At 67.8% G+C, this 55,749-nt stretch carries 46 protein-coding genes and 1 pseudogene; 18 read left to right on the plus strand and 29 right to left on the minus strand.

What is annotated here, in order from left to right:
- Positions 1 to 91 precede the first annotated feature (91 nt).
- From AB0M46_RS34790 to AB0M46_RS34805, 4 genes are all read right to left on the minus strand, one after another.
- Positions 92 to 1,600 carry an RNA-directed DNA polymerase gene (locus tag AB0M46_RS34790; RefSeq protein ID WP_363343144.1) on the minus strand — a complete coding sequence of 503 codons (1,509 nt, stop codon included), beginning with the start codon at positions 1,598 to 1,600 and terminating at the stop codon, positions 92 to 94.
- A 227-nt stretch (positions 1,601 to 1,827) separates the two neighbouring features.
- Positions 1,828 to 2,190: a hypothetical protein gene (locus AB0M46_RS34795; RefSeq protein WP_363343146.1), complete on the minus strand. Its 363-nt coding sequence runs from the start codon at positions 2,188 to 2,190 to the stop codon at positions 1,828 to 1,830.
- Between the two features lie 59 nt (positions 2,191 to 2,249).
- Complete coding sequence (locus AB0M46_RS34800; RefSeq protein WP_363343148.1) at positions 2,250 to 2,579, minus strand: PPC domain-containing DNA-binding protein; 330 nt, start codon at positions 2,577 to 2,579, stop codon at positions 2,250 to 2,252.
- A 13-nt stretch (positions 2,580 to 2,592) separates the two neighbouring features.
- Positions 2,593 to 3,387 carry a helix-turn-helix transcriptional regulator gene (locus tag AB0M46_RS34805; RefSeq protein WP_363343150.1) on the minus strand — a complete coding sequence of 265 codons (795 nt, stop codon included), beginning with the start codon at positions 3,385 to 3,387 and terminating at the stop codon, positions 2,593 to 2,595.
- 228 nt (positions 3,388 to 3,615) lie between these two features.
- Here AB0M46_RS34805 and AB0M46_RS34810 point away from each other — a divergent pair, with 228 nt between their 5' ends.
- The 3 genes from AB0M46_RS34810 to AB0M46_RS34820 are packed head-to-tail and all read left to right on the plus strand — an operon-like array spanning position 3,616 to position 6,614.
- The gene (locus AB0M46_RS34810) at positions 3,616 to 5,070 is read left to right on the plus strand and encodes a helix-turn-helix transcriptional regulator (protein WP_363343152.1); all 1,455 of its coding nucleotides are present in this window, start codon (positions 3,616 to 3,618) and stop codon (positions 5,068 to 5,070) included.
- Positions 5,071 to 5,121: 51 nt separating this feature from the next.
- Positions 5,122 to 6,147, plus strand: coding sequence for an asparaginase (locus tag AB0M46_RS34815; protein ID WP_363343154.1), 1,026 nt, complete (start codon positions 5,122 to 5,124; stop codon positions 6,145 to 6,147).
- A 2-nt stretch (positions 6,148 to 6,149) separates the two neighbouring features.
- A complete protein-coding gene (locus AB0M46_RS34820) occupies positions 6,150 to 6,614 on the plus strand; it encodes a DUF296 domain-containing protein (protein WP_363343156.1) in 465 nt (154 codons plus the stop codon).
- 397 nt (positions 6,615 to 7,011) lie between these two features.
- On the opposite strand, the gene AB0M46_RS34825 is transcribed toward AB0M46_RS34820, so the two are convergent.
- The 15 genes from AB0M46_RS34825 to AB0M46_RS34895 form a co-directional block, all read right to left on the minus strand.
- Entirely contained in the window at positions 7,012 to 7,683 is a 672-nt protein-coding gene (locus AB0M46_RS34825) for an HAD family phosphatase (protein ID WP_363343158.1), read from the minus strand.
- Positions 7,684 to 7,772: 89 nt separating this feature from the next.
- On the minus strand, positions 7,773 to 8,531 hold the full coding sequence (locus AB0M46_RS34830; protein ID WP_363343160.1) for a phosphotransferase: 759 nt from the start codon (positions 8,529 to 8,531) through the stop codon (positions 7,773 to 7,775).
- Positions 8,528 to 9,736, minus strand: a complete 1,209-nt coding sequence (locus tag AB0M46_RS34835; RefSeq protein ID WP_363343162.1) for a hypothetical protein — start codon at positions 9,734 to 9,736, stop codon at positions 8,528 to 8,530. The genes AB0M46_RS34830 and AB0M46_RS34835 overlap by 4 nt, the downstream gene beginning before the upstream one ends.
- Entirely contained in the window at positions 9,723 to 10,763 is a 1,041-nt protein-coding gene (locus AB0M46_RS34840) for a hypothetical protein (RefSeq protein WP_363343164.1), read from the minus strand. The genes AB0M46_RS34835 and AB0M46_RS34840 overlap by 14 nt, the downstream gene beginning before the upstream one ends.
- Before the next feature lie 21 nt (positions 10,764 to 10,784).
- The gene (locus tag AB0M46_RS34845; RefSeq protein ID WP_363343166.1) at positions 10,785 to 11,432 is read right to left on the minus strand and encodes a class I SAM-dependent methyltransferase; all 648 of its coding nucleotides are present in this window, start codon (positions 11,430 to 11,432) and stop codon (positions 10,785 to 10,787) included.
- Positions 11,429 to 12,535, minus strand: a complete 1,107-nt coding sequence (locus AB0M46_RS34850) for a hypothetical protein (protein WP_363343168.1) — start codon at positions 12,533 to 12,535, stop codon at positions 11,429 to 11,431. The genes AB0M46_RS34845 and AB0M46_RS34850 overlap by 4 nt, the downstream gene beginning before the upstream one ends.
- On the minus strand, positions 12,528 to 13,550 hold the full coding sequence (locus tag AB0M46_RS34855) for a monodechloroaminopyrrolnitrin synthase PrnB family protein (protein WP_363343170.1): 1,023 nt from the start codon (positions 13,548 to 13,550) through the stop codon (positions 12,528 to 12,530). Before AB0M46_RS34855 ends, AB0M46_RS34850 begins: the two co-directional genes overlap by 8 nt.
- A gap of 35 nt (positions 13,551 to 13,585) precedes the next feature.
- Complete coding sequence (locus AB0M46_RS34860) at positions 13,586 to 14,086, minus strand: NUDIX hydrolase (protein WP_363343172.1); 501 nt, start codon at positions 14,084 to 14,086, stop codon at positions 13,586 to 13,588.
- Between the two features lie 2 nt (positions 14,087 to 14,088).
- Positions 14,089 to 14,916: a phosphotransferase gene (locus AB0M46_RS34865; RefSeq protein WP_363343174.1), complete on the minus strand. Its 828-nt coding sequence runs from the start codon at positions 14,914 to 14,916 to the stop codon at positions 14,089 to 14,091.
- 44 nt (positions 14,917 to 14,960) lie between these two features.
- Positions 14,961 to 17,312 carry a pyridoxal-dependent decarboxylase gene (locus AB0M46_RS34870; RefSeq protein WP_363343176.1) on the minus strand — a complete coding sequence of 784 codons (2,352 nt, stop codon included), beginning with the start codon at positions 17,310 to 17,312 and terminating at the stop codon, positions 14,961 to 14,963.
- 18 nt (positions 17,313 to 17,330) lie between these two features.
- A complete protein-coding gene (locus AB0M46_RS34875) occupies positions 17,331 to 18,713 on the minus strand; it encodes a hypothetical protein (RefSeq protein ID WP_363343178.1) in 1,383 nt (460 codons plus the stop codon).
- 459 nt (positions 18,714 to 19,172) lie between these two features.
- Positions 19,173 to 20,633: an FAD-dependent oxidoreductase gene (locus AB0M46_RS34880; protein ID WP_363343180.1), complete on the minus strand. Its 1,461-nt coding sequence runs from the start codon at positions 20,631 to 20,633 to the stop codon at positions 19,173 to 19,175.
- The gene (locus AB0M46_RS34885; RefSeq protein WP_363343182.1) at positions 20,630 to 21,094 is read right to left on the minus strand and encodes a GNAT family N-acetyltransferase; all 465 of its coding nucleotides are present in this window, start codon (positions 21,092 to 21,094) and stop codon (positions 20,630 to 20,632) included. Before AB0M46_RS34885 ends, AB0M46_RS34880 begins: the two co-directional genes overlap by 4 nt.
- Positions 21,095 to 21,206: 112 nt before the next feature.
- Positions 21,207 to 21,977 (minus strand): LLM class flavin-dependent oxidoreductase, encoded by a 771-nt coding sequence (locus AB0M46_RS34890; protein WP_363343184.1) that lies wholly within the window; start codon positions 21,975 to 21,977, stop codon positions 21,207 to 21,209.
- Entirely contained in the window at positions 21,970 to 23,010 is a 1,041-nt protein-coding gene (locus tag AB0M46_RS34895) for a Gfo/Idh/MocA family oxidoreductase (RefSeq protein WP_363343186.1), read from the minus strand. Before AB0M46_RS34895 ends, AB0M46_RS34890 begins: the two co-directional genes overlap by 8 nt.
- 398 nt (positions 23,011 to 23,408) lie before the next feature.
- Here AB0M46_RS34895 and AB0M46_RS34900 point away from each other — a divergent pair, with 398 nt between their 5' ends.
- Together AB0M46_RS34900 and AB0M46_RS34905 are read left to right on the plus strand one after the other, a co-directional pair.
- Entirely contained in the window at positions 23,409 to 23,564 is a 156-nt protein-coding gene (locus AB0M46_RS34900) for a hypothetical protein (protein WP_363343188.1), read from the plus strand.
- A gap of 43 nt (positions 23,565 to 23,607) precedes the next feature.
- Entirely contained in the window at positions 23,608 to 25,362 is a 1,755-nt protein-coding gene (locus AB0M46_RS34905; RefSeq protein ID WP_363343190.1) for a prolyl oligopeptidase family serine peptidase, read from the plus strand.
- Here AB0M46_RS34905 and AB0M46_RS34910 read toward each other — a convergent pair.
- Positions 25,349 to 26,869 (minus strand): helix-turn-helix transcriptional regulator, encoded by a 1,521-nt coding sequence (locus AB0M46_RS34910; protein WP_363343192.1) that lies wholly within the window; start codon positions 26,867 to 26,869, stop codon positions 25,349 to 25,351. The two genes, AB0M46_RS34905 and AB0M46_RS34910, sit on opposite strands and share 14 nt — an antisense overlap.
- Here AB0M46_RS34910 and AB0M46_RS34915 point away from each other — a divergent pair.
- From AB0M46_RS34915 to AB0M46_RS34930, 4 genes are all read left to right on the plus strand, one after another.
- Positions 26,861 to 27,514, plus strand: a complete 654-nt coding sequence (locus tag AB0M46_RS34915; protein ID WP_363343194.1) for a GPP34 family phosphoprotein — start codon at positions 26,861 to 26,863, stop codon at positions 27,512 to 27,514. The two genes, AB0M46_RS34910 and AB0M46_RS34915, sit on opposite strands and share 9 nt — an antisense overlap.
- Before the next feature lie 55 nt (positions 27,515 to 27,569).
- Positions 27,570 to 29,132 carry an APC family permease gene (locus AB0M46_RS34920; protein ID WP_363343196.1) on the plus strand — a complete coding sequence of 521 codons (1,563 nt, stop codon included), beginning with the start codon at positions 27,570 to 27,572 and terminating at the stop codon, positions 29,130 to 29,132.
- The gene (locus AB0M46_RS34925) at positions 29,129 to 29,740 is read left to right on the plus strand and encodes a GNAT family N-acetyltransferase (protein ID WP_363343198.1); all 612 of its coding nucleotides are present in this window, start codon (positions 29,129 to 29,131) and stop codon (positions 29,738 to 29,740) included. The genes AB0M46_RS34920 and AB0M46_RS34925 overlap by 4 nt, the downstream gene beginning before the upstream one ends.
- A gap of 431 nt (positions 29,741 to 30,171) precedes the next feature.
- A complete protein-coding gene (locus AB0M46_RS34930) occupies positions 30,172 to 31,527 on the plus strand; it encodes a hypothetical protein (protein WP_363343200.1) in 1,356 nt (451 codons plus the stop codon).
- Positions 31,528 to 32,053: 526 nt separating this feature from the next.
- Here AB0M46_RS34930 and AB0M46_RS34935 read toward each other — a convergent pair.
- Entirely contained in the window at positions 32,054 to 32,788 is a 735-nt protein-coding gene (locus tag AB0M46_RS34935) for a creatininase family protein (RefSeq protein ID WP_363343231.1), read from the minus strand.
- Positions 32,789 to 32,801: 13 nt separating this feature from the next.
- Positions 32,802 to 34,019: a helix-turn-helix transcriptional regulator gene (locus AB0M46_RS34940; protein WP_363343202.1), complete on the minus strand. Its 1,218-nt coding sequence runs from the start codon at positions 34,017 to 34,019 to the stop codon at positions 32,802 to 32,804.
- A gap of 191 nt (positions 34,020 to 34,210) precedes the next feature.
- Between AB0M46_RS34940 and AB0M46_RS34945 the strand changes: the two genes are divergently transcribed.
- The 3 genes from AB0M46_RS34945 (at position 34,211) to AB0M46_RS34955 (ending at position 36,147) form a co-directional block, all read left to right on the plus strand.
- Positions 34,211 to 34,984, plus strand: a complete 774-nt coding sequence (locus AB0M46_RS34945) for an XRE family transcriptional regulator (RefSeq protein WP_363343204.1) — start codon at positions 34,211 to 34,213, stop codon at positions 34,982 to 34,984.
- Between the two features lie 5 nt (positions 34,985 to 34,989).
- Positions 34,990 to 35,460 carry an NUDIX domain-containing protein gene (locus tag AB0M46_RS34950; protein ID WP_363343206.1) on the plus strand — a complete coding sequence of 157 codons (471 nt, stop codon included), beginning with the start codon at positions 34,990 to 34,992 and terminating at the stop codon, positions 35,458 to 35,460.
- 93 nt (positions 35,461 to 35,553) lie between these two features.
- The gene (locus tag AB0M46_RS34955) at positions 35,554 to 36,147 is read left to right on the plus strand and encodes an HDIG domain-containing metalloprotein (RefSeq protein ID WP_363343208.1); all 594 of its coding nucleotides are present in this window, start codon (positions 35,554 to 35,556) and stop codon (positions 36,145 to 36,147) included.
- Here AB0M46_RS34955 and AB0M46_RS34960 read toward each other — a convergent pair.
- Positions 36,131 to 36,565, minus strand: a complete 435-nt coding sequence (locus tag AB0M46_RS34960; protein ID WP_363343210.1) for a hypothetical protein — start codon at positions 36,563 to 36,565, stop codon at positions 36,131 to 36,133. The genes AB0M46_RS34955 and AB0M46_RS34960 overlap by 17 nt on opposite strands.
- Positions 36,566 to 36,780: 215 nt before the next feature.
- Here AB0M46_RS34960 and AB0M46_RS34965 point away from each other — a divergent pair, with 215 nt between their 5' ends.
- Genes AB0M46_RS34965 through AB0M46_RS34980 form a run of 4 tightly spaced genes read left to right on the plus strand, consistent with a single transcriptional unit; the run spans position 36,781 to position 45,839 of the window.
- On the plus strand, positions 36,781 to 38,340 hold the full coding sequence (locus AB0M46_RS34965) for a DUF2397 family protein (RefSeq protein WP_363343212.1): 1,560 nt from the start codon (positions 36,781 to 36,783) through the stop codon (positions 38,338 to 38,340).
- The gene (locus AB0M46_RS34970) at positions 38,337 to 39,662 is read left to right on the plus strand and encodes a DUF2398 family protein (protein ID WP_363343214.1); all 1,326 of its coding nucleotides are present in this window, start codon (positions 38,337 to 38,339) and stop codon (positions 39,660 to 39,662) included. Before AB0M46_RS34965 ends, AB0M46_RS34970 begins: the two co-directional genes overlap by 4 nt.
- Complete coding sequence (locus AB0M46_RS34975; protein ID WP_363343216.1) at positions 39,659 to 44,653, plus strand: SbcC/MukB-like Walker B domain-containing protein; 4,995 nt, start codon at positions 39,659 to 39,661, stop codon at positions 44,651 to 44,653. The genes AB0M46_RS34970 and AB0M46_RS34975 overlap by 4 nt, the downstream gene beginning before the upstream one ends.
- A 4-nt stretch (positions 44,654 to 44,657) precedes the next feature.
- A complete protein-coding gene (locus AB0M46_RS34980) occupies positions 44,658 to 45,839 on the plus strand; it encodes a TIGR02679 domain-containing protein (protein WP_363343218.1) in 1,182 nt (393 codons plus the stop codon).
- Between the two features lie 185 nt (positions 45,840 to 46,024).
- On the opposite strand, the gene AB0M46_RS34985 is transcribed toward AB0M46_RS34980, so the two are convergent.
- Both AB0M46_RS34985 and AB0M46_RS34990 read right to left on the minus strand, forming a co-directional pair.
- Positions 46,025 to 46,252 carry a hypothetical protein gene (locus AB0M46_RS34985; protein ID WP_363343220.1) on the minus strand — a complete coding sequence of 76 codons (228 nt, stop codon included), beginning with the start codon at positions 46,250 to 46,252 and terminating at the stop codon, positions 46,025 to 46,027.
- Between the two features lie 383 nt (positions 46,253 to 46,635).
- Entirely contained in the window at positions 46,636 to 47,268 is a 633-nt protein-coding gene (locus tag AB0M46_RS34990; RefSeq protein WP_363343223.1) for a hypothetical protein, read from the minus strand.
- 184 nt (positions 47,269 to 47,452) lie between these two features.
- Between AB0M46_RS34990 and AB0M46_RS34995 the strand changes: the two genes are divergently transcribed.
- Entirely contained in the window at positions 47,453 to 48,127 is a 675-nt protein-coding gene (locus AB0M46_RS34995; RefSeq protein ID WP_363343225.1) for a DUF6308 family protein, read from the plus strand.
- 329 nt (positions 48,128 to 48,456) lie between these two features.
- Here the strand turns inward: AB0M46_RS34995 and AB0M46_RS35000 are convergent, their stop codons facing one another.
- The 3 genes and pseudogenes from AB0M46_RS35000 to AB0M46_RS35010 all read right to left on the minus strand — a co-directional run.
- Positions 48,457 to 48,984: a hypothetical protein gene (locus tag AB0M46_RS35000; protein WP_363343227.1), complete on the minus strand. Its 528-nt coding sequence runs from the start codon at positions 48,982 to 48,984 to the stop codon at positions 48,457 to 48,459.
- A 117-nt stretch (positions 48,985 to 49,101) separates the two neighbouring features.
- On the minus strand, positions 49,102 to 52,473 hold the full coding sequence (locus tag AB0M46_RS35005) for a hypothetical protein (RefSeq protein WP_363343233.1): 3,372 nt from the start codon (positions 52,471 to 52,473) through the stop codon (positions 49,102 to 49,104).
- A gap of 150 nt (positions 52,474 to 52,623) precedes the next feature.
- A pseudogene (locus AB0M46_RS35010) lies at positions 52,624 to 52,794 on the minus strand (helix-turn-helix transcriptional regulator); the annotation flags it as partial.
- A 167-nt stretch (positions 52,795 to 52,961) separates the two neighbouring features.
- Between AB0M46_RS35010 and AB0M46_RS35015 the strand changes: the two are divergent.
- Entirely contained in the window at positions 52,962 to 54,734 is a 1,773-nt protein-coding gene (locus AB0M46_RS35015) for a glycoside hydrolase domain-containing protein (protein ID WP_363343235.1), read from the plus strand.
- Here AB0M46_RS35015 and AB0M46_RS35020 read toward each other — a convergent pair.
- Positions 54,685 to 55,598 (minus strand): IS5 family transposase gene (locus AB0M46_RS35020; protein ID WP_363343229.1). Its coding sequence is split into 2 segments (ribosomal slippage): positions 54,685 to 55,244 and positions 55,244 to 55,598, totalling 915 coding nucleotides; the frame shifts between segments, so codons are not numbered across the junction. The genes AB0M46_RS35015 and AB0M46_RS35020 overlap by 50 nt on opposite strands.
- Positions 55,599 to 55,749 lie beyond the last annotated feature (151 nt).

The following is a 55,749-nucleotide window of genomic DNA, read 5'->3' on the forward strand; positions in this document are numbered from 1 at the left end:
CCGTTACGAGGCAACGGTCACCGTCGCCTCGATCGTGATCTGGCTCCGCGCCAAACCTGACCGCACTCCTTCAAGATCCGTCAGATAAGCCCTAGGCATGGTTGGGAGCCCACTCGTACACCCAGCGGTGCAGCTGGTTGTCCTGGGTGACGGCCTTGCGGATGTTGCCGGGTGGCTTCACCAGAGCGATCGCGGCGACCAACGGCGGTCGTGCCGCGGTCGGGGTGCGGTCGTACATGCTAAGCAGATCTTGAGCGCTGATGTGAGCGTGACGGGCCAGGCTGAGCGCGGCGTGCGCGCGCACCGTCAATGGTTGTGTCTCCGCCTTGAGGATGTCCTGGAGCCAGCGGATCCTGCGTGCGGCGTCATCGCCGGTCCCGAACTCGTTGTGCGCCGCGAGCACATGCTGGAGCCACCACGCCTGCCAGCCGTTGAGGTAGGCGCCGGACCTCAGCAGCCTGCTGAAGACGGTGACCGCGGGAGTGGAGTCCGTGCGGCTGGCGAGGTACCGACAGGCCGCAGGTGTCAAGTGCCGGGCGAACCGCAGAATCTGGATGACGTGGCCCAGCAGATCCTGGTTCAGTGCGGGGTCGGTTTCCAGGGTTCTGAGCGTGGACGGGAGCAGGTCCAGCAGTGCTCGATGTTCTTTGGCCCGCCGGGGTCCCACGCTGCTGCGAGCGCCGACCCGTGCCCACCGTGCGACGATCCGGGCTGCTGCCTCGCGGTCCACATCGGAAGGCTCGGGTTCCACGTCGACCTCATCGCCGTATGGGTCATCGCTGAACAGCGTGAGGTCGTACCGCGCTTCGTCGGCGATCTGCTTGCGGAGCTCTTCGGCCTCTTCCAACGAGCGCTGATAGGTGGACCGTTTCCAGGTGACGGTCTTGAGATCGTTCATCGTCAGGCCGACGCGGCGCGTCTCTTCGGCGAAGATCTCGATCGCGCGGACGGCGTCCGACCAGGACCGGCAGATGAACCTGAAGTCGTCGTTGTACCTGAACGCCTGTACACCCCGCCGGATGAGCACCCGTTCAAGGCGGTCCAGGAGCGCCTCGGCGAGCAGGTCACTCGCGCTCGACTGCTGCGGCAGGCTGTAGGTGCGGCCCTGGGCCGCCACGAGCACGTCGCCGAGATTGTTGATCACAGCGTGGTCACCGGTCTGGACGAGCAGCTCTTCCATGAGCAGGTTGTGGTCGATGTAGTGGTAGCAGGCGGCGATGTCCGTTGCGACGACGTACGCGCCAGGATGGTCCAGCGGTGCCCGCTTGAACGCGTCCCAGTGCTGGCGACCACGCGGAGGTGCGGGGATGACGGGGTCGAGTTGCGCAGCCAGCGCTCCGTACAGGACTCGGGTCGGCACATCCCAGAGCGCCACCGGCCGCACACCATGATTGGCCTTGCTGACGACGACCGTCTCCTCGGGCGACGGCATGAACCGGCTGCTGATCACGTTCTCGATCCAGGTCACCGCCTTCGGACGGCGACTGGCTACGGCCCGCATCGCCAAACTGGGCGGCATCATGCGCGCGGGCTTGTCGATCTCACGGTCCAGTGAGCCGGCCAGATCGATACGCGACACTAGAGCTGGGTCGATGTCCACCCTCTCGGTCTACCAGCACAGCGTGACATTTCGCTGCGACAGGCAGAAGCAGTCCGTATTGGCTGCGGATGCCGTCAGCGGTGTTTGACGAGCTACGGCTGACCTTCCGGGTCGGTCGTGCCCTGCTTGTCCAGATCAACGATGTCTCCACTGTTGTCGCCGTGCACGTGGGAGGTAACACCTATTTCTGCCCTACGCCTGCACGCTGACATCCGTCTGCATCGAAGTCACGGCTGGCGTTTTCGCTGAAGGTTGGGGATGCCGAGGTCGATGGTGCCTCGTTGGGTGCGCTCGTCGAGGTGAGCGAGCTTGGCTTGGGCTGCGGCGAGGCTGACTCGTAGCCCTTCGGCTTCGCCGAGCCAACCGTGTTGTTCGGCCTCGAGGATGCGTGCAGTGAGGTTGTCGCGGATCTCTTGCAGCTGGGGACGCTGCGCGGGATCGACGCGGAGGAGTGGGCACCGTATGAAGGGATGTTCGTGCTGGCAACTATCGGACTGGTTGACAACTCGTGCAAATGGTGCGGAGGCGACGGCATTGCCACACCTGCGGGTCGAGCAATTGTCCGACACGCCGGATGGGATCGGCGACACGCCGGTTCGCACCAAAACCGGCCGCAAGACCCGAAGCCGGCAGCGTCAGGGCGACGTGATCAGACGATCGGGGTCACGTAGGCCCGAACGAACCAGTGCGACACGGTCGCGCGGTGCAGGTGCCCAACCACGGTTCGCCCTTCGCCGCCGGCCGAGACGTGCACGTGTACCGCGCCGTTGACGACCTCGCCGGTGCCGGTGATCTCGAACGGCTCGTCGTAGTCGGTCAGGATGTCGTCGGTCTCGTCGCCTTTCGGCATGACGGAGATCGTGCAACCCTTGATCGCGCCGATGACGGTCAGCGAAGCGGCCGTGATATTCCGGGCGGCGACCTGCCGGGTGATGGACTCGATGACTTCCTCGCCCGAACGGACCTCGGCGACGAACATCAGCAGCTTCTCCTCAGTTGATAGTCGGGTGCAGGCCGGCGAGCACGAAGCCGATGGTTCGCAGATGCTCGCTGCTCGTCTCGGTGCGCAGGGCGGCCGTCAATGCTTCGTCGACGAGCTCGCGAGCGTGCGGCCGCATGCGGGCCAGCAGGACGATCGAGCACCAGCGGGCCCCGGCGTCAGTGGGGTTGCCGGCCTCGGCGCCGAGTGCTGCGAGCTGACCGTCTTCGAGTTGACTGCCGTTGGCGATCCTGCGTCCCTCGTCCCAGGGGATCGCCAGTACCCGGGCGGCGACCGCGGTCAGGTAGAGGTCTCGGGCTTGCGCGTCGGCGGCGAGGTGACGGGCGACCTGCGCATCGAGGAGCGGCGATCCGATCTTGGCGAGGATGCCGGCGGCGTTCACGCGCAACACAGGGTGGCCGACTCGGGTCCATTTCGTCAGCGTGGCGACGCTGGGCGTGTCCGCGGCGACCATGGCGGCGATGGTCTTGTCGACGGCGTGCGATGTCTGCGCGGAGGCGAGCGGGTGGTGCTGCTCGGCGCGTACCGCCGCGGCGATGCTGGTCGCGTCGTCGGGGATGCCGTCGGCGGCCAGGAGGGACAACGCGCCGATCAGGAGATTTCGCCGGTTCAAGTCGTCACCCAATACGCGCTCGTAAGCCCGGATCAGGCCGGGCGTGACCGCCCGCTGTCCGGTCTCTGCGTTGCCGATGTAGCTCTTGGAGTACCCGCATTGCGTCGCCATGCGCGCGAGCGAGTAGCCAGCAGCCTCGCGTGCACGCCTCAGTGTGACGCCGAGCTCGTCCATGATCTAGCGGCCTTCGAGGTTTGGAGACGATTGGAGACACCTTGGTCATTCCATGTCACATGTCGTGAGCACGACACTACGGTCGCGGGGAGTTCGCCGCCAGGGACCACGGGGACGTCCATCAGGACGCACGTCATCCGCGACGTCACCAGCAGCTCCGACCCGGTCGGCGACCGACGATCGAGTTCGTGTTCGACGCTTACGCACTGTGTCTTTCGAGGTGGTGGGATGGGCCAGGCTGCACGTCTGCTGACACCTGACGTCTCGGTACACCATCGTTTCGGCGCGGAGCTGCGGCGGTGGCGCCAGCAGCGCGGCTTGTCGCAGAACGCGCTCGGCCGCCTCGTCCACGCGAGCGGCGACCTGATCGGCAAAATTGAAAAGGCGGAGCGCTGGCCCGGCGCCGAGCTGGCTCGGCGATGCGACCACGCGCTGGACTCCGGCGATGCGCTCGCGCGCCTGGTCCCGCAGCTCGACCAGGAACGGCGCCGGAAAAATACCTCGCCTCCGGCTGCCGCGATGTCGATGCCGGACCCCCTCGATCGGTTTGTCGCCTCAGCGCTACCGCCGACCGCGGACCGCAACGGCGCGGACCGGCGGGTCATCGATCTTCCTGCCGGCAGCTTGTTCATGGCTACTTCACTCACCGCCTGGTACGCGCCCTTGGTCAAACAGACACGTGCAAACGTGTTCACCGCGCCGATTGACCTTCGAGCAGCGAGACCGGGCGACGTGCTCGTCGCGCAGGACCTCGACACCGAACGGCCGCGTTTCTTCGCGGCGGAAGCCCGCCGCCGGCCTCCGAGCGGCAATGAGGGCATCGTGATCCCGGCCGCCTACGTCGTCGACGACTTCGCGCTGGGCATCCTCTGGGCCACCCGCGCGGTCGATGACGCCCTGCATGACGACGACCGGACGCTTGCCGATGCGATCGACCGACTCCGGCAGTCGCCGCCCTCGCACGGATCCGCTGATCTCCTCGCGGACGGGCTGACCGCGACGAGCGAGGGATGGATGGGTTCCTTTGCGTGCGCGTCGTTCATCGGCAGCCAGCTCGATCGGGTATCGGGGCCGCCGCTGTTCTGGACCCGGGAACAGCGGGGCGAGGAGGCCGCCGCCTGGCTGTTGTTCGAGCACAAGCTCGACTACCTCCGCCGTCTGCGCAATCGCTTCGCCGACCGCAACACCCCGATGGCCCGGGTGTTCTGCCTCCCAGAGCCCGTGCTCGGGCCGACCGCGGAACGCACCCTGCTCCTGCTCGCCGCCGCGCTGATGGAAGCCATGGGCGTGGCCGTCCAGGTCTGCGGCGACCTGGCCTACGCCGCGGTCGAGGGTTTCGTCCTCACTCCGACCGGCGGCGTGATCGTGGCGAACTGGCTGCGGAGCGGGCGTGGCTGGCACGGCGACGTCATCAGCTGCAGCGCAACGGCCAGCGCGTACCAGGACGCCATCGGCTTCGGCCGCGCGCACAACATCGTCGCTGCCGATGATGCCGCCGGGCGGCTGCAGCGGCTCGCAGAGTACCTCGAGATCGACTGGGCCTGGTTCACGGCCCGCGCTGCGCAGATGTATTCAGCTGGCGTCGACGGCTTCGTCCAACCCAGAAGCAGGCTGCTGTCCACCGCCGGTATGCAGATCGCCTGCAAGTACCTCGCGCAGGTCCGTGGGCACCAACAGCCGTAGCAGTCAGCTCGCGTAGGCTCCGTGCATTCACCGACAGCAGGAGGTTGACGAGTGGGGCAGCCGTTGAGCCGTCGTGTGGTGGTGTTCGCGCTCGGCGGCACAATCGCCATGACCAGCGACAACCAGGCCGGCGTTGTACCGACACTGAGCGCCAGCGACCTGGTCGCCGCCGTACCCGGCCTGGCCGACACTGGCGCCGACATCACCGTGCACGACTTCCGCCAGCTCCCCGGCGCGTCACTGACCTTCGACGACCTGATCGCGCTGAACGCCGCAGCAAGCCACGCGATCGACGCAGGCGCGGACGGCATCGTGGTCACGCAGGGGACCGACACCATCGAAGAAACGGCGTTCGCCCTCGACCTGCTCTGGCCCAGCGACGCACCCCTCGTAGTCACCGGCGCGATGCGGAACCCGAAACTCGCAGGCGCCGACGGCCCAGCGAACCTCCTCGCCGCAATCCGCGTCGCCGCCGCCGCCGAAACCCGGGGCATGGGCTGTCTGGTCGTCCTCAACGACGAAATCCACGCTGCCCGATGGGTCCGCAAGACCCACACCACGAGCCCGGCCGCGTTCCGCTCACCAGACACCGGCCCGGTCGGCCTGGTTGCCGAACACCGCCCCCGCGTGCTGACCAGGCCCATCCGGCACACACTCACGCTGCAACCGCAGCCGGCCGCCGACGTCTGTACCGCGGTCGTACCGGTCGTGCTCGGCGACAACGGCGCCGTCCTGCGCCAAGCCGGCAACGTCGTTGACGGCCTCGTCGTCGCCGGCTTCGGCGTCGGGCACGTCCCTGTCGCCACCGTCGAGATCCTGACGGATCTGGCGGCCGTCAAACCAGTTGTCCTCGCCTCGCGGATCGGCGCCGGCCCGGTGCTCACCAGCACGTACGGATTTCCCGGCTCGGAATCCGACCTCCTCGGACGAGGACTGATCAGCGCTGGATCACTCGATCCCTTCAAGGCACGCGGTCTGCTGCACCTGCTGCTGGCCGCCGGGCACGGCCGCGACGAGATCGCCAAAGCCTTCGCGACTATCGGCTGCGCCGACCCACCCACGAACGAAAGGGAGTAGGAATGGCTCGGGCCGCTGCCCTGACCACGGGCAGGACGATCGGTGTCACCTTCGACCACGGCGAGGACTTCTTCACCGCCCTTGAGGAACTATGTCGCGCCGAGGGCATCCGCGCCGGCTATATCCCCATGTTCCTGGCCGGCTTCCGCACCGTCGACATCGTCGGAACGTGCGAGCGACTCGAAAACCCAGACGCGCCGGTGTGGTCCAAGGTCCAGCTCGCCAACGTCGAAGCGATGGGCTGCGGCACCATCGCCTACGACCCCGCCGAAGACCGAATCCTCCCGCACATCCACGTCTCCGTCGGCTTGAAAGAACACTCAGCAACCGCACACACCAGCCACCTCCTCGCAGCCCGCGTGCTGTTCCTCACGGAAATGCTGCTGGTCGAGGTACTCGAGCCGTCAATCATCCGGCCGCGGAACCCGGCGCTATTCGACGTTCCGCTGCTCACCTTCGAGCGTTGAGTAGAGCAACCGAGTAATACGCGTAGGTAGGCGCCCCTTGGCGGAGCGGCCGAGGTTTCGTGGGTCCTGCGACGCCGTGGTCGAAGTTGATCATCCACGCGTTCCGAACGAAGCGCTCCTGGGGGGCTCTGCGCAGGCGTAACGTCCGAGTGGTTCGGTCGGAGTTGCCGGCTCTGATTTGTGACCTCGACGCACGGGCGATGCGAGACCGATCGAGCAGCCTCAAGCAGTGCGTCTTGGGTGTTGCTGATGTGTTCGGAGGCGAGGTATTCGTCCGGCGTTTCTGCCCGGTTCGACATGCAGCCCAAACGGAGGCCGCTGCGGGTGAGGGGCGCTATCGGGACAAGCCCCGCCCATTGATAATTGCTCTCTAATGTCTCGTAGCGGCATGAAGCGATCAGCTGGTCATCGCCGAGCGTCGGAAGCAGTTGACGTCCACGACGTGCATGCCGGCGGCTTTGGCTGCCTGGATGCCCTCGGCGGAGTCCTCGTACACTAGGCATGCGGCGGGCGAGACGCCCAACTGTTGTGCGGTGATAAGGAAAAGATCTGGAGCGGGTTTGCCGTGCCGGGCGTCCTCGCCGGTGATGACTGGGTCGAATAGGTCTTGTAGGTTGGTGACGGCCAGCCCCGCCTCTACCACCCTGCGGGCTCCGCCCGACGCTATCGCAACCGGTAGGCGCTGGTGCAAGGTTCTGGCGAGGTCCACAACCGGTTGATAGGTGTCGAGACCGGCGATACCATCAATGATGTTATCAAGACAGTGGGCAACAATCTGTTCGATTGCCACCGGGATGCCAGCAACTGTGGAAAGCTCAGCAATCAATTCGGCCCCTGAGGTGCCGATTCTGGCATTGTAAAACTTTTGATCTAGGCGAAGTCCCCATTGAGTGCACGCGCTACTCAGTGCGCGGAAGTTGAGGGGATGGCTGTCGACGAGGGTGCCGTCCCAGTCGAAAATAACCGCGTGGTATCGATGAAGGTCTGATGGCGGGTACGCGTGACGGCAAGGCTCGCAGCCCGAACAGGACACGCTTGCCGATGATTCCTTTGCTGTTGAAACCGCCATGGAAGTCCCCCGGGTAAGTGCGGTATAGACACCTTGAGTTAGCTCTGGACTCGGTCCTTTCATCGTGCGGAGTGGTGCGTTAGTGGGGGCTATCTGGCGCAGCTATTGAGGTCGTGTAAGTGCCGCTCGGCGGAGGTCTGGTCCGGCGGGAGGGCAGTGACGGATGACATGAGCCGGCCGAGAAGATGAACCCGGCGGTAGATGCCCAGCGAGTGCGGGTGGTAGGCGACGCCGTGGTTGGAAAGGAGGTCTCCCAGGCGCTCGGCACCTATGCCGAGAGAGTGCCCGACTCTGGCGTAGTCGAGATCTGGGTCGCCGTAAACGGCGAGTTCCCAGTCGAGACCGGCGGTGTCGGTCCGGCCCCGGAGTTGGAGGAAGTTGGCTGGTTCCGGGTCGTTGTGCAGCAGAGACGGCGCGGGTGGTTCAGGAAGTTGGGTCCCGGCGAGCGCGTCAGCGGTTTCGGCAGCTCCGTAGTGTCGATGCTCAATGAGCGCATCTCGGTAGGAGACTAATCGCTGCCGGAGATAGTCGTTCCATCGTGGTGCGAGTGGGGACGAGAGCCTCCCGAAGCCGGGGCCAGTAATCCGGTGGACCGCTTGCAGGTACGTGATGATCTGGTGAGCGGCCCGTTCGGTCCTGCCCACGCTAGAGCCGCAGAGCCGGCGCATGACGAGGAACTCGCGTTGGAAGAGACGACCTGATCCGAGTATCGACGGCGCTGATATCCGCGCGTCGGCGAGGCGTCGCAGCGCGGCCTTCTCCGTCTCTGCGCGCCATGCCTCGCGGTACACCTTGATGACGGCACCTGGGAGCGGCAACAGGCGGTTGCTCGCGGGGATCGGACTCATGCGCCCGCCAGTACCTCGAGCCGGTTGCTGAGGGCCGTCGCGATAGTCCGGTAGGGGATCTCGATGCCGAACTGGAGTTCCAGAGCGGGTCGGCGGGCCAGCGCGTCGAGGACGTCGGCTGTGTGCCGGGCCCGATTGACCGCATCGGTGTTGTGGATACCGAGCCAATCGCAAACGTAGATGTCGTCATCCGGCGACATGCACTGGGCCTTGAGTAGCTTCAGGGTCCGTTCGGTGTCGACTGGCCGCACGTCGACGCCCTGGGCGTCGCTCAGTACCTCGGGAAAGACGACGAGATCCACCGTCATAGCGGATGCCAGTGGTGTACCGGTGTGCTCGTGCCATTCCTGGGCAAGGATGTGCAGCTTGCTGGTTCCCTGGAAGTTCTGCCAGTCGGAGGCGGTTGGTGGCTTGGGACGGGTGAGGTGCCACTGCTGGGCGTTGTTGAGGCCGAGCGCGCGTAGGGTGCCCCCGTTGAGCCGGATGGGTCCGGGCATCGCGACGGCGTGTGGGGCCACGCCCGCCGACATGGCGATCATGGTGCGGTCGTTGGCGAGGAATGCTCCGCCGGCTGCGGTGGCTGCGGCGAGGGCGATGCTGGACTTGCCGGCGCCGGAGTTGCCGACGATCAGGATGCCGCGGCCGTCGATGGTGGCAGCCGAGGCGTGCAGGCACACCCAGCCGTTGTTCTCGGCGCGGCGGTATCCGATCTCACGGAGGTGCCGGGCGGCGTTCATGACGGCGTCTGGGTCGTCGCAGGTGACCACGGTGTAGCTGCCGTCGTGCCGCGCGATGATTTGTGGCGCTATCGGCGCGTCGGGGTCGGTGAGGAGCACCTGCCCGGCGGGCGTTCGAAACCACGCTGCCGGGGCGCGGACGTGCATCTGGACGTGGAGCGGACTGCCTGTGGCGATGGTGCGGACGCTGTCGGCGAGTGTTCTGACGCGGTCGGCAGGCAAGGCGATGGTGCGCATGATGGTGGTGGGTGCGGTGGCATCGGTGTCGGCACCCCACAGCCGGTTGCCAGGGGTGAACAGACGCTGCGTATATCGCGTCGACGCGTCGGAGGATGCGCGGAGCTCGACGGTCAGGCCGCTGAGCTGCGTGGTGATTCGCTCAACGCACCAGGGGTCGAGGTCGGCGGGTGCAGCGCTGCTGTTGAGGACGGCATATAGCACAGGCAGTACGTCGTTAGTCGCAGGCATCGGCTTGTCCCTCGGTGAGGAAATATTCGATCTTGCTCTGGCCGGATTGCGCATGGGGTATGTGCACGGCGCTCAGCGCAGCTACGGCGGCATCGGCCGTCGCGCCCACGGCTCGTCGGAGCTGCAGCGGGTCGGTGGTTGCAGACGTGGTGGCGAGGCAGCCACCGTATTCGATCTCGACCTGTTGGAGGAGCCCGGGATATGGAGCGAGAGTGGTGGTGTCCACGGTTACGGTGCACCAGTGTCCGTACGGGTCCGGTGGCGAGAGGAGGTCCCAGGTGCTGCGGTGCAGCTGGCCGACTCGGCGGAGGGTCTGAGGCTCGAAGGCTTCGGTGATGAGCGCCAGGGCGTGCGCGTGATCGGTCGCGGGCCTGATCGTCTTGTGGAGGCCGTCATTGCGCAGAATCTTGGTCTTTGCCCACCAGGTGCCGTCGGCGCGCGGGGTCAGGGCCGCGTATTGGCGTAGGCCAGGGCCGGCGGGCCGGTAGATCTCTGATCGGAGTATCCGCCGATAGAGGCTGCAACCTACGGCGCCCGGCGCGATGGTAGCCAGGCGGTCCCGCAGTGTGCGGGCGACGGCCAGCGGGTTTACCTGGCCAATGATGGTGATCTTCGCTTCGATCTCCGGCCCTGGCAGGGGTCGTCGGCCGGGTCGCGGGATGGGACGGTTCACCTGTGCTCGCTCGGCCACGACGCGGTAGGCCCAGCTGGCGAGATTGGGAGCTGGGGGTGGAGCGTCGTCGGTGCTGTGGAAAGCGGCCAGCGTCGTCGCGGCGGGGTGCCACTGCGTCGTGGCGAAGAACGTGGCCTTCGCAGTGGACCGGTCGACGAAGCAGGCCCACAAGGGGACTCGGATAGATGCTGGATCGAGCAGTGGGCGCTGGGCACCGTCCAGGCTGTGCCAGACCCTGCTGCGAAGGGCGTGTTCGTTGATGACAAGCAGAGGTCCGGCGGGACGCTTCGGCAGGTAGGCCCAGGCAGCGTCTTGGTCGTCGGGTCTGTCGGTGATCGTAGCGACGACGAGCATCACGTTTCCCGTTCGCCGTGTCTAGACACGCGTAAGCGTGGCGCGCCATACGCTGCGCTGCCCTGGATCGCCGGGCCTGAGGTACTGCGCGGCGTCGCTGTGCAGGGACAGGCCCGCGCTGCGGATGAGGCGCACCAACTCGTCGGGTGGAAGCAGGGTCATGAACTGGCCATTCGGCAGGGCGTAGACGTCGTCGCCGAGCGAGCTGAGGCATGGGTCGAGGTATCCGGCGGTGAACGTGTTCAGCGACAGGGTCCCGCCGACGGCGAGGACCCGGCGCAGCTCGTACAGCCCGGCGGCGAGCTCGTCGCGGCGGTGCAGGTTGTGCAGGACGCCGTGGCAGACGACGAGCGAAGCTTGCTGGTCGGCAGCGGGGATACTGGTGATGGTCGCGTTCACGAACGTGACGCGCGGGCCGGCGTACCGGGCGCGCGCCTGGTCCAGCATGCCGGGATGCAGATCGACGGCCAAGACGCGGTAGCCTGCGCTTATCAGGCTTGGCAGGTTCCGCCCTGTACCGCAGCCGGCGTCGAGTGCGGTCGCTCCGTCGGGGACGGGACCGGTGAGTAGATCGGTCAGGTACGCCGGCGCGGGCAGCGCGGCGAATGCGGAGACCGTGCTCGGATCGTTCCAGTAGGTGCCGGTCGGAACCGGTTGTACCCCCGTCATGACGCAGGTCCGTGATGCACGGTGTAGCCATCGTTGCGTGGGAGGCAGCGCAGGGTCCGCAGTCCCACGTTCGTGAATGCTGCCGCGCACTGGTCCGGGGTGCGGGTCACGGCGGCGAAGGTGGGGCCTACCGAAGAGAGGGTCAGGACGTCGGCGATGTCGTCCATAAAGATGTGTTCGACCTTCGCGGCGGTGGCGAGCAGGTCGGGGTGGGAGAATGCGCAGTTGGCGATGCTGCCCATCCGGAAGCGGTAGTCGAACAGCAATTGGCCCAGCGGGCGCAGGTCGCCGTCGATCAGGGCCGGCCAGGCGTCGTGGAGCAGGCGGTAGGCGATCTGGGGTCCGTAGGTGCGGCCGGTCGTAGCGAAGGCGTCGAAGTAGTCCGCCTCGGCGGCAAGGCTGGTCCGGGCGTCCCAGATCACCGGATTGTGGGGCATGCCGAGCACGATGTGCGTGTCGTCGGGCAGCGACGCCTGCAGCAGTGGCACCTGCGCTCCCGCGATGACTTGGACGGCGCCGGGTATGAGCCCGGCTGTGGCGGACCCGCCGAGGCACTGCACGGGAAGGAGGTGGTCGGCGTCGGCGTCGATCTCCTCGCCGTGGTTGCGGGCGAGGAACTTGACCAGCTGGCGCGCAGGGATCGGGCGGCCGTAGAGCTCGTTGACGGCGGCTGCGACGGCGGCGATCTGGCCGCTGCTGGAGCCGAGTCCGAGATGGGCGGGCAGATCCGGGGCGGTGACCCGGATCCGAAGCCGCTCGTGTGCGCCGAGCGCGGTGCGGACGAGCAGCGCCGCGTGTCTGGCCAGGGCTGGATGGTCGCAATCCGGGGTGGTCTGGACGGGGGGACCGTCGTCGACGATGGTGACTTCGACATGGCGGGGTAGGTCGCACGCGATGAGCAGCTCGCCGGCGAGGTAGGCGCTGTCGCCGTTTGGAATGATCTTGCTGGAATCCAGGGCCATAGCGTTGATCCGGCTCGGATAGGCCAGGTGGACGCGGTCGATGACGGGCTCCGGTGGGGTCGTCAGACCGACGACCAACGCGGAGCGTACGGCGCCGACGGTGAACGCCGGGAAGTCGGTGTCGAGTGAGGTGCTATTCACGCGGGGCTCCGGGGGTGAGGAGGGCGCGGGCTTGTTTGGTGACGGCAATGAGCTGGTCGAGCGCGTCGGTGGTGTAGCCGCCGCTGCCGAGGGATCCTTCGTCGCGGATGGCCATGTTGGCGCGGGCGAGTTGGCGGTGTGGCAGGCGGAACCGCAGCAGGTCGTCGATGAGCGTGCCGGTCGCGCTTCGTAGGTACGGGTGCCGGTTGGCGAGTCGCGCGAGGCCGGGGACGCCGCGTGCGGCGTCGATGAGGGCGCGGTGGTGCGGCGGTAGATAGGTGGCATTGTCGTCGAGGTACTGCTCGAACCAGGCGGCGAGTTCGCCGTTGGCGGCCTGGCTCAGTAGCAGGACATCGATTACCAGCAGGGGCATCTGAGCGCCGCCGGGCGCGTAGTAGGTGGTTCCGGCGATGGTGAGCGCCGGAAAGTAGGGGCGTAGGCGGCCGGTGAAGTATTGCGGCGTCAGGTGACGTTTGACGGTGAGCAGGTGTCCGCCGAAGGCCCGGAGCTGGTGATGGACGATGCCGGCGCCGGCGTCTGCTTCGTGCTTGTCGACAGCTGCGGACAGGTGTCGGCAGTGCTCGATCGCGATGTCGAGCGCGTCGCTGGCGGCGGTGACCTCGTCGATGAAGCGGTGCTCGCCTGGCGTATCGGTGAAGGAGCGGCGTCTGGGCCCCCGAGGGTTGCGAGTGCTGTACGAGTAGACGGTCTCCCGGGGTATTTCATCGGCGACCTCGCCCAGGTGCAGCATCGCCGCTTCAACGGCCGGAGGTGCGATGTCTTGGCCGGTGTGCCGGGCGAGGGATGCGGTGAGCATGCCCAGGTCCCGCAATGCCGCCCGGGCGGGAGCGACATCGCGGATCCCGGCGGCGTGCTGGGAGACATGTACGGCTCGCGAGAGCAGCCAGGCGGTGTCGGCCGCGATGTTGGCTTGGGGCAGTGACCGCATCACAGCGTCCGCGCCGAGAGGGTCGAGCGCCGCGATGCCCGCGTCCAGGTCGCGTGTGACCGTCATGATTCTCCCAGCTGTCCGGGGTGCCCCCGACTCGATCAGTCAGCGGGTTGGTCGTCGCGGTACGTCCAGACCCGGGTGGTGGCGCCGTCGAGGTAGGCCAGCACCGGTTCGATCTCGGGGCGTGTGGCGGTGGAGGACGACAGGACTTTCTTGGCTTCGTCCATGGGTAGCAGGACCGCGCCGATGACTTTGCCGTCCGGGTCGTGGATGGCGATGTCGCCGTCCCAGTCGGTGCAGTCGAAGGTGAGCACGATGGTGGAGGGGTACCGCTCGGTGGTGGTGTTGACGAGGTAGGCGAGGTTGCCGACGGTGGCCAGACGGAGGCCGGTCTCCTCGTGTACCTCGCGGATGAGGGCTTCGGTGACCAGTTCGCCGCGTTCGACGCCGCCGCCGGGGATGGACCAGATCTCCTGTCCGTCCCGCTGTTCCTGGACGAGGACGATGTGGTCGTCGCGGCGCAGCAGGGCGGCAACAACCTGAACTCCGGGGCCGACGATCGGCACGGGGGCGGTAGTGGTGGGGTCCGTGGCGGGCATGTTCACTCCAATTCGGCTCGCAGAGCCGCGACACATCCAGGGATCTGGGCAGCGTCACGGTCCTGCCAGTACAGGACGTACGAAAGGTGGATCACCAAGCGGTAGAAGGCGAGACGCTGCTCGAACAACGGATCCGCCGGTTGTTCGCGCTGGCGCCAGTACACGTTCAGTAGATGCCGACGGTCCTGGTCCTTGGGCCGGCACCAACGATCGATCTTGACGAAGTCGCTGGCGTCCTCGGCCCGTGTGGCGTGGTCGAAGTCGAGCAGGACGATCTGACCGCCTGGTCGGATAAGGATGTTATCCGGGTGGATGTCCTGATGGGTGGTCACGATCGGGTGATCACCGAGTTGGTCGGCGAGGATAGTGCCGCGCCGGCGGGCGCTTTCAGCGAGGTCGGCGTGGATGAGCTCGTCCCAGCCGAGCCGGTCCAGCAGGTCGGATATCTGGCGGACGCGGCCGGCGGGTGTCATCGGCACGTCGGCGGCCGGGTCGTTGTGCAGCAGCGCGATCTGCTCGGCGAGGGCCGGCCAGAGGTCCGCGCTGATCGCATCGGCCTGGCGGGCTTCGGCAAAAGTGCGGCCGGGGAGCCACTCCTGGAGCAGGTACGGCCCGAGATCCGGATCCGTACCGACGCGCAGCACCCGAGGCACGGCTACGCCGCGTGCCGCCGCGTCGGTCATGGCGTCGGCAACTCGTCGCAGGTGGGTCTCGCCCTCACGGTCGTTGAGTTTGAGGAGGTAGGAACGGTCGTGGCTGCCGGTCACGCTCCAGCAGGCGTTGAACCGGCCCTGCGGAAGGCGCTGCACGTCGAGCACATCGGCGTCCATGGTGAGCCGGCGGGCGGCGGCGCGGTCGAGGACGGGCGCTGCCATCAGCGGGCTCCGGCGGCGGCGAGGTCGGTGGGCAGCCCGTCACGCATGAAGACCTCGTAGACGTCCTCGGCGAACTCGACGACCTGCTCCACATCGAGTCGCGTCGGGTCGTGGACGTCGAGGCGTGGCATCGCCCGGTGCAGGCGTCGACCGAGATCCCAGGGCGCGGCAAGCTCGGCAGCCTCCGCGCCGGCCCGGGTCAGCGGCGTGAGCGTGAGGTGCAGCGCTGTCGAGGTGATGCGGCCCTCGACGGTGCAGAGTCCGGCGTTGGCGGACCGAGCCGCCAGTACGGTGCCGATGCTGGTCGGTGCGAGCAGCTCGGGCAGGTACGCGGTGCCCGTCCAGGCGCGGCCGGCCTCGATGTCGACCTCGGTGTCGAAGAACCGGTTCGGGAAGCGACGGAACTGCTCACGGCGCAGGTGCGGGCGTCGAGGCAGAAGCACGTCCGCGTTGTGCCGGGCGGTGCGGACCACCGGCGGGGCGGCGCCATCGACGAGGCGGACGGTGAGCTCCGATGATGTGTCAATGGAGAAGGAGTAGTCGTCGCCACCGGGACGGCGAAACCCGGCTGCGTCCTTGCCGATCTTCGCTGTGATCGCGGTCGGGAAGATCTGCAGATCGTCGGACCCTCGCGTGCCGATCGCCTTGTACTCGGCGGAACGGAACGTGCCGTCCGCCTCGAAGTTCAGCAGCACACGCAGCGAGCCGGGCAGCATGATGGTGGCGTGAATCGCACCGACGAGCGAGAGCTCCTGCTGGTGGCGATCGAGAACCTCCAGGAAGTAGTGCTCGGTCCGCACGCCCAGCAGCTCGTTTGCGAACGGGTCCTCGAGATCCGGGGCGTACACCCATAGCGGGCCACCGGAACGCGCCTGCCCTCGCAGCTCGTCCTGGATCTGCTCGCCGGTGACGCGGCGCTGCGCGAAAGTGTGGAAGGAATAGCCCGGCACGGTGGGGTCACGGCGACCGTCGGGGTGGACGACGAAGTGGCGGAAGCAGTCGGTGTGGATGCGGATGTCCGCCACCACGTCGGAGGTGATGCTGCGGCTCCCGGCGGTGACGGGAACTGCGGCATTTGCGTGCGCGATAGCGTCGGCCAGCCGGGCGGCGAACGTAGTGATCTGCGCGTCGGTTAGTGATGCCGAGGCGTAGAAGTGGTAGAACAGCCGATGCTCACCGTCCTGGTGGGGATCCGGGAGGGTGAGCGGGACGAGCCGGTATGTCGCGCAGAGGTCCGGGGGAAGCTGTCCGCCGGGATGGCTGAAGGCAGCGGAGACGACCGGTGCGTGTGGGGCGGCGATTAGGACGGCGGCCGGGTCGGCTGCCGCGATCGCCGCGGCGAGTCGGTCGCGACGCTCGAGGCACTGGGCGGCGAGAGCCCGGTAGCCGCTGCTGCCCAGCGTGTGCAGGGTCGCCCACAGTGCCGCCGCGGTCGCGCCCGGACGCGAGCCCAACAGCGTCTCGTCCGGGATCCGCGTATGCGGGTCGATCCGGGTGACGTGTTCGAGGAGCCCTTTACGGACGAGCAGCGCTCCACACGCGTACGGCATCATGCCGGCCTTGTGCGGGTCGACGGCCATGGCGTGCACGCCGGGGTTACGGAAGTCGAACGGCAGATCCGGGGCGGTAAAGGGGAACACGAACCCGCCGTGTGCCGCGTCGACGTGCAGGAAGCACCGGACCGTTCCCGGGTGCTGGAAGGCGAGGTCACGCAGCTCGGCGGCGATCTCGTCGACGGGATCGCAGAAACCGCTGTTGTAGTAACCAGCCGTCGCCACCACGACGATACCGGTGAAGCCCGCGGCGATGGCCTCCGTCGCGGCCTGCCGGACCTGTGCACGGGTCAACGTCCAAGACGGGCCGGGAGCCTGCCGCACCAGGTCGAGATCGAGGATTTCCGCGGCCTTGCCGACGGACGTGTGGCACAGATCCGACGTGATCACCTGTACCCGATGGCCAGCACTCCTCAGCAGATTGCGGGCAATCCGCAGCGCCGCTAGGGTCGCCTCGGAGGCGCCGCCGGTGAGATGGCCGTCAGTGGCACCCGCTCGGTAGAGACCGGCGAGGACGGCGAGGGCCTCCTTCTCCAACCGCCGGGTCCCGGCCTTGCCTTCGCCGAACCGCGTGTGCACACCGACGTTGTTCGTGTTAACTGCGGACCAGTCACCCAGCGTGCGCACGGCCGTCGGGTGCGGTGCGGCCATGGCGAACCCGAGCCTGGCCTGCTCGGGGTCGTCCCATGCCGGAATCTCGCTCCTGGCCTGCGCCAGATGCGCATCGATGCGGGACGGACTCCAACCACCTTCGGGGAAGTCGCTGGACACCGCCCAGCCGACGTCGAGTTCACCCATGAACGTGTCCTCTCGGATTCATCGGGCGGGCTCGCCCACGTGCTCGGTCTTGGTGAACCGCAGACCCCGGCCCGTCAACGCCGCCGTGACAGCGCGCAGGCCCAGCAGCCAGGGCCCGAGTGCGCTCACCGCGGGTTGCACCACGAACGTGGCAATCGACGGCAACGCCGCGGGCTGCTGCCAGTTGACACCGGCCGGGTCAGGAGAGCGAAAGTCCCGGAGCAGTTGGCCACGCAGCCGATACGCCACGACCGGCTCAATGACCGCTGCCGTCAGCGCCGCCACGGCCAGCGGCTTGAACTCGCGACGGACAACCAGATGCGCGACGGCAGCCACCATCACGGGAGGCCCCAGCGCCCAAGTTGCACCGTCAGCCAACGCCCGGACCGCCAGCAGCCGCTGACCGGCGCGGGAGAGCCGGGTAGGTCTCGCCGCGGCGAAACGGTAGTCACGATGGGTGGCGGTGTTGGCGAAGGCGACGCTGCTGAACGCGCGCGCCATGCTCGCCACGCTCTGATAGGGCTCGACCACGTTGACCGAGGGCAGCGCCGCAATCGGCTCGCCGGCCATGCTCAGCCGGTGGCCGACCGCGAGGTCGTCGTGGGGCTCCTGAAAGAACCCGATGTCTTCGATCTTGTCGCGACGCACGATGAGGCCGGAGCCCACGCCGTACACCATCGGCCGCATCACGGTGGCCAGCACTCGATGGCCGTTCCCCGGTGCGCACCACCGAGCCACATTGATCCGGCGGTACTCGATGCCGACGGTGCGGCGGAAGGCCGCGAGGTCCTGACCCGACATCACCGCCGAACGACTCCCGCCGATGCCGGCCGGAAACGCCGGGAGCATCGGCTGCTGGATCATCGCGGGCCGGCCTGCTGCGGCCCGCGCGACATGGGCGCGCAAGCGGGCGTCGGGGACGGCATCCGCGTCGTATACGGCGACGTAGTCGTCGCCAGTCGGCGGCCAGAGCCGGTCCAACGCCGTAACGGCGTAGTTGAGCTGCGACGCGCGGCGCCCTTGGCCAGGGTAGGAAACGACGTGGAAGACTTGCCTACCGAGGCGGTCGTTGTGCTGGCGTGCCAGCTCTCGGCACAGTTGCTCGGTGGTCTGCTGCCCGGCCGGCGTCTGGGCGGTCTCCCGTGTGGCGGTTACGACTAGCACCCGCAGCTGCGGCCAGTCGCCGGCCAGTCTCCCGAACCACGCCAGCGAGCGGGGCATCACCGTCTGCTCGCGCAGTGCAGGGATGATCACGGTGAGGACGGGCTCCGGATCTATCGGCGCCTTCTCGGTGATGGCGGCGCTGCTCCGCATCGACCGTGACGACAAGATCATCGAAGCAGTCATGTAGACACTCCGCGCGATGTATCCGCCGACGACGAGCCGGCTCAGCCGGATCACGCCGTCCCCCATGCGATGACGCCCAATTCATGCAGGCACGTCTCGGCGTCCTCGAAGTAGCGGGGTCGGGCAACGTCACGGGCGAGTACCCGGTCGCGGGCAGTCGCCCGGGGCCACCCTTGAGCGAGCAGGATGGCGTACGCGGCGGCTGGGGCGCGGTTGACTCCTGCCGCGCAGTGGCAGTACAGCCGCGCGCCGCCGGTACGAAGGGCCATGTCGGCGAAGGCCAGGCAATCGGCGTACCAAGCGACGCCACGAGACGTGCCGTCATCCTTGCTCGGCGCTGAGTGCCACATCAGACTTCGGCAGGCAGCGGCAGGCGGGGGTGAGGATCGCATGGTCCGGCAGTCCAGGACGTGCGTGACGTTCAGTTCGAGGAGTTGCGCAACGAGCGATGGGCTGTCCGGAGCCGCACCAACAAGCAGGTTTCCAGTCACTACGTGAGCGTCCAGGGCAGGTTTAGCGGGCACGGTGAGCTCCTGTCACCTCAGGGATTGCCACCGGGTTCAGCCGCTCCGCGACGCCATGCACAAGGCGTCGGGCGATGTCCTGACCCATCGTCACGGCGTGGTCCATATTGCCGATCTCGTACCGCCACGTGCCGAATCGCCCGCGAGAGTAGACAGCCCGCTGCTCCAGCCACGGCTGAATGACGGCCAAGGCGACGTCCCGACCTACGGTCGGGACAGGGTAGGCGTACGGAATCAGTTCGACATGTCCGCTGACTCGCTCGGCTTCTTCGGGCACAAGTTCGCAGCGGCGCAGCGCGGCGTCGCACGCTTCGATCAGAGCGGCCCAGTCGGGCAGGTCGCCGTTCGGCAATGAGACCTCCGTCATCCACGACGAATACCGGTCGGGGTCCGCATCCGGGACGTTTGCCGGCGCGTACGCGGCGAGGTTCGTCGCTCGGTAGAACGGAGCGTCGGGACCAGGGAAGTACAGCCACGACCGTCGGTCGGTCGTCGGCGCCCGGTAGCCGAGTCCGATCATGGCGACCGTCGTGTGACGTAGAGCCGCAGCTGCGCGCTGCACGTCTTCGGGCGCAGCCGGCGTCATCGCGACAAGCTTGTCCAGAGCGCCCGTCGCGACGAGGTGCTCATAGGCGAGCACGGTCCCGTCGGACAGCAACACGGTTCTTGTGCTCACATCGACGCGATCGACCGCGGTGCCGGTGCGGACGTCGCCGTTCAGGCGGGAAGCAAGCCGCCGCCAGATCGCGCCCGTGCCGCCGGTAGCGGGGAACGCGAACCGCGAGTTCGGCCCCCATGGCCGCACGACAACAGAACCGCCATCCAGGGCCCGGCGCAATGCATCGGTGTCCGAAGGAGCGACCCGGTCCGCGATCCACGACGCGGACATGTCGTGCAGGTCGGTCGACCAGACCTTCCGGTTGTACGGGGCGAAGAACTCCGCGACGAGGCTACGGCCGTACGTGGCCTCCAACCACGTGGCGAAGTCGGTTTCCGCCGGGGCAACGCCGAGCGACTGGGCCGCGATCAGATCGGCAAGGCACACCTCTGCGGCGGCCCTCGGCAAATGGTGCAGGTGTTGCTGAAACGGATACGGCACCCAGTTCTGGTGATGCCGCACGAACGACGAGCGGTCGTGGTGCAGCAACTCCTCCGGCGAGAACAGACCGGCGAACAGAGCGTCAAAGCTGCGTAGCTTGGAGAACACGACGTGCCCGCCGAGGTCCCACGTGAACCCGGCCCGGTCTACGACAGAGGAACCCAAGCCGCCGACAGCGGGCGCAGCCTCCAACAAGGTCCACTCGTGATGGCCCAGCCGTTGCAACTCATCGGCACACGCCAGTCCACACGGTCCACCGCCTAGAATCACCACTCGACCATCGGACTTCGCTCGCCTACTCGGGTAGGTCACAACGCCGCCCTCCGCCGCCGGGCCGAACCTCGCGCTCATGACCGCGGTACCTGCAGCCGGTACGTCTGGCGTGCGCCGTCCGCAGTGACGGCGGAGGCCGGCTCGAAACCCAAATGCTCGTAGAAGCCTCGAGCGGCGTGGCCGGGGTGGTCCGGCCCGAACGTCGTGACCTCGACCGCGCAAGGCGGTTCGAGCATGGTGTCCAGTGCAGTGCGAACCAACAGTTCCCCGATGCCGTCTCCCCGATGCTCCCGACTCACGGCAAGCCAGGTGATCTGGTACGTCGGGTGATGCGCCGACAGCAGCAGGCCACCCGCGAGGGCAGCTCGCGACGCGGCAGCATCAACGCGCACGCACAGGGCCGTACCGCGCCCGATGTTGCGTAAGAGTGCAGCTCGGAACCCGGGATCTTCAACTAATGGCCCAAACAGGTCCTCCACCTGTTCGGCGAGGAAAAGCCAGGCGGGCACATCGGCCTCGGTTGCGATCACAGGTTGCATGTGGTTCATCCCCGTCGCGAAGTTGGGCGCGGTACTTACGAGGTGCTTGATGGTCGAGTGCGGAGCAGGCATTGTGCTCGCATTTAGCTATGCTCTGGAGTTGTTCTCGGAATTATCGTGCCCGCCTGATAGCCGAGGCCCCAATTGCGTCGGCGATGGTTCTTCGTCGGACCAGCAGCTCGGACACATCGAAGGGCGCAGGCCAACCAAGTATCAGTTCCTGTGCTCCCGCGGCGACATATTCGGCGGCATTTGCCTCGTCGGCAGGCCGGAGGAGTACCGTTCGACGAACGGCATCTGGTGCGCGGCCAGCCTCGCGGCAAATACGGTCAAGGTCGCCGTTCAACGACGTGAAATCCGCAGGTGAGCCGATGGTATTCCAGACCTCGCACCCAGCTGCCAGGGGCAGCGCCGCGGCGCGACCGCCAATCAGGATGGGGAGCGCTGGACAAGCGGTGGCCTCCCACCGTGCATGAATGCGATGGTACGAGGATGTCAGCGCTTTGATCCGATCGGTCGGCCGCAGGAACTCGACGCCGTACGATGTGAAATCGTCCGCACGCCACCCGGCGCCAAGACCTAACACAAGCCTTCCACCGCTGATCTCGTCCACGGTGCGAGCCATATCCGCAATCAGTTCCGGCGGCCGAATCCCTGTGCAGGTGACCAGGACGCCGATACGCGCCCGTTCAGTCCGGGCCGCAGCAGCCGCGAGGAGCGTCCATGCTTCATGGCTGGCAGAACGCGGGCCCGCCTTCAAAGGCCCAGCGTGATCCCACGTCCAGATCGAACTGAAACCCTCGTCGTCGGCTGCCCGCCATGCGAGGAGCGCCTCGGTGGCGCTAGCGTGCTGGGGATGGATCTGTACACCGAAGTCAATCATCGCCGTGCACGCCGATGACGTCGTGGGCGGCCGTGATTGCCTGCTCGATGAGCATGTAAGCCGGTTCTAGATCGCCGAGTGAAACTGGATTGGAAAGCTGTTCACCCGCTAACCTGTGGGTGACATGTGTGTCGAGGAATCCGGCGACCGTTGATGCGTATCCCATGCGATCTAGGACGTCGGCGAACGGAGCACGTCGCGTCTGGAGGTGTTGGAAGGCGCGATATCCTGCCTCAGACACCACATCGAGCTGATCTAGGTTCGTCAATTCAGCAACTGCACCGTCATGGCGCATGGCGGTCACAATCTGGCGAAATCCTGGCGCGATAGTGCTGGCCAGAACATTACATACAGCCGTTGCGCTGCGAATCGTCCACAACGTGGACAACTGGCCGCCGTGGGCCTGCGTGATGGTGGTGGACGCCGTGTATCCGCCAACCAGCAGCAGGGCTAGATCGAGAGCGTGCACCGCCTGCGCGAGCATCAAGGTACGCAAGCGCTCGAGTCCCCAACTCGGTCCTGCTCCGGCGCTCGCGAGATGTTGAATGTGGATATAGTGCAGCGGGCTATCGGCACGCGCGAATTGCTGTAGGGACACGAATCCGGGAGTGTGACGGTAATTCATGCCGACACATACGGGCACCCCAGCACTCTCCGACTCGATGCTCAGTCGCCGCAGAGTGTTCAAGTTACGGACCGGTGGCTTCTCGACGAGCACCGGCACGCCATGGGCAACCGCTGAGGAGATTACGTCTTCGTGCCCCTGAGGTGTGCATGCCGCCACCAGGCAATCTATGACGGGTCGTTCAAGTAGGGCACGTAGTGAGACGGCCGCCTCGACGCCCAACTCGTTGGCCAAGCCGGCTGACTTGATCGGATCAATATCGAACACTCCCGCGATGTCAACTCCGTATGCCCTAAGTGCGGGTACAAGATGCCGTCGCATCTGAACACCAGCGCCAACAAGCCCGACAGACGGTCGGACCCTGCTCGTCGAACCGGCCAGCGGGACGCGCCCGGTTACGCCGATCATGGCAGCCCCGCCAAGGCGGCAGAGACGACGTTCCCGATGTCATCTACTCTCGGCCGCGATTGTCGGCCGAACACTCTCGATAGCATCGAGTCCAGTTCGGGCCTCATCGCCTCCGTGACGTAGGGGGTGCTCCGCGAGCGCGCGGTCATGCCTTCGCGATAGCCGCTCAGGAGCGCGAACGGTGGCGCCTGGATGGGAGTGACCGACACCTGTACTCCTCTCCGTTCGGTCGCGTGGACTTTTAATTCATCAGCGCCGATCACCTTGAGACAAGAACGTCGATGCGGACAGTGCGGCTGTCCGCATCCCGCGTCACAGTTTGCCGAAATTGCCCGTTGTGAGCAGTTAGGTGACGATCGGCACCGACCTGCCAGATATGACGGCAGCGGACACCCGTGATGTCCGCATACGACCGCTGGACCGTCAGGACCAGCGCCCGCAACGGTGGAGACCTGCCCCGGCCGGGGGTGAGCGGCGACTCCTCCCGGTCGGGCGCGCCCAGCCGCCTGGTCGAGTACAGCCGGGCGGGTGAGTCGGGGGCTGATGTGCTGTGATCGTTGAGTGCGCGGAAAAGTTCGATCGCTGGTTCAAGAGGCCGTGAGCGAGCGCGATGTCGCCGACCCGGGTGCCGGCTTTGACTGGTTGACCAGCGACGGCACCACGTTGTGGTGGCTGGAGTCTCGGCCATCGGCAGGCCGATCGGTTCTCATCCGATGGGATGCCGGGCGCCTCGCCGCGTACAGCGTCGCCAGCGGCAGCATCGGCAGTGCGTTGCACGCCTACGGCGGGCAGCCGTACACGGTTCTCGAGCCGGACCAGATGGAGGCGGTGGACGCCTCGACCGGTCAGCTTGTCGGGCTGCCGCACGATCTCGACAGCCGTTACGTGTACGGCGATCTTGCTCCAGACGACGGCGACTTGCTCGCCGTACGTGAGAGCGAGGCAGGCGACGACCTCGTTGCGGTCAGACCGGGTCGTCCAGACGCCCGCGTGCTGCTGTCTGTTGACGGGTTTGTGGCTTCGCCGCGGCGGTCTGCGGGCCGGCTGGCCTGGATGCAGTGGAACTCCACGGTGATGCCATGGGACTCGTGCGAGGTGTGGGTGGCCGACTACGCGACCAGTGGCCGGATCGAGCGTGCCCGGCGGGTTGCGGGCGGGCCGGATGAGTCGGCGGTCCAACCCACGTGGTCAACTGACGGATCGCTCTACTTCATGTCGGATCGGTCGGGGTGGTGGAACCTGTACCGGTGGCGTGACGGGGTCGTGGAGGCGGTGGCGCCGATGGCCGCGGAGTGCGCGACCGCGCCATGGGAGTCCGGGTACGCCAACTACGTGCTGCTGCGAGGTGGGCGGCTTGCGATGACGGCGCAGGTAGGTCCGCGCCAGCAGTTGCTGATCGTCGAGCCGGATGGCGGGGTCAGGGCCGTCGCACTGCCGTACACGTCGATCAAACCGTATTTGGTCGGGTGTGGTGACCGTGTCGGGCTGATCGGGGCGTCTTCGACGCATGTCCCGGAGGTTGCGCTGGTCGCCGTGGACGGTACCCACGCCGTTGAGGTGATCCGCCGCCCGGCGCAGTCGGTCGAAGCAGGGGCGGTGTCCGTTCCCGAAGTAATGCGGGTCGATGCTGCCGGCGGTCCGGTGTCGGTGTTGTTCTATCCGCCGGTACCGGCGGTGGAAAGTGTGCCGCCGTTGATCGTGCGGCCGCATGCCGGGCCGACGTATCACAACGAGCTGCGGCTGGACCCTGAGGTGCAGTTCTTCACCAGCCGGGGCTTCGCCGTCGCGGACGTCGACTATCGAGGCAGTACCGGCTATGGTCGAGCGTTCCGCAAGGCCCTCGACGGCAATTGGGGCCGGTTCGACGTGGAAGATTCCCGAGCCGCCGCCCTGCACTTGATCGCCGGCCGCCGGGTGCGAGCCGACGCGGTGTTCATCTCGGGCGCCAGCGCCGGCGGCTACACCGCGCTGAAAGCGGTGTGCGACGACGGTCCGTTCGTCCTGGCCGTGGCCAGGTCGGCGATCGTGGACCCGCAGTTGTGGCGGACGACCGCGCCGCGGTTCCAACGGCCGCACGCGGCGATCCTCGCCTCGGCAACCTCGCCGGTCGACGCCGGCCAGGTACAGCGGCCGGTACTGCTCGTCCATGGTGCGGACGACGCCGTCGCGCCAGTTAAAGATGCCGAGGTGCTGGCGCAAGCGCTCCGGGTACGTGGCCTGCTTGCTGGGATGCTGAAGTTCGAAGGGGTCGGCCACTACCTGTCCGCCGCGGCGCAGCGGCATGCCCTTGAGGCCGAGCTTGCTGCGTACCGTGAGGTGCTCGACCGCGGCGGGGTGATCACGCCGGAGTAGCAAAAGGGGTCAGCGTGGCGTGGGCGTAGTCGATGACCTCGCGAACCTGCGGCAGGTCGACATGTGGTTGCAGCTCGGCGAGCATGAGCGCAATGCGGTGTACGGTGCGGAATGACACCACCCCGGCTCCATGATCGATGGCCTGCCGGGCGACGGTGCTGGCTTCGTCGAACTCGCCGGCGCGGGCGAGGGCGGCGGCCTGCAGGGCGGTGTCGATGCTGATCCGGCGCGCCCGGTCCGCTGGCAGCAGCTTCAAGGCGGTCATGGTCTCGCGGTGCGTCAGCTCGTACAGACCGAGGTCGAAGAAGCAGTGGGCCTTCTCATCGGCGAAGTCCGCCTCGCCGAAGTACCCGATCCAGCCGGGTTCCTCGCCTGGGCGGCTACGGGCGAGGTCGGCTTCGGCGTGCAGCAGCGCAGCGGCGCAGGCGGCTTCGTCACGGCGACGGGCATGGGCCCGGGCCTGCACAGTGCGGAACGCCGCCCGCACGGCCGGGGTGGCCTGGTGCTCGGTGCCGCGCAGACCGGCGGTCGCCAACCGCAACGCCTGCTCAGCATCGCCGCAGTGCAATGCCAGGTGCGCCAGGCTCACCGCGACCAGGTACCCGCCATAGACGCGGTTGCCGGTCCGGGTCATTAACTCAAGTGCGTGCAGGTAGTGCTGCTGCGCCAGTCCGTCCACGCCAAGGTCGACGGCCTCGTACCCTGCCAGCTCCAACATCCCGGTCGCGATCTGCGGCGCGGTCGCGGCAAGCCCGGCCAGCCGACCGCGCAGCGCGTCAGCTACGGCCGGATAGACCGTGCCCGCGCCATGGGCGTGGTCCCGGTTACGCAACCGCTCCAGCCGCGCAGCCGCGTCCACAACGGTGTCATCGTCCGTGGCCGGCTGCCGATCGGCGGACTCGGTGAGCAGCCAGTCGAGGACCGGCCGGTCAGTGGCACTGCTTCGAAAAGCCGAGGGGCTGGTGTCATCGGTGCGTGCGCTGCGGAGTAGTCGTTCACGCTCCACCAGCGGTGTGAGTAGGGTTAGCGCCCCGCGAGCCTCCAGCGCCTCATCGCAGCGGACGAGGAAATCGCCCGACGGGATCCGCTCAGCCGTTTCTATCTTGCGTACCAGGTCCCGATGTGCGAACACGAGCGCGCCGAGCTCTGCCTGCGACAGCCCCCGAGCGATACGCACGGCTCGGACCCGCGCGCCCGCATAGTCGAGCACGGACCTCGCCGGAACCAACCGCTTCGGAGCCTGACCCATCTCAATCGCCACCTTCGTGGCATCGCAGAACGCATGTGAACGAACGCCGATTGTTACACGACGGTGCGTTGTGCCGAACGGACAGGCCGTTGCGGACATCGTCGCTGTCCGCATCCAGCGTATCGACAGCGCGTCGTCCAGTGGTGATTGTGGATGGCGTTGCGATCCGCTGGTGATCGCAGTGAACAGCGATTTCCATTTCGTCGCCTCGGGAACCGGCGCTTTCCGTGGCAGGAGTATGGAGCTGCGATGACGCACGCGTACCGGCCGCCCGCGGCCCTCGCGGCGACCGATTTTTGGATGTTGGCCCATCACGAGCGGTCCGGGCAGCTCCTCGTCCCGGGACGGGTGGTCGCGGTTGGGCTTGCGGCTGCGTTGCTGGCCGAGTTACTGGTGGAGGACCGGATCGGGTTCGACCAGCAGCACATGGTGGTGCCGGTCAGCGAGTATCCGCCGCGTGATGCGGTGGCGCATCAGGTTCTTGATCAGCTGCATGGCGAGGATCGGTTGCCGGTGCAGGTGTGGCTGCGGCATCTGGCGCAGACCGCATATGAGGGTGTGGCTGCTCGGATGTTGCGGCGGCGGCTGGTGGAGCGGGTTGAGGATCGGCGGCTGTTGGGCCGTTCCCGCGTCACCTACCGGCCTGTCGATCCGAACGCGTCTGGATGGCCGGCGGCGCGGCTGCACATCTTCCTGCTTGAGCAGCGGGTGTTCGCCGACGCGGACGTGATCTTGGCCGGCCTGGCGAAGGTCACCGGCCTGCACGTGCGGGCGCTGGAAGGCGGCGGTCACCTCGCGGAGCGCTACCTCGACGCCCAGATTGCCGGCGCCCGGCCGCTGTACCGCGAGTTGTTCGCCCACACCGCGGCGGTCGTCGGGTCCACGGTCATGAGCGGCCGCTGACCCCTGCACCACCGCGAACTGTTCGGTACCACTTTCGTCGTAGAGGGAGCTCATCGTGTCTACATCGTTTCCGGCGCCGGTCCAGCGGGGCCGGCCCAGCAACGTCCTGGCGTCACTGGAACGCACCCGGCTCGGTTTGGGCCGGCTGATCGCGTCGGCGTTCGCCGCGGTCGCCCCGGCCACGGTGGTCTTCGGCGGCGCGACGGGCGGCTGGGCCGTCACCGGCGTCGTGCAGATGCCCCTGGCGTACGTCGCGGTCGCGGTCGTGCTGGCCGTGTTCTCGGTCGGGTACGTGGCGATGTCGCGGCAGATCGTCAACGCCGGCGCGTTCTACAGCTACATCACAGCCGGGCTGGGCCGCATCCCCGGCGTGGCCGCGGCGATGACCGCCCTGCAGGCGTACACCGTGATGCAGATCGGCCTGGCCGGCGGGTTCGGCTACGGCATGCACCAGACGCTGCTGGCGTTCGGTCACGACGTCCCGTGGTGGCTGCTGTCCGGCGTCGCCTGCGTGGTCGTGGCCGTACTCGGCCTGCTGCGGGTGGATCTATCCGGGACGATCCTCGCCGTCTTCCTCGCGGCCGAGCTGGTGATCGTGCTGGTGTTCGCCGCCGTGCACATCGCTCACCCGGCCGGCGGGGTAACGACCTTCGACGCGCTGTCCCCGGCGCACCTGTCCTTCGCCGGGATGGCGGTCGCGGCGTGCGTCACCATCGCCGGCTACGTCGGGTTCGAGTCCGCGCCCGTGTACTCGGAGGAAGCCCGCGACGCCAGCCGGACGGTGCCGCGGGCCACGTTCATCACCCTGCTGGTGGCGATGGTGGTGTACGCGGTCGGGTCCTGGGCGATGGCCGACGCCGCCGGGCCCGGCCAGGTGGTCGGCCTGGCCGCCACACACTTCTCGGAACTGCCGTTCGTTCTGGCCAAGCCGTACTTGGGCGAGGTGTGGTTGGACGCCGGACACATTCTGTTCTCCACCAGCCTGTTCGCGGCGATGCTGAGCTTCCACAACACCGCCGCCCGCTACACCTTTGCCCTCGGCCGCGAACGGGTGCTGCCGAGCGCGTTCGAGCGGTTCAACGGCGCCGGGGCACCGGTGTGGGGGTCCGTCACGCAGACCCTGCTAGCCACGGCCGCCGTCGTGCTGTTCGCCGCCCAGGGCTGGGATCCATTCCTGGTGCTGTTCTTCGCCGGCACCGTGCTCGGCGGGTTCGGGGTGCTGCTGCTCATGACCGTGACGTCGGTCGCGGTGCTGCGCTACTTCGCCCGGCAGCGCCCGCGCCGCGACAACTTCGGCGCGTGGGCCACAGTGGTCGCGCCGGTCCTGTCCGCAGTGCTGCTCGCGGTCGTGACTGTACTGACGGTGTGGCACTTCGACCTGCTTGTCGGCGTGCCGGCGACGTCGGCGTGGCGGTACACGCTGCCCGCGAGTTTCGCCGTCGCCGCGGTCGTCGGCGTGGCCCGGGCCGTCTACCTGCGCAGCATGCGACCGTCTGCGTACGCCGGCATCGGCCAAGGCGCCCCCGACCTCGGCACCGCCATCGCACTGGCCACGGCTGCGCCCGCGGGCCCGATCGGCGCCACCGGCCCGGGCGAGATGACAGGTCGCGGCCGGTGAGTGTACTGGACGAGGTGTGGGTTGCGAACCGAGCCGATCAGGCCCTGCTGGCGACCGCCTTGGCCGAGGCGTTCCACGGCGGTGACCTGGCCGGCTGGCTCGTCCCGGACCCGGACGAACGCGCCGCGATCTACCCCGGCTACTTCGGGCTGCTGCTGGACGGGTTCCTCGCCCAACCCAACGTGCGGATCGAGGTGTCCGGCAGCTTCCACGGCGTCGCCGTCTGGGCCGAGGTCACCACCCGGTTCAGCCTGCCCATCCCCGGCTACGAGCGGCGTCTCGCCGCCTGCTGCGACCCGCACACCGACCGGTTCGTCGCCCTCGACACCGCGATGGAGCACCACCACCCGCTCGGGCCGCACGACTACCTCGCCTACCTCGCCGTGGTCCCCAAGCACCAGGGCCAGGGCATCGGCACGCGGCTACTCCAGCATCGGCTGACCCGGCTCGACGCTGCTGGCCGCGACGCCTACCTGGAGGCCACCGGCGACCGCAACGCCACCCTCTACCAGCGGCACGGCTTCCAGCCGCTGCCACCGATCCCGGTCAGCGACAGCGCTGTCCTGCACCCGATGCACCGCCCACCGAACCCAGCACAGCACCGGTAGTCAGTCAACGGCTGGCCGGTTCCGAAGCGGTGCGGCCACCTGACCCTGTGCCAGTCCGGTGGCCGCACCCGGTGGAGACGCCCGTCGGGCGACCGGCGTCTCCACCCCGGGTGGGGCCGATCGCGGCCGCGCCGCCCCAGCCGATCCCGATCCCCCGGGATCGATGGGAGGCCGCGACGGCCCCTGCCAGGGCCGCCCGCACCACGCTCACCTCGCAGCTCCGCGTGGCGCGGGCGGCCCACCCCAGCCCCAACCCAGCATCCACAGAGGACCGACACGATGTCCCGAACCGGAAACGACCGCCCGAGACCGTCAGCAAGCCGGCCGAACTGCCTCGACGTGCCACCGATATGTCCTGGCCTCGCCGGACAGGGCACCGGTAGCTGTCCCGATGCGGCTCCGCACCGGCCAATGAGCCACTGGAGCCGTCCATGAGCTCGGCCCCGACCCTCCTCAGCGCTGCAGGCTTGACGACCGCGCCGACGATGGTGGATCAGTTCCGGCAGCTCGCCGACGCCGACACGACCCGCATCGCGGTGATCGACCGCGACCGCACCACCACCTTCGGGCAACTGTGGCGGATGGCCTACCAGCGGGTCGCCGACCGGCGGGCCAGCGGGACCGCGGTCACACCGGTCGTGGCTATGCCCACCGTCGGCGTGATCGCCGACGCTCTCGCGGTGTGGCTCTGCGACGGTGTCCCCTTGCCGATCCCATTCGGGCTTCGAGCGAAGACGGTGAGCGACGCGATCGCGCAGACCACCACCGTCGCGCACTGGTGCCGGCCGTGGCGTGCGCAGCTGCACACCGAGTACGGTGGCCGGCACATCTGGCTCGCTGGCGGCGAACCACCCACCGCCCCACGGGTCGGCGACGCGATCGGCCTCACCACCGGCGGCACCGCCCTCATCGCCGCACCCCTCCACGCCGCCGCCATCTTCGAAATCGCCATCCGGCAACTCCTCGTCGGCGGCACTGTCGTCCTCGAACCTGACTTCACCCCCGCCGGCTGGCTGCACACAGCAGCCGCCACCCACGCCGACTGGGCGGTCCTCGCCCCCGGCCAAATCAAGGCCCTGCTCCAACGCGAACGACCGCCCGGCTGGCTCGGCGTCGCCACCCGCGCCCTGCGCCGCGTCGTCGTCCCCGCCACCATCACCCCACCCGCCACCAACCACCTCGCCGACTTCACCGCGGCCACCGACGTCATCATCACCACCTGGTATCACGCCCCCGCCTTCGACGGCGCCATCGCAACCGCCAACCGGACCGCAGTCGCGTTGACCGCGCTGCCCGGCCTGCGACTGCGCACCGTCGACCCCACCGGTCAGCCGACCCCGCCCGGTGTCGCCGGGCTCATCGAAGCAGCCAGCCTCGCCGGCTGCACCACCGTCGGACACCGCGCCGACCAACCCTGCCCACAGCCCATGGCCTGGCGGACCAACGGCGACATCGGCACCCTCACCGCCGACGGACGCCTCATCGTCCGCAAACTCGAACCCGCCGAGCACTACCTCACCCCGGCAAACGAACGCCGACGCGGCACCGCACTCCACCGCGCACTCACCGCCCACCCAGACATCGCGGCCGCCGCAGTCCACGTCGTACCCGACGACCACGGCCGCGCCCGCGCCCACATCCGTGTCTGGCCCCGCCCCGGTATCGTCCCCCCGCTCACATCGAGCGCGGTCGCCGCGCACTGCACCGCCGCCGACACCGCCGTGTCCACCCATCACATTTTGATCAACTCTTGGCCCGCTCGGAACACGCCGGCGGCGATCCGGTGAGCCCCGCCGGGACGGCAGACGCCGATCTGGACGCCGTGCTTGCCGGCTTGGCCGTCCGACTCACCACCACACTCGAGTGGCTGCTGCCGTTGGACAAGCCCGGCTGCGACGGGACCGACTGCCGCATACCGGGATTCCACGACCGCAGCACCGACGTTTGGCGGCATCTTCGCGACCTGTCCCGCTGCCACGCCGACCGCCAGCCCGGCCCTGGTGAGACCCGCACCGACACCGCGACGGCCGGAGCAGATTCGTGACCCGGGCGGACCGCCGCGCGCGGCGCCACGACCATCCTTGCGCCGTGCTTCGCCGCCGCGTCCGGGCCTGGCGCACCGCGTGGAACCGGCCACCGACCCATCGACAACTGGACGTCCTGCTCTGCATCACCGGCGTGCTGACCGTGTCGCTGCTGCCGCTCATGCTCCTCTGCATCGCCAACACCGACGCACAACGCAACAACGTGCGACCCGAACCGACCCGATCCTGCCGCGCCGAGTCCGACGCGAGCGGCGGCCATCCATGCCCGTCAGTCCGTGGCTCCATCGACGGCCGCGACCGGGCGGAGTTCGGCGAGGTGACCAGCGAACGACGCCGTCAGCGACTCCAAGAGCGCAGCGCCCTTGGCTGCCGATCCGCCGGACGGATAGCCGATCACGCCACTGGTCGTGTACGCCGCCAAGCCGTGCAGCAGGAGATGCGTGCGGTCCGGTGCCGCGTGGTCGCCTTGCTCGAATCCGTCGCGGACAAGGTGCGGCGCGACGTGCAACAGGAGCGACGCTTCGAGCTCCCCGGCATGCATATCGTCGTGGCCGCTGCTGGTCAGCTTGGCGGCCGATCGGGCAGCATCCCAGTCCGTCCGGGTTGGGTACAAGATCATCCGCCGCGCGCCGACGTTGGCCTCCTGGACAACGTTGCTCAGGACATAGTTACCGCCATGGCCGTTCACGATCACCAACTGGTGGACGCCGGACCGTTCCAGGGACGCGGCGATGTCGCGCACAATGGCGCTCAGCGTGGTCGCGCTGATGCTGACCGTGCCGGGCCAGGCCGCGTGCTCGTGCGAGCACGCGACCGTCACCGGCGGCAGCAGGAGCAGCTGGTACCGCTCCGCGACGGCAGCGGCGACAGCGCAAGCCACAACGGTATCCGTGATGAGCGGAAGATGCTCACCGTGCTGTTCGAAACTGCCGACTGGCAACACAGCGACAGCGGCCGCGCGGCGACGTTCATCAGCACTGGTCGCAGAGGTGATCAATTCCACGGCACTCATGGTTTCACGGCGCGTGCGCAGCAGCACGATAGGTGACCAGGAACCCGGCCGTCGCCTCGGACTTTGACCGGCGCAGAGCCACCGCAACATCGTTGAGCGGACGCATGGTCCGCGTCGATGCGGTTGCAGGGGCAACAGCAATGGCCTGTGATGCCTGGCTGGCCGACAGGTCGAGCCGATCGGTGGCGGCATATGCCTGTGCGAGGTAGCCGCGCCAGAGCCCTTCGTCGAGCGCCGAACCAATCGGCTGGGCTCCCAGAACGTGCTCGTATTGGGCGGCGGCGCCGGCCGGGTCACCGAGCACCAGCCGGCAATATGCCTCGTGAGCAGCGACGTAGCCAAGCGTGCAGTGGCCCGACAGGTTCAGCTCGTCCGAAGGGAGCGTCGTCTTCGCGGCCAGGCGATATGCCTGCTGGATCTTTCCACGACTGCCGGACTCGTCGCCGGCGTGGGCGAGACCCTGGGCCTCGCGGATCACGCTCAGAGCCTGCGTCCCGGGCGGCAAGGCCGGTTGCGTCTGTGCCCGACGAGCCAGGGCGATTGCGGTAGCTGGGTCACCGCCCTCGATGGCTTGCTGGCTGCGACGCATCAGCATGTAGCCCGCCGCGGCGGGTGCATCGGCGTCGCTGGCGAGCCGCTCTGCCAAGTCGAGCCATCGGGCACCGCCGCCGAGCGGTCGGGTGTTGTCGTGGATCCAGCTCAGGAACTCCGCCCACAGCGCCTCGACAACCATCAGGTCGGGCGCCGGACTACCCAATCCGGCCGTGCGCAGCCGAGCCATTACCTGTAGTTGGCCACGCACGATCGGCTCTGCTCGAACGAGTGCATGATCGTCGGTGGCGGTGGTCAGCATCGCCAGCATCTGCTGCCAGGAGTTCACGGCGTCGTTCAGCGACCCGCTCACGACCAGCGGGTCCGTCGGTTCGCCGACGTCCGCCGCTGGACTGTCGGCCTGCGCAGGCGTCGGGGACTCATCGGCTGACGCCAAGGCCACCAGCAGGGCACCTTGCGCATCGAGGGCGGTGTCGCAGGACTCGACCAGCATCCGGGTGGGACGGCGGACCGCCTTCTCCACCTTGCCAATCAGGTCACCGCTGACGTGCACCAGCCGGCCCAGAGCATCCTGCGACAAACCACGCCGAACGCGCCACGACCGTAGCTCGCTTCCGAATTGGTCCAACCCCGAGCGATGTGGAGTAAGCTGTCTGGGCCGCTGTGCCATGGCAACTCCCGTCCACGCCAGCAGAGTAGTCGACCGATTACTTTTCGGGCACGCAATAATTACGCGCAATATGACCCGCACATTTCACTCCTGCGCGCAGGGACGCCGACACTGTCCGTAAGGGACTTTCTAGGACGGATCGGCCCTGATAGAAACGTCCCTATGGGTCCCCGTCCAGACGGCGTGAGCTGATGGCCAACGAGCGCCTGCGCAGCGCGCTGGCCGCCCGCGGTCTCACTCCTGCCGGATGCGCGGAGTCGCTGGGCGTCGACGCCAAGACCGTCGAGCGCTGGGTGACCCGGGAGCGCTTGCCGCATCGGCCGCATCGTCTTGCCGCCGCCAAGTTGCTGGGCGTGGAGGAGACCTATCTGTGGCCGTCCCTCGTTGACGACCACCGTGTCGCCTCGGCCGGCCGCGCGGAACTGGTCGAGTTCTACCCGTCGCGGTCGCTGGTGCCCGCGGACATCTGGCGGGCGTTGATCGAGCAGGCGGAGCAGCACTTGGACGTCCTCGTCTATGCGGGCCTGTTTTTGCCCGAGATCCAGGACATCGGTAGGTTCGCCGACCGCGCCAACCGTGGCTGTCGGGTGCGGCTCCTGCTGGGCAGTCCGCATGCTGCGGCCGTCCGGGCCCGTGGCGAGGAGGAGGGTTTCGCCGATGGCATCGCCCACCGCATCCTGCTGAGCCTGAAGTACTACCAGGCGATCGTCGCGGTTCCCGGCATTGAGTTACGGCTCCACGACACGACGCTGTACGCGTCGATATTTCGGGCTGATGACACCATGCTCGTGAACACGCACGTGTACGGCGCACCGGCGGCGCAGAATCCGGTACTGCACCTACGCCGGATACCGACCGGGCGGGTCGTTGAGCACTATCAGGCAAGCTTCGACGCGGTATGGAGCCGCGCCATACCGGCCACGGACATCGACCAGTTGATCACCGACTTCAACCAGCGGAGGTAGGCGCCTTGGCCCGCAGAGACTACTTCGACGACCCAAACGCTCCCGCCGCCAACTCCGTCGTAGCGTCCGTGGTGGCGGCGGTCCGCAACGAAGCCGGCGAACTGCTCATGATCCACCGAACCGACAACGACCGATGGGCACTCCCAGGAGGAGGACACGACATCGGCGAATCGATCGCCGAAACCGTCGTCCGCGAGGTCCGCGAAGAGACCGGCATCGACGTCGAGGTCACCGGCTTGACGGGAATCTACACCGACCCCAGGTTCGTGATGGCCTACGACGACGGCGAGGTCCGGCAGCAGTTCTCGATCTGCTTCACCGCCCGCCCGGTCAGCGGCGCACCGAGGACGTCGAGTGAGTCGCGCGAAGTCAAGTGGGTCAAACCAGAACAGCTCGACGACCTCGACATTTTGCCCGCCATGCGGCTCCGCATCGACCACGCCCTTGCCGGCCTTCCGCAGCCCTATATCGGCTGAGTACAAGGGACGTTCGACGCTCCTGTGGGACGTCGGCAAAGATCCTCGCCGTGCGGCACCACCGTCACCTGCGTGTTCACTAGCCTCTGTCTTGTGGAGGATCTCGTCGTAGCGGCAGCCGCCCTCGCCCAACAGCACCTGGACATCCCAGAACTCGGCAGCCGCTGGCGGCATGTCCAAGCCGTCGGCGCCCGAGCCGACGACCTCACCCACGCAATCAACCTCGCAGACCGTACCGTGATAGTCGCCGCGGCCTGGCTCCACGATCTTGGCTACGCACCGGACCTCGTCGACACCGGCATGCACGCCATCGACGGCGCCCGGCACCTGCAACGGTGTGGATATCCCCGACGCGTCATCGCCCTGGTGGCCCATCACAGCGGCAGTCGTTTCGAAGCCGCCGAACGCGGTCTGACGGAAGCCCTGGCCGAGTTTCCGTACGAAGACGGCATGGCATCCGACGTGCTTGCAACAGCCGATCTGACCGCTGGGCCGCAAGGCCAGCCGATGACCTTCGACGCAAGGCTCGATGAGATCTTGCACCGCTACCCTCCCCACACGCCGGTCCACAAGGCGATGCGTCGGGCACGACCAGAACTCGCGGCACAGATCCGGAGAGTCGCTGAATCTCTGCAGCAGGTGGACGTCGTAGCAGCTGAGGATCGGGTATTCAAACGAGACCGCTGAGTTCGCCCGAAGGGACCAGAACCGCGCCCGCGTTCGCGGCATCCACGCCTCGGTAGAACAGGCGGGTGGCCATGTACCCGACGTAGGACGGGTCGACTTCGTCCATGGGCGGCGCATGGGCATTGACCGTCAGTGGTCCCGGGCCTTGAGCGTCGCAGTCGGCTGCGCAGGTGCCAGTGGCTGGCGCAGCGGCGACGGCCTGCCCGGAGAACACGAGCGTGGTGTGCAGGCCGCGGTCGATGTCGCCGCCGGGGAACGACGGGAACAGGATGGGGTAGCGCTCGTCCTTGGCTGGGATCGGCGCAGGGCGCCGGCGGTGCCGGGCCGATCGATCCTGCGGCGCCCGTGCGACGCGGATCGACGTCACCCGCATGCGGACATAAAGATTGTCCGCATGCGGATGTTTGTTCCACGACATTCTCCTGGGTCAATTGATAGACCGCGGATGGATGGCAAGCAAGCGCAGTGCACGCTCGGGGGATCCTCTTGTCGATTGGTCCTCGGAGTGGGTGCTATCACTCGCAAGAACCGACATGATTGGGCATAACACCCATCGTGTGATCAACTCGGGTCGGCTTGTCACACCCGGTCTTTATCCTCGTGCTTGAGGTCGATCGATATGGAGGTGGTCGGGTGCCGAGCCAGCCCCGGTTGTGGTGGCAAGACATTGACCCGGTGGTGTGGCGATGCTTCGGACAACCGGAAGATCTCGCTCGGGAACGCAACACAGCGTTGCTTGCCGCGTTGGAGGAGCTGTCCACTCGTGCGCCAATGTCGACGCTGGCCGACATCGTGGCGCAGGTTCGCGCCGTGGGTTACCGCGACAAGCTGACCGATCTGGAGGTTCGCGACACACTCGATCAGTTGACGAGGGCGCGGCTGGTCGAGCCTTTCCGCGACTACGCCGCGCTGAGCGCAGGACTTGATGCTGTCGTGCGTCGACAGGAGGCGTGGGCGCTCACCCGGGTCGGGCGAGTCGTGGTGGCGGCGGTGCGGTCAGCGGTGCTGGACGCACACCGGGCGCTGCAGTTGCCGACCCGGCTGCTGGACAACGTCGAGCGAACCATCCGGGCGTTGCTCGAGCATCTCGGCCGTGATCGGGGGCTGCTGCCGGGCGACCTCAGCGACGTCGGAACCCGCATCGAGGAGATGCACCGCGTGACCGCCGACTTCTACGCGGCATTGGCGCAGATGGTGCAGTCGGACGTGACGGATGACGAGTTGTTCGGCGACAACCGGGATCGGGTGATCGAGGCGCTGCGGCAGTTCCCGCGCGAGTACGGGCGGGCACTGCGGCGTGTCGAGGAGGCGCTGGTCGACCTGGCGAATGCAGGTCACCGGCCGCTGGTGGAAGCGGCGGTGATGCATGCCGGATTGATCGACGCTCGGGATCAGCAGCATTGGGTGGACGAACGAGTCCGGCGGCTGGGCGACCTGGCGGCGTGGTTCGCGCCGGACGGCTCCGTGCAGCGGTTGATCGCGTCGGCGACTGGCGCCGTACACACACTTCTGGTGGCCATCGACCGCCGCTACACCGCGCTTCGCCGCGGTAGTGATCTGAGCGCGGATTTCCGTGAGCTGGCCTACAGCCTGCATGCCCAACCTAGCGACGAGGATGCCCGTCGTGTGTACGCGGCTGCGTTCGGCAACTGGCCGTCCTGGCACGCCGTGGTGAGCACGATGGACGAGGATGTCGCGTACGCCAGTGCCGCCGCTGCGGGCCGGACCCGGCACGCCGTTGACGTGACCCTGCGTGAACATGAGCGGTCCGGGCAGCAGTCGGGTCGACCGCGCAAGGTGCCTGACGCCAGCGAAGACCGGGCAAAGGCAGTGGCTGAGGCAATAGCGGCGGCTGCCCGTCGACGCCGGTTCGCGACGTTGCTACGCACCGATGGCGAAGTGACATTGGCGCACTTCGGCGGGCTGGACAGCGCGGCTGCCGCGATCTTGTTCGCGGCGATCGAGGTCGCGTTGGAACGATTCGACGAGACCGCCGGCTTCGGGGAAGCCCACGCCGAGGGCGCCGATGTGGTAGTGCGGGTACGGCCGGGCGAGCCTGGTGTGCGGGTAACCGTAGGGCTTGCGGAAGGTGAGTTGACGGGGCCGGACCTGCGCGTGACTGTGACGCCGACGAGTCAGACCGACCAGGTCGTGCCGGCCGAGCCGATGACCGTCGGTGAGGCAGCTGTATGAGTGGCAGCACGTTGGACCCGGAGCTCGCCGAGGCCGCCCGGCATCTGACGGTGGTGTGCCGGCTCAGCGCCGCCGAAGATCCCACTCGATATCGGACGCTGCTGAACGGCCGCCGGGAACTCGCCGTGTTCTTCCGCGACGAACTCGGCTGGACGCTGGTCATCAACGAGATCGCCGGCGTTGTTCGCCTGCACAAACGCCGCGACGATCCGCCGGCCGATCGTGGGCCGTACGTCACGCGCGACAGCCGGCCCGGCCCGCTCGCTGGAACCGGCGTTCTGGTGCTGGTGTCGTTGGTGTGCGAACAGCTGTGGCGGCGTCCACGCATCAGCCTGCGGGAGCTCGTGCAGGCGATCGCCCAGGTGAGCGCCGCCGCGGCCGTTGAGGGACGGCTGCCGGCGTTCCGGATCGTGGCTACCGACGGCGTCAGTAAACGGCAGGCTCAGAGCGCGCGCCAGAACCTGTCTGATGCGCTGAAACTCCTCGTTGCCGAGGGTGAGATCACGGTCGACGCGGATGTTGACCGGGCTCTGGCCGACGACACCGCCGACTGTGTGATCACCGCCAACCGCGACAGCTTGGCGACGAAGTTCGCGTCGTTGTCACCGACCTTGCTCGGGCTCGCCGCCCGGCCCGTACAGGAGCACGCCGTCGCGCTGACCGTGACCTCGCTGCCCGATGCGACCCCGGCCGCCGCCGCGGAACATCGTGCCAGTGTGGACGGCCGTCGGTTGGCAGCGCTCCGGCGCGTGGTCGACGATCCCGGCGTCGACCCCACGGACGACCCAGCGCCGATGGGGTACCTGCTGACCTTGTCCGGCCGGGAGAAGGCACTCACCGTTGCCGCCGAACTTGGGCTGGTCACCACCGTACGCCGCGACTGGTGGGAGATCACCAATCCAGGCGGCGCCGGCACCAGTATGGACTTCCCGCAGGGCAGGCGCACCGCTCGGCAGGCCGCCCTGGCACTGCTCGCCGAACTCCCTCGGCGGCCACAGCCGGAGGCGGAACTGCCGCTGGCCGAGATCGAGGCCATGATCGCCGCCGTTCGCCAGGAGCTGCCGCGATGGGGCTCGTCGTACACGGGAAAGCTGGCCCTGCTGGCACACGCAGCTGCGGCGGACCTGGTTGCCGCGGGGCTGCTCATCCCGGCCGACACCCCCGATTGCTGGCTGCCGACGCCTGGCATCCACCTGTGGCGGGTCCACGTGCGCCACGGTGAGCCACCACCGCCAGCGACTGGGCGTGCGGCCAGCTCAGCGATGTGGGTGGCCGACACCCTTGACCTGTTCGACCCGGTTCAACAGGAGGAACTGCCGTGACCGTCCTGCCCCAGCAACTCAAGCAGAGTCCCGGCATGACGACGTCCGCTGACGAGCCGGATCCGGCGGTCCTCGGCGTCCCCGCGGCGGTCGGTCGATGGCAGCCCACCCGGGCGGGCGCGGTCAACTCGTGGGCATGGGCCGACGAAACACTGCTGTTCGCTGACGGATGGCTCGCCTTGGCCGGTCCCAACGGTTCTGGCAAGTCGTTGACAGCTTCAATGCTGGTGACCCTGCTGCTGGACGCGAACTGGGCGCCGAAGGCGCTGTCGGTGTCCGGCGAGGCGGCCGGCACCCTGGCTGATCGGCACACCAACCGGAACCCTCGCGAGGACCGTACCGGCGCATGGTGGCTGGAGTACGGCCGCCGCGCCGCCGACAGCAGCACGGTCGAGTACCTCACCACAGGGGTGTGGCTACGGTCTGCCGGCGGCGACTTGCACCGGGCGTTCTTTGTCGTCCCCGCCCGGGTCGGCGTCGAGCTGTCGTTACAGGCCGACCGCGACCCGGTGTCCATCGAGGACCTCGCGGCGCAACTTGCCACGCACGGCGGCCGCCTGTTCACCGACTCGCAGCGCCTGAGCCGAGCCGCAGGTCACCACCTGACTGTGGGCAAGGAGGACGGCTACAGATCGGAGGTCCGCACCGCGCTGTTTGCTCCGTTGGACGAGGTCCAGTTCGAGGCGTTGCTCGGGGTGCTTCGCAGCTTGCGTAGTGTGCGAACGGCCGAGGCGATCTCTCCGAACGAGATGCGGCGAGTGCTGACCGAGGCGTTGCCCGCGCTCGACCCGGTGCGACTCGCCGTCATCGCGGAGGCCATGGAACGTATCTCGGACCTCGAAAGCCAGTTGAACCGCAGCCGAGAAGAGGTACGGCTACTGGAACGGGCCGAACAGGCGTACCGCCGCTACGTCACCACGGTGACGCAGACCGAGGCCGCGAGCCTCATCGCGGCTGACACCGGCCTCGACGGCCAAACCCGGAAGACCCGCAAGGCCGACACCGATCTCGCCACCGCCACGGCGGCCGTACAGACGGCGAATGTACGCCGAGGAGAACTCCGCGAAGAGTTCACGAAGCTCGAAGGACAACTGGCCGCGGCAGACGCCGAACTGCGGAAACACGCCGGTGCCGACCTTCCCCATCTGGAACGGCGACTTAACGACCTGCAAGGGCTCCACCAACGCGAAGCCGACCGGGCTGCCAAGTTGCGCCAAACCGCGGACCGGACCACCGGCAAGAACGCTGCAGCGACCCAGTTTGCGCAGGCCGCCCAGCGTCACCTTGCAGACCTCACGACTCAGCTGCAGGCCGCCGGTACCCGCATCGGTGCCGACGCGGTCCTTGATCAGCTGCTGCAGGCGGCGACGGTGTTGGCGGAAGCCGATTCCGACACCGATACCGACCAGGTCAACACGGCGCAGCTGGCCAGCACCCCAATCGGCTGGACCGAGATGCGCGGCGAGCAGATCCAGCTGGTCGAAGGCGCGCTGCACGTCCACGTAGAGGCCCAGGGCGAGCAGTTGGCGGCAGCAGCCGAACTGCGCCGTGTCGAGGACGAGCAGGAGAGCCGGGAAGACAGCCACGCATTGGCGGTCACCGCTCGACAAGGCACCGAGCAGCAGCTCCGCGCCGACGTGTCCCGATGGGAGCAGGGCCGCATCGAGCTGCCCGAACTGCCTACTGCCCTGGTCGACGATGCGGAGCGCGTCGAAGTGGACCAGCTTGTGCTGTGGCTGACCAGCGCTGCGCAGACGACTTCACGGCGCATCGACGTGGTCGGGCGTCAGCAGGCAGTGGCGGTCGCCACCGCCGGTGAGAAGACAGCCGCAGCTGCCCTACAGAAGGCAACCGCTGCCCAGAATACGGCCGAGGCCGAGGCCGAGGCAGCCGCCGAGGCGTTGCAACGAGCCGAGGTAGCAGCTGCCGAGGAGCTGGCGGCCGCCCAGGCGGACCGGACCGACGCCGCAGCCGCTCATGAACAGGCGGTCGCCGCGGCCCAGCAGGTCACCACTACGGCGCGGGAAGAACTTGAGGCGGCCACCGCGGACGCCACCCGAACCGCTGCCGCATGGGCGGCGGAGGTCGCCGCCTGGCGCACCGGCCTGGTGCAGCTGTCGGCTGATGCGGTGCCGTTGCCCGGCAATCCCGATCTCATCGACCTGCCGGCCGTAGCGCTGGCCGTGGAGCGGGCCCACGCCGCAGCGGACACGAACCTCCGGCTACGGATTCCTGCCGCGGACCGTCTGGTCGAAGACGCCAACACGACGGTCGACGCCTTGATGAACGAACTCACGGACGCCGAGCGGGAGGCACCAGTACCAGCTGCACCGCCGTGGCGGCCGTCCCGCGCCGACCTCAACGCCGCGCCGCTGTGGTCACTGGTGGACTTCCAACCACACGTCACCGCTGAACAGGCCAACCGCATTGAGGGAGCGCTGCTGGTCAGCGGCCTTCTCGATGCGCTGGTCGATCAGGATGGCACCGCCGCTGCTGGCGACCTGACCATCACAGCCGAACGCCCCGCGAGCGGCCGTAGCCTGGCCGATGTCCTCATGGTCGAGGCCGACCCTGCCGTGCCGGCTGACCGCCTCATGTCCCTACTCCGCGCTGTGAGCATCGACGATCTAGGCGGCGACATCGCCAGCGGCCTGCTGCAGGTCGATGCGCTCACCGCGCTCGCCCCGCCCGACTACGAGGCGGCGTTCATCGGCCGCACCGCACGGGAACGGGCACGGCTGGCACGCGTAGCAACTCTGCAGGCGGACCTCGACCAGGCCCGAGCCGCACTGGACGCAGCCCGCCAAGCCCGCGCCGATCTCGACGCCGATCTCGCAACGGCCAACGCGGAACGCGACCGCTTCCCGCCCACCGCCGACCTGCGTACCGCCCGCGAACGGGCAGCGGAATGCCGCCTCGGGCTCAGCACCGCAGAACGGCAGACCAGCGAGCAGATCGCCGGCGCCGAACTCGCCCTGGCCCGCCGGCTGGCCGACATCACGACAGCCGAAACGGCTGCTACGGCGCGGCTACGCGAGGCGCAGCGGATCGCCGACGACAAAGCCGCAGTGGCCGTCGGGTGCCGCGAAGCCCGTGAGCAGACTGACGACGAACACGCCACAGCCCTGCACGTACTCGCCAGCACGACCGCCGAGCTCGAGCAGGCCGAGGCCGCCCAGCAGCAGGCAGAGCGTGAACAAGCAGCGTTCCCCGACCTGGACTCGGTACGGACAGCGCAACGCGACGAAGACCTGGCCGCGCACGACGTCGCCCTCGCGCGGGTCGCCTTGCAGGAGGCCACGACACGACACGGCACCGCTACGAGCGAGGTCCAACGCGCGTTGCGGAAGCTCAACACCGCGGCCACGCTGCCCGACGGCATGATGCTGCCCACTGCCGCCGCTCCGCTGCGCACCCTGCGCACGGCTGTGACCGAGCTCGGCCAGGACCTCCGGACCTGGCAGAACGCGGCGGGCAGGACCATCGATCTGCTGCGACAGTGGCACGACGCGTCGGAAACAGCCGACACCGCTGCCGACGACGCCGCAGCGGCCGAAGGTGACGCCGAAAAGGCTCGGCTGGCCGCCGCGAAGCTCCAGGCACAGGTCGAGCAGATGCGACAGCTGCACGGCGCCGACTACGAGCTCCTGCGAACCACACGCGCCCGCCTTGAACGGCTGCAGACCGCGAACCGCGACGAAGACGAGCAGGTCCTGGCCAGCCGACAGGAGGCCAGCAATGATGCGGCCCGGGCACAAACGGTACTCGACGAGCTCGCACCCCAGCGGCTGGAGGCCGAACGTCACCGCGACCACTGCCTGCGCCGCCTCGGCCTGCTGATCACCCACAGCCTGGCCGCGGTGCCCCAGGATCTCCCGACCGACGAGGACGGGCGACCCGCCCACATCACGGCCGCCATCACCTGGTCACGACGCATCCTGACCGAGGAAACGGGCACCGACCGGCTCGCCGCGCTCATCGACGCCCGCACACGGGCGCTGAGCAACCTCGAAGCCACCATCCGAGCGGCGAACCAAGCGCTGGCAAGGTTCGACCAGCAGGTCGACATCACCACCTTGGACGGTACCGACTGGCGGCGGGTCACACTCGCAGCCACGAACGCCGCAGTCGGCGAGGACCTGCTGCAGGCTGTCGCTAACCTACGCGCCGTGACCGGCCGCCTGGAAGACGACCTCCGGGGGGACGTCAAGGCGACGCTAAAGACGTCGATGTTCACCGAGCTGCGCCGCGACATCCAAAGCCGACGCGAACTCGCGCAGGAACTGGTCCGGCAGATCCGCGCGACCCTAGCCGGCGTACGAACCGGAGTCGAACGCGTCGGCGTCGAAGTCGACTGGGCGATCCGCCAAGACCCAGACGCGAAACGCATGATCGAACTGCTTACCGCCCCGCCATCCGACGAGACCTTCAACCAGATGTACGAGGTCCTGAGAAAACGAATGGACGACGCGAGCACCGAAGCGTGGGCTGACCGCGTCGCACACACCTTCGACTACCGATCCTGGCACGAATGGAACATCAGCATCACCCACCGCAGCTTCAGCACCGACAGCGCAGAGGTCTTCCGACCCGTCAACGCCCGATCCAACCCGCTGAAGTCACTGAGCACCGGAGAATCGCGCCTCGCCACCATGCTGCCGCTGCTGGCCGCGGCCTGGTCCATGTACGCAGGCGACGACTACGACGGGCCACACCTGCTGTCCATCGACGAAATCGACGCGGCGTTTGACGAGCCCAATCTCCGCCAGATCTTCGCGCTGCTACGCAGCTGGAACTTCGATGTCCTCGCAACCACGCCCACCATGACACCCATGATCAAACGCGAGGTACAGCAGGTCGTCGTCCACCAACTGATCACCACCGGCCGGAACCGAGTCACCGTGCCGTGGCTATGGCGTGGCCGGGGAGCGCCGGAGCCACTGACTTTCGACTTCTCGCCCGCTGCGAATCCCGACCCGCAGGCCGGGTGACGAGATGACCACCGACGTCCATCACCTTGCCGACGACCCCGACCTCGCCCCGCTGTGGCATGCCATTCACCGGCGCCTGTGTGCCGGCGAATCCGCGGAGACGATCAACACGGTCCGAGTCGCTCAGCTGTCCCGCACCGGCGTTTCCATGCTGCGAACCTGGCTGGACACCACGACGTCCCGCCGCCGCCGATCCGCGGTGAGTGTCACCGCAGCAGGGACTGTCGTGCCGCTGCGTGAACTCCTCCAGGTCCTCCGTATTGACTGCCAGGCACTGCCGTACCTCGTCGAGCGCGCCACTGGCGAGCAGATCGTCAACCGCAGCCTCGCCAACCGCGCGTCCATCGCCCTGCGCGAGCAGCTCTGGGAGTACGCCGCACGGCGGTTACCCCAGGTCCCGCGCCTCGTCGCACGCCTTCGAGCCGCCGGTCTCAGCGACGACGACACAGACATGCGCCGCACCATCGACGCGCTCGCAGACGCACTCGCCCTCGTGCCGGCGATACCACCCATGCCCTTGGCCAAACTCGCCCACGACACGACACGAAATCCACACTTCTTCGACCTCGGCACCACCTCCGGCGCGCGCCTGGTCGCTGCCATCGCGGAGCTCACCAACCGCGCCGAACCCACCCGACCCGACCTTGTCCGGGAACTCCTCGCCGGCGTCGGCATCCTCGCCGACCGGCTCTCCGCCACCGTCCTGCTGCTCAACGTCGACGCCATCGGCGACGGCCCGATCGACGAACGCCTGCGCACCTCGGCCCTGCCTGTTGCGCTCACCCTGCTCGACCTCATCGCCACCCCACCAACCCTCGCCGCCGTACCACTGACCGTCGTCGAGAACCCCTCCGTGCTGGAAATCGCCCTCATCCGGCAGAGCCGGATCTCGCTGGCGTGCACCAGCGGTCAGCTGAGGGCCGTCGACCACGTCCTCCTGCAGCTGGCCAACCGCTGTGGCGTGCCCTTGCGGTACGCCGGCGACGTCGACAACGCAGGAATACAGATCGCTGAAACGGTCGCACAGCTCTACCAAGCCGAACTCATAGCCATGGACGCCACGACCGTCGCGGCAGCCCTTAACGCGCCAGTCATCAACTCCGCAGCTGCCGACTGGCCCGGCCCCGATGCCTCTGTCTTCCAGGAACACGATGCCGTCCTGGCCCGGATCCTTGAGGGCGGGTGATTGTCAACCGCCAAAGCCGCTGCAGGAAAAGGCGGGCGTTGGTGCCATCGACAACCTTTGTGGGGCATGAGTAACTTCCCAGGGTCGGGACCTCGATCGTGGCCGGTGCCTGGCCGGACACCAGGCATCGACGGCGATCAACGGCGCTCCTGTAGCGACAAGATGGGCCCCACGCGGATGCTAACTCAGCTCAACTGCCGAATCGTCAAGGTAGTGCGCCACCCGCGACGAGGATCGACCGCCGCGGCCGCGCGTGCCTCCTCGGCGGTCATGCCGGGCACGGCGCAGAAGACCCGCGCGCCGGTCGCGGCGAGCGCGATGCACAGGCGGCGGTTGATCGTGGTGATCCCACCGCGCGGAGAACCAGTCGGTGTCCAGTGCCAGCACGGACAGCCGGCGCGGCGCGAGGCCATCGGCGTTCATGGCATCCGACGCTACTGGCGGCGCGGCACCGTCCAGAGCATGGGCTATCACAGGCCTCGGTTAGGCCCAGCGTGAGAGCAGATCGCCCCACAGACGTCGAGCGGTCCCGGCACGTTCGTCACTCTCAGGTGGTCGAATCCGCGTCGTTGTGACGTGCACGAGCGTTATCCGTGGCTGCGTGCACCCCGTCTGCGGGGTTGGTGTGCGTTCTACTGGCGGGCACCCGATCATGAGTGCCGTGTACGAACGGTGAACGGCCAATGAAGTGAGGTCCGCACTCCGATTGGCGGCTGTCTCCGGGGTTGCATCCGATGAACGGTCGGAATTCGGCACAGAGGGCATCGTGACACCGCGACTACGGTAACGCGCGGGTTCAACTGGACTGAGCGTCAGTGGCCATTGGCACTGCGACAGCTAGCACGCCCGATCGGCCCGGTGCGAGTTCGTTGTCGGACCTAAATTGCCAGTACACCTCACCGCCAAGCAGATCCATGGCCTGCGCCCGTCGGTTCTCGGCCTCCTCCTGCCATCCCCGCCGGGCAGTAGCCGCATCGGCGTAGGGGACACCGCCCGCGTGGCAGAGCCTTACTCCCTGAAGGAATTCATGGAGCGTCATCGCACCTGGGATCTTCTCGAACTCGCGTGCCGGGATGAGATACCGGGCGCCGCGCGGGAAGCGATACGTGACGATGAATGTGACGAGGGAGATCAGGTCAACCACGTAAGCCCAGTCGGCGAAGGGCCCGTGGACGCCAGGCCCGTGGACGCATTGTCGTCCGGTCCGGCAGTGGCTCGCTGCAGGTACGGGCGCGACTGCGGCGAGCGTCGCAGTCGTGGTCGCGGCGGCCCAGGGAGGTGCCGGCAGGATGTAGTAGACGGGTGCGCCCACGACATGGACGTATCGGATGAGCTGCGGCAGATCTATCGTGACCTTGTGTTCGGTCGGGGTCTGTGCCCAAGGCTCGGTTGCCTTGTTTTCGAGGATGAAGCATTTGGCCCGGCCCAACTGGAAGGCGGTATCCCAGTTGTCGGATCCACGCTGAGTAGGTGCCCAGAGTTGTGCGTCGGGGAAGCGTACGAGTACATCTGCTGCTACCCAGCAGTCGACGGTGTGTTCGGGCAGACTTCGGCGCGTATTCGACGGTGAGGGCACAGAACGATACTAGACGCGCAAAGCCGGAGGAGAATGTATGGATGAAGTGGATGCCGATGTCATCGTCCAAGTTGGCGCATTTCGTGTGCCACGTGGACAAGCGCTCACCGCAGCGCGTTCCTACCTAAACCCGGCCACTGGCGTCTATTCCGCATATCCGGCATACGAGGCGTACCGGCCGGACCACGATCCCGATCGGCTGGCTGACAGCGACCTTCTAGCACCGGTGTTGTTGAACGTCAGCCACCTCTCACTGAAGGCCTACTACGGCCTTCGGGACAGATGTGGCGAGCTCAACCAGTTGCTGAGGACGATCAGCCAGGATGCCCGGCTCGAGCACTCTGACGACGATGGCCTGAACAAGCTCGGCGCACTGTTTTCCGTGCTGGACGGTAACGGCTTGCCCGGGGTCGGTGGATCCATCCTCGCAAAGATCCTGCACCGTAAGCGTCCAGGCTTCATCCCTCTATATGACGACAATATCCGGTACTGCTATCGGGACGCGCCTGGGGCGCCGATCCCACGCGACACGAAGCGCTGCTGGGCAGCGTTCGCAGTGCTGCTGGGTAGGGCGATACGACAAGACCTGAACGCTCAATTGGATACGTGGCAGGACATCAGCGGGTACGCGCCAGGACCCGCCATCACGCCTCTGCGCGCGTTGGACATCGTCGCTTGGCATGCTGGACGGCTCGCAAGCCGGCGCTGGTGATACCAGCATGAGATCAGCGCGCCTCGGCCATGACGAACGGACGTCCTCAGGTTTGTTGCCGCGCTCCGTGGCGCGGCTGAGATACCGCACGCAGAAACGCCGAGCAGCAAGGCGTGAGCGTTGCCTCCGATTCACGACGCGTTGCGCTGGCAGCCACCGATCCGCGCCTAGGGTCGGGCCTGCGCCCGCCCCAGTTGCCCGGTTGCCGGGCCGACCCCCTATCGGCCCGGCAACCTCAAGACCCGAAGGCGCTGACGGTTTCTAGATGCCGGCGCGCGGCGCGCAGGGTCCGGTGTCCTAGGAATGAACTCCGGCCTCGTGGCGGTGGGTCAGACGCAGTAGCCGAAGTCCCATTTGCGGTAGACGCCTTGGAGGTACACCTGCATGCCGACGCACGCCTGAGCGATGCCGTTGACCGTCGGGGTGAAGTGGTTGCCGCTGCCGTCGTAACCGATCCAGGTCGTCTGCGACGGCCGGTCCCAGTTCCACGCCGAGAGCTCGCCGTGGAACGGGTGGGTGAAGATGATGCGTGCCCAGTTCATCTTGCAGGTGGGACTCCAGCGCAACTGGATCCAGCCGACCTCGGTCTGGCTGCCGCTGAAGTCGGGCGCGAAGATCTGCAGGCCCCAGACGGTGCCGTCGTTGTTCGCGTCCGAGATCCAGACTCCGTCGGGGCGTACCGTTCCCGGGTTGGCGCAGTTCGCCGGGTTCTGGCCGGCGCACGACTGGTCACTGGAGTTGGCGCACACCGTGGAACTTGCCGCCGCCGGTCCAGCGGTCAGCGTCAGGCCGCCGACCATGATGACGATCATTGCGGTGGCGAGCGACAGTGCGGTGTGTAGCTGGCGTTTGCCCATTGGTCCCCCTCAGGAGGCTCGGCCGGGCGAGGTGCCCGGCGCTGCCTTGACGATCGGTCGCAGCTTGACCGTCGGGCGAGGGTTGCGAAGACGTCCGTACAGACCCGTACGCGGCTGCTACCCCGGGCACGGGTCGCGGTAGGGGATTGCCGGCAGGTACTGCTGCCACTCCGCCTGGGTGATCGGTTCACTGCCGGCCTGGCACAGGGCCGAGCGAGCCCCGTCGTCGGTCACCCGCCAGAGCGACACGCTATCGTCGCCTGTGCCGGCGGCAATCACCCGGCCGTCGGGGTTGAAGGCGATCGTGAAGACGGCGCCGGGCGCGGTTAGGGTCGCGGCGCGGGTGAAGGTTGGGCCGGAGCCGCGGGTCCACAGCCGGACCGTGCCGTCGGTGCTGCCCGCGGCCAGGGTGCGGCCGTCGGGGCTGAACGCGACCGCGTAGATATAGTTCGTCGGGCCGGTCAGCGCCGCACCGGCGGCACGCAGTCGTGTCCGGTCACGCACGTCGAAGAGTTGCACGGTCTTGTCTGCGCTACCGACTGCGACAGTGTCGCCGTCGGGGCTGAACGCAAGCGCGTACGCGTACGTACCGGAGACCCGGGTGGCGCTATCGAGGCGCACCGGGCTTGTGCCACGCACGTCCCAAAGGTAGAGGTTGCGGTCGGCGCTCGCCGCGCCGAGACGGTCGCCCGACGGGCTGAACGCCAGGTTCAGCACCAGGTTCGTCGGCTGGCGGAGGGTGGCCCGCAGCCGTGGGGCTTCCGGCCGCGTGAGGTCCCACAGCCACACCGCGTGGTCGTCGCCACCGATAGCAAGCTGCCGTTCATCGGGGCTAAACGCGACCGCCTCCACCTGCGCGGTCGGGCCGGTCAGCGTTGTCAGCTGTTGTGGGGCGGCCGGGGCGCGGATGTCCCAGAGCGCCGTGCTCCCGTCGGACGTGCCGGCCGCGAGCAGGTGCCCCGACCGGCTGACGGCGGCCGCGCCCGAGAGGCTGTTGCCTCGCACCGGTGGTCCGGCGGAGCGGGGATGGGCAGGATCGCGGGCATCCCAAAGGGTGACCTCGCCGGCGCCCGCGGTGGTCGACTCGGCGTTGACGGCCAGCCGGCTGGCGGCGTCGAACGCGACGGTGAAGACCTGATTGCTCGTCGGGCCGATTATCCCGCCGGGCAGTGACCAGGTCCGCGCGTACCCGTCCGCCGAGCCGGTCAGGACAATGTCGGCGGACAGGTACATCAAACCTGTCACTGGGCTGGGGTGCGGCAGGGTCCGTACCTGCTGCCCGTCCGCCACGGTCCAGACGCGGGCGGACCCGTCCGCGCCAGTCGCGGCGACCTGGGCGCCATCGGGGTTGAACGTGACCGCGTTCGCGAAGCTGGTGAAGCCGTGCAACGCGACTACCGGCCGCGCTGGGTGCCACAGGTAGACAGTTCGGTCGCTGGACGCGGCAGCCACCATACTGCTGCGGTCATCAACGGCGATACCGTTTACCAGCCCGGTGGGGCCGGTCAGGTCGGGGCCGTCGACCGCGGTCGCGTCAGCCCGCCAGACGCGCACCGTGTGCTCGGGCGTGCCCGCCAGCAACCGGCCGTCGGCTGCGTACACCACGGCGTGCACGTCGCCGGCCGGGTTATTGGGCAGGTCGGGCAGCGCGGCCGGGACTGCCGGGTCGCTGATCTCCCAGCGACGCAAGCCGTGGCCGGCCGTGGCCGCGACCAGTGTTCGGCCGTCGGGGCTCAGGGCGAGACCGTAGACCGACGTCGCGTCCACCAGTATGGTCGCCACTTGCTGAGGTGTCGCCGAGAGCCTCCACAGGGTCACCTCGCCGGTCTTGCCGCCCACGGCGAGCAGCCGCCCGTCGTGGCTGGTGGTGAGGGCGAAGACGCTGCCGTTCAGCGCCGTGACCGAGGCGCCGCCGGACAGTGCGCCGCCGGAAGCGACGTGCCATAACCGGATGCCGCCTTCGTTATCGCCGGTGACCGCCAGCCCCGTGGCGGGGTTGGCGGTGATGGCGACCGTGCCCTGCGAGGCGCGAAACCGGGCGACGGCCGGGTCGGCGGTGAGGCCGTAGAGGATCGAGCGGGCCTCGGGGGTGGGGCTGACCCGGTACGCTGCGAGGGCGAGCTGCCGGGCGAGCGCCGGATCGGTGTCGCGCAATCGGTCGGCGTCGTCGGCCACCTGCCGGGACACCGCTGTGTCGCGCACGTTGTCGGCGACGTGCCGCTGTACGAACGCGAACACGGTGGACGCAGTCGAGACGACCAGCAGCACCGCCATCGTTACGAGCAGACGGGCCTGCAGGCGGGCGCGGCGGCGGGCGGTCTGCCGTTCGGTGGCGTCGAGGGCGACGCTCGCGTCCAGAAAGGCGCGCTCGACGAGGTTGAGATCGGCCGCCCGAGCCGGGTTCGTGGCCCACTCGCGCGCCAACTCCAGGTTCGTACCGCGCAGCAGTCCGTCGCCGTTGCGACCGGTGTCCTCCCACGAGCGCGCGGCATCGCGCAGCCGGTGGTACACCCGCAGGCTGGCGCGGTCGGCCTCAATCCAGTCGCGCAGCCGCGGCCAAGCCTGCACGAGCGCCTCATGCGTGATCCGAACGCCGTCGGCGTCGCCGGTGACCAGGCGGGCTTCGATGAAGCGGTCGAGCACAGCATCACGTGCCTCGTCGTCGGCGTCCACACCAGTGCGAAGATCTTCGACGCGGACCTGCCTGCGGGTCTCGGCCATGCCCTCGGGGGCGTGGACCAACTGGACGAACAGCCGACGGGCGAGCTGGCGTTGTGCGGAGTCGAGGCCGGCGACCACTTCCTCGGCACTCTGGGCGACGGCGCCGCGCAGCCCGCCGCTGTCGCGGTAGTCGGCGATGGTCAGGCGGCGCCGATGCCCCCGCAACCAGGCGGTCCGCAGCACGTGGGACAGCAGCGGGAGGGTGCCCGCCTCGGCCGGGGCCAGGTCGCGCAGGATCAGGTCGACAAGGCCCTCTTCGACGTCGACCTGGGCCCGTTTCGCTGGCTCCGTGATCACCCGCCGCAGCTGTGGCTCGGCAAGCGGGCCAACCAGTAGCTGGGCGTCCTGCAGGGCCGTGACGAGGCCCGGGCGCGCAGCGGCGTGAGCGTAGAAGTCGGCGCGCATGCCGAGCACGATTCTGATGTCGGCGGCCACCTCTGTCAGCGTGGCGATGAACGCGTCGCCGTCGGCGGCGGCGAAGACCTCCTCGAACTGGTCCACTACGACGACCGCGGGGTGGCCGGCCAGCGCCTCGGCGAGCGCGACCGTCGGCGTGGCGCCCGGAGTGAGCAGGACCGTCGGGCGCGGCGGTGGGTCGTCGGCGAGCGCCGCGAGCAGCCCGGCCCGCAGGAGCGAGGATTTGCCCGATCCCGACGCGCCAACGACGAACAACAGTCCAGTGCCGGTGCCGGCGCGCTGGACCAGCGCGCGGGTCAGCTCCTCACGGCCGAAGAACCAGTCGCGGTCGGCGACCTGGTAACTCTCCAAACCGCGAAACGGCGCGGGTGCATCGGCGGGTCGCGGTCCAGGCGCCCGTCGCGCCCGGCCGACCGCGGCCACCCAACGATCAAGGTCAGTTTTTTGGTGGACACCGCAGGCGTCCAGTATCCGTACGAGCACCTCAGTCTGTCCGCTGCTGGGCAGATGCCGGCCGCTGCAGTAGCCGCCAACAGTGGAATGGCGCAGGTTGGTGGCGTCGGCGAGGTCGCGAACTGTCAACCCGGCGGCCTCCCGGAGCCGGGTCAACGCCTCGGCGAACTCGGCGCGGGTGTGGATGTGATCCGGATCATCACTCGTCGGAGCATTCATCACGGCAAATCATGCGCGAAGACACTCAAAGAAATCAATCAGATACGTTCAGTAGCCTAAATTGGCGTACGGCCTTGTCCGGGCATCTGCCGCTCCGCTCGACCCATGCGTCGACGGTCGAGACAGTCGACGCACGACGGTCGACGAAGGGGCGGATTGTGGACGAGATGGTTCTCCGGGCGCAACAGTGGGTCAACCGCACCTACGCGGGCGTCTCCGGGTACAACGCGTGCACCGAGAACGGGTACACCGGCTGGGGGACGATGTTTGCGCTGACCCGGGCGCTGCAACACGAGCTCGGGATCACCGCGCTCTCGGACAATTTCGGGCCCACAACACTGGCCCGGCTGACAGCGTACGGCCCGGTCGGGCCCAGTTCATCCAACCTGAACATGCGCACGATCGTGGAGGCGGCGCTCTACTGCAAGGGTTACTACGGCGGCGACATCGACGGCGCCTTCGGCGCGTCCACGCAGGGCGGACTCACCACCATGCTGCAGGACATGGGTGTGCCACCAGCGCCGTTTCCCTCGTTCGGTGTGATGCCCAAGGTCTTCAAGGCCCTGCTCACCATGGATGCGTACGTGCTGCTGTACGGCGGAGACGCCGGCATCCGGGCCTGCCAGCAATGGCTCAACGGCGCCTACTACAACCGTGCCGAATTCTTCATCGGGCCGTGCGACGGATACTTCTCCCGCAGCGTGCAGACTGCCCTCGTGCTGGCCATTCAGTATCAGCTCGGCATGTCTGACGACGTGGTAACCGGCGCTGTCGGCCCCGGCACCCGAGGTGGTCTGCAGAGCCAGGCCTACGTGACCCAAAGCTCGTCGCACGCTGCCTGGATCAGACTCTTCCAGTGTGCGGTGCAGTTCAACGGGCGCGACCCCGACTGGGGGCATGCGGGCACGTTCACCGCGACCCTGGCCAGCCAGGTGCGGTCGTTCCAGAACTTCTGCGCGCTGCCCGGCACCGGAGCGGGCGACTACCAGACCTGGATGTCGTTGCTGGTGTCCACCGGTGACCCCAACCGAATCGGCACCGCCTTCGACTGCATGTACCCGCTCAACAGCACCACGATCCAGACCGTGAAGGCGGCCGGATACCGCATCGTCGGCCGCTACCTCACCGGCGGCACGAACAAGGTGCTCACCAACTCCGAGATCGCCCTAATTAACGACAACGGGCTCTCATTTTTCCCGATCTACCAGGAATTCGGCGACTCAGTCGCCTACTTCGACCACGATCAGGGGCACGCCGCTGGCGTCGCGGCGTGCGCCGCCGCGCGTGGCCTCGGCATTCCGCAGGGCACCGTGCTGTATGTATCAGTCGACTTCGATGCAATCGACGAAGAGATCACCAGCAATGTCATACCTCACTTCCAAGGAATCAGGGACGCGGTGGCAGCCGACGGCGGCTACTACGCGATCGGCGTGTACGGCTGCCGCAACACCTGCTCGCGGCTCGCCGCGGAGGGTCTAACCACGCGCAGCTTCGTCAGCGGCATGTCAACCGGCTACAGCGGCAACCTCGGCTTCGCACTGCCCGACAACTGGGCGTTCGACCAGATCGCGAACCGGATCCTGGCACCCAACACCTCGGGCAGCATCGAGATCGACAACGACATGGTCTCCGGCCGCGACCTGGGCGTGAACAGCGTGACTCGCCCGCGCGACCCGAACGACGGGTTCTACACGCTACTGCACTGGCTCGAGGCCCGCGCCCAGCAGTGGCGCGATCAAGGCCACCTCGACCGCAGCGGGCCGGAGCTCGTGGCAGAGTACTTCCAGAACCAGAACCCCGCCTACGGCGAGCCCGGCTCTGGCCAGGTCTTCGGCGACACCGACCACGGGTTCCTCGACTTCGTCGCGTCATACCCCGGCATGCCCGACACTAGGCCGTGTCTCGTGGATCTGTGGCGAGGTCGCGGAGCCAGATTTTGATGGTGGCGATGTCGATGGCGGCCAGGTACATGAAGGCTCTCTTGTCGTAGCGGGTGGCCACGGCGCGGAACTGTTTGAGCTTGCTGACCGCGCGTTCGACGGTGTTGCGCTGCTTGTAGCGCTCGGCGTCGAATGCTGGCGGCCGTCCACCGGCGGCACCGCGTTTGCGGCGGTTGGCCTGTTGGTCGGCGCGTTCGGGGATGGTCGCGGCGATGCGGCGGTGGCGTAGGTCGGCGCGGATCGCGCGGATGGAGTAGGCCTTGTCGCCCAGGATCCGGGTGGGCCGGGTTCTGGGCCGGCCGCGGCGGCGGGGGATGCGGATACCGGCCATCACCGCGGGGTAGCCGATGCGGTCGTGGCGTTGCCCGGCGGTGATGGTGCGGCTGACGGGTCGGCTGCGGCGGTCGGCGGCCAGGTGCAGCTTGGTGCTAAACCCGCCCCGGGAGCGGCCCAGGGCTTCGGGTTCAGTCGCCTGTTCGGGGATGGTCGCCGTTACGGTTTTGACCGGTCGGCCGGTGGCTGGTGCCGGGCGCCGGCCGCGTGCTGGTGGGCGCGGACGACGGAGCTGTCCACGCCGAGGGTCCAGTCATCGCCGTCGTCGAGGTCGGCGTCCAGACGCAGCCGTTCGGCGATGCGCTGCCAGGTGCCGTCCAGAGCCCAGCGGCGTTTGCGCTGGTAGATGGTCTTCCAGTTGCCGAAACGGGCGGGCAGGTCCCGCCACGGGATACCGGTGCGTTCGCGGAACAGGATGCCGCTGATCACGGTGCGGTGGTCCCGCCACCGCCCGCCACGCGGCGGGTCAGCGGGCAGCAGCGGGCGTAGCAGGTCCCATTCGGCGTCGGTGAGTTCGAATCGGGCAGTCATGGCTTCGGAGTAACAAACCGGACGCCATAGATCATCCCAAGATCCAAGAGACAGGCCCTAGGTGACTGGTGCTAAACGCGGGCTGATTGGTGACGCCGGTCAGCCCGCGTTTGTTGTTGGGGCGAGGTCGGGTTCGGGAGGTGCGCGCGGA

It is taken from the genome of Dactylosporangium sp. NPDC051485 (assembly GCF_040682015.1).
Taxonomy (GTDB): Bacteria; Actinomycetota; Actinomycetes; order Mycobacteriales; family Micromonosporaceae; genus Dactylosporangium.

Coding starts and splice junctions, on each gene's coding strand:
- AB0M46_RS34805 (WP_363343150.1), bottom strand. CDS start 3,387: ATGGACGAGCTCGGCGTCACACTGAGGCGTGCACGCGAGGCTGCTGGC.
- AB0M46_RS34885 (WP_363343182.1), bottom strand. CDS start 21,094: ATGCAACCTGTGATCGCAACCGAGGCCGATGTGCCCGCCTGGCTTTTC.
- AB0M46_RS34980 (WP_363343218.1), top strand. CDS start 44,658: ATGACCACCGACGTCCATCACCTTGCCGACGACCCCGACCTCGCCCCG.
- AB0M46_RS34855 (WP_363343170.1), bottom strand. CDS start 13,550: ATGACGGTCACACGCGACCTGGACGCGGGCATCGCGGCGCTCGACCCT.
- AB0M46_RS34945 (WP_363343204.1), top strand. CDS start 34,211: ATGGCCAACGAGCGCCTGCGCAGCGCGCTGGCCGCCCGCGGTCTCACT.
- AB0M46_RS34845 (WP_363343166.1), bottom strand. CDS start 11,432: ATGACGGGGGTACAACCGGTTCCGACCGGCACCTACTGGAACGATCCG.
- AB0M46_RS34840 (WP_363343164.1), bottom strand. CDS start 10,763: ATGCTCGTCGTCGCTACGATCACCGACAGACCCGACGACCAAGACGCT.
- AB0M46_RS34985 (WP_363343220.1), bottom strand. CDS start 46,252: ATGGCCTCGCGCCGCGCCGGCTGTCCGTGCTGGCACTGGACACCGACT.
- AB0M46_RS34960 (WP_363343210.1), bottom strand. CDS start 36,565: ATGTCGTGGAACAAACATCCGCATGCGGACAATCTTTATGTCCGCATG.
- AB0M46_RS35015 (WP_363343235.1), top strand. CDS start 52,962: ATGGTTCTCCGGGCGCAACAGTGGGTCAACCGCACCTACGCGGGCGTC.
- AB0M46_RS35000 (WP_363343227.1), bottom strand. CDS start 48,984: ATGGGCAAACGCCAGCTACACACCGCACTGTCGCTCGCCACCGCAATG.
- AB0M46_RS34860 (WP_363343172.1), bottom strand. CDS start 14,086: ATGCCCGCCACGGACCCCACCACTACCGCCCCCGTGCCGATCGTCGGC.
- AB0M46_RS34940 (WP_363343202.1), bottom strand. CDS start 34,019: ATGGCACAGCGGCCCAGACAGCTTACTCCACATCGCTCGGGGTTGGAC.
- AB0M46_RS34810 (WP_363343152.1), top strand. CDS start 3,616: ATGGGCCAGGCTGCACGTCTGCTGACACCTGACGTCTCGGTACACCAT.
- AB0M46_RS34880 (WP_363343180.1), bottom strand. CDS start 20,633: ATGAGCGCGAGGTTCGGCCCGGCGGCGGAGGGCGGCGTTGTGACCTAC.
- AB0M46_RS34890 (WP_363343184.1), bottom strand. CDS start 21,977: ATGATTGACTTCGGTGTACAGATCCATCCCCAGCACGCTAGCGCCACC.
- AB0M46_RS34820 (WP_363343156.1), top strand. CDS start 6,150: ATGGCTCGGGCCGCTGCCCTGACCACGGGCAGGACGATCGGTGTCACC.
- AB0M46_RS34835 (WP_363343162.1), bottom strand. CDS start 9,736: ATGCCTGCGACTAACGACGTACTGCCTGTGCTATATGCCGTCCTCAAC.
- AB0M46_RS34995 (WP_363343225.1), top strand. CDS start 47,453: ATGGATGAAGTGGATGCCGATGTCATCGTCCAAGTTGGCGCATTTCGT.
- AB0M46_RS34900 (WP_363343188.1), top strand. CDS start 23,409: ATGTCCGCATACGACCGCTGGACCGTCAGGACCAGCGCCCGCAACGGT.
- AB0M46_RS34825 (WP_363343158.1), bottom strand. CDS start 7,683: ATGGCGGTTTCAACAGCAAAGGAATCATCGGCAAGCGTGTCCTGTTCG.
- AB0M46_RS34865 (WP_363343174.1), bottom strand. CDS start 14,916: ATGGACGCCGATGTGCTCGACGTGCAGCGCCTTCCGCAGGGCCGGTTC.
- AB0M46_RS34930 (WP_363343200.1), top strand. CDS start 30,172: ATGAGCTCGGCCCCGACCCTCCTCAGCGCTGCAGGCTTGACGACCGCG.
- AB0M46_RS34915 (WP_363343194.1), top strand. CDS start 26,861: ATGACGCACGCGTACCGGCCGCCCGCGGCCCTCGCGGCGACCGATTTT.
- AB0M46_RS34870 (WP_363343176.1), bottom strand. CDS start 17,312: ATGGGTGAACTCGACGTCGGCTGGGCGGTGTCCAGCGACTTCCCCGAA.
- AB0M46_RS34830 (WP_363343160.1), bottom strand. CDS start 8,531: ATGAGTCCGATCCCCGCGAGCAACCGCCTGTTGCCGCTCCCAGGTGCC.
- AB0M46_RS34970 (WP_363343214.1), top strand. CDS start 38,337: ATGAGTGGCAGCACGTTGGACCCGGAGCTCGCCGAGGCCGCCCGGCAT.
- AB0M46_RS34895 (WP_363343186.1), bottom strand. CDS start 23,010: ATGATCGGCGTAACCGGGCGCGTCCCGCTGGCCGGTTCGACGAGCAGG.
- AB0M46_RS34800 (WP_363343148.1), bottom strand. CDS start 2,579: ATGTTCGTCGCCGAGGTCCGTTCGGGCGAGGAAGTCATCGAGTCCATC.